Origin of the sequence: Rhodoferax sp. (genome assembly GCF_025354435.1) — a bacterium.
In the GTDB taxonomy this organism is placed as follows: Bacteria; Pseudomonadota; Gammaproteobacteria; order Burkholderiales; family Burkholderiaceae_C; genus Rhodoferax_B.
In genome coordinates, this window is sequence record NZ_JANXMU010000040.1 from 1 (window position 1) to 56759 (window position 56759).

The 56759-nt window shown below is 63.7% G+C and carries 50 protein-coding genes and 2 pseudogenes (1 of these 52 running past the window's edge); 23 read left to right on the top strand and 29 right to left on the bottom strand.

The features are described 5' to 3' along the window. Positions 1-125: 125 nt before the first annotated feature. Entirely contained in the window at positions 126-701 is a 576-nt protein-coding gene (locus Q0T48_RS10550; RefSeq protein ID WP_295956042.1) for a porin, read from the bottom strand. A 193-nt stretch (positions 702-894) separates the two neighbouring features. Beyond that, the gene (locus tag Q0T48_RS10555) at positions 895-1668 is read right to left on the bottom strand and encodes a FadR/GntR family transcriptional regulator (RefSeq protein WP_295956044.1); all 774 of its coding nucleotides are present in this window, start codon (positions 1666-1668) and stop codon (positions 895-897) included. Between the two features lie 185 nt (positions 1669-1853). Between Q0T48_RS10555 and Q0T48_RS10560 the strand changes: the two genes are divergently transcribed. From Q0T48_RS10560 to Q0T48_RS10585, 6 genes and pseudogenes are all read left to right on the top strand, one after another. Then, complete coding sequence (locus tag Q0T48_RS10560) at positions 1854-3008, top strand: mandelate racemase family protein (protein WP_295956046.1); 1155 nt, start codon at positions 1854-1856, stop codon at positions 3006-3008. A 42-nt stretch (positions 3009-3050) separates the two neighbouring features. Further along, complete coding sequence (locus Q0T48_RS10565; protein ID WP_295956048.1) at positions 3051-4658, top strand: ABC transporter substrate-binding protein; 1608 nt, start codon at positions 3051-3053, stop codon at positions 4656-4658. Between the two features lie 46 nt (positions 4659-4704). After that, positions 4705-5721, top strand: a complete 1017-nt coding sequence (locus tag Q0T48_RS10570; protein ID WP_295956050.1) for an ABC transporter permease — start codon at positions 4705-4707, stop codon at positions 5719-5721. Next, a complete protein-coding gene (locus Q0T48_RS10575) occupies positions 5702-6622 on the top strand; it encodes an ABC transporter permease (protein ID WP_295956052.1) in 921 nt (306 codons plus the stop codon). Before Q0T48_RS10570 ends, Q0T48_RS10575 begins: the two co-directional genes overlap by 20 nt. 7 nt (positions 6623-6629) lie before the next feature. Further along, positions 6630-7481: an ABC transporter ATP-binding protein gene (locus Q0T48_RS10580; RefSeq protein ID WP_295956053.1), complete on the top strand. Its 852-nt coding sequence runs from the start codon at positions 6630-6632 to the stop codon at positions 7479-7481. Between the two features lie 16 nt (positions 7482-7497). After that, a pseudogene (locus tag Q0T48_RS10585) lies at positions 7498-8259 on the top strand (ABC transporter ATP-binding protein). A gap of 181 nt (positions 8260-8440) precedes the next feature. On the opposite strand, the gene Q0T48_RS10590 reads toward Q0T48_RS10585, so the two are convergent. The 3 genes from Q0T48_RS10590 to Q0T48_RS10600 are packed head-to-tail and all read right to left on the bottom strand — an operon-like array spanning position 8441 to position 12959. Beyond that, entirely contained in the window at positions 8441-9802 is a 1362-nt protein-coding gene (locus Q0T48_RS10590) for an efflux transporter outer membrane subunit (protein WP_295956055.1), read from the bottom strand. A 5-nt stretch (positions 9803-9807) separates the two neighbouring features. Next, entirely contained in the window at positions 9808-11766 is a 1959-nt protein-coding gene (locus Q0T48_RS10595; RefSeq protein ID WP_295956057.1) for a MacB family efflux pump subunit, read from the bottom strand. A gap of 2 nt (positions 11767-11768) precedes the next feature. Further along, entirely contained in the window at positions 11769-12959 is a 1191-nt protein-coding gene (locus Q0T48_RS10600; RefSeq protein WP_295956059.1) for an efflux RND transporter periplasmic adaptor subunit, read from the bottom strand. A 278-nt stretch (positions 12960-13237) separates the two neighbouring features. On the opposite strand from Q0T48_RS10600, the gene fdhA reads away from it, so the two are divergent. Then, positions 13238-14437, top strand: coding sequence for a formaldehyde dehydrogenase, glutathione-independent (fdhA, locus tag Q0T48_RS10605; RefSeq protein ID WP_295956061.1), 1200 nt, complete (start codon positions 13238-13240; stop codon positions 14435-14437). Between the two features lie 201 nt (positions 14438-14638). On the opposite strand, the gene proC is transcribed toward fdhA, so the two are convergent. Then, on the bottom strand, positions 14639-15553 hold the full coding sequence (gene proC, locus Q0T48_RS10610; RefSeq protein ID WP_295956063.1) for a pyrroline-5-carboxylate reductase: 915 nt from the start codon (positions 15551-15553) through the stop codon (positions 14639-14641). Positions 15554-15583: 30 nt separating this feature from the next. Further along, positions 15584-15988, bottom strand: coding sequence for an FKBP-type peptidyl-prolyl cis-trans isomerase (locus Q0T48_RS10615; protein ID WP_295956168.1), 405 nt, complete (start codon positions 15986-15988; stop codon positions 15584-15586). A 218-nt stretch (positions 15989-16206) separates the two neighbouring features. Between Q0T48_RS10615 and gorA the strand changes: the two genes are divergently transcribed. The 3 genes from gorA to Q0T48_RS10630 are packed head-to-tail and all read left to right on the top strand — an operon-like array spanning position 16207 to position 20369. Beyond that, positions 16207-17574, top strand: coding sequence for a glutathione-disulfide reductase (gorA, locus tag Q0T48_RS10620; RefSeq protein WP_295956065.1), 1368 nt, complete (start codon positions 16207-16209; stop codon positions 17572-17574). A gap of 60 nt (positions 17575-17634) precedes the next feature. Continuing rightward, positions 17635-19128, top strand: a complete 1494-nt coding sequence (locus Q0T48_RS10625; RefSeq protein ID WP_295956067.1) for an AMP nucleosidase — start codon at positions 17635-17637, stop codon at positions 19126-19128. Positions 19129-19145: 17 nt separating this feature from the next. After that, the gene (locus Q0T48_RS10630; protein ID WP_295956069.1) at positions 19146-20369 is read left to right on the top strand and encodes a GGDEF domain-containing protein; all 1224 of its coding nucleotides are present in this window, start codon (positions 19146-19148) and stop codon (positions 20367-20369) included. Here Q0T48_RS10630 and nudK read toward each other — a convergent pair. After that, a complete protein-coding gene (gene nudK, locus Q0T48_RS10635; protein WP_295956071.1) occupies positions 20366-20959 on the bottom strand; it encodes a GDP-mannose pyrophosphatase NudK in 594 nt (197 codons plus the stop codon). The genes Q0T48_RS10630 and nudK overlap by 4 nt on opposite strands. A gap of 85 nt (positions 20960-21044) precedes the next feature. Between nudK and Q0T48_RS10640 the strand changes: the two genes are divergently transcribed. Next, a complete protein-coding gene (locus tag Q0T48_RS10640) occupies positions 21045-21800 on the top strand; it encodes a DeoR/GlpR family DNA-binding transcription regulator (protein ID WP_295956072.1) in 756 nt (251 codons plus the stop codon). A 7-nt stretch (positions 21801-21807) separates the two neighbouring features. Here Q0T48_RS10640 and Q0T48_RS10645 read toward each other — a convergent pair whose 3' ends face one another. The 3 genes from Q0T48_RS10645 to purT form a co-directional block, all read right to left on the bottom strand. Beyond that, the gene (locus tag Q0T48_RS10645) at positions 21808-22416 is read right to left on the bottom strand and encodes a chalcone isomerase family protein (RefSeq protein ID WP_295956073.1); all 609 of its coding nucleotides are present in this window, start codon (positions 22414-22416) and stop codon (positions 21808-21810) included. Between the two features lie 123 nt (positions 22417-22539). Continuing rightward, positions 22540-23628 (bottom strand): mechanosensitive ion channel domain-containing protein, encoded by a 1089-nt coding sequence (locus Q0T48_RS10650; RefSeq protein ID WP_295956075.1) that lies wholly within the window; start codon positions 23626-23628, stop codon positions 22540-22542. A 17-nt stretch (positions 23629-23645) separates the two neighbouring features. Next, positions 23646-24848, bottom strand: coding sequence for a formate-dependent phosphoribosylglycinamide formyltransferase (gene purT / locus Q0T48_RS10655; RefSeq protein ID WP_295956077.1), 1203 nt, complete (start codon positions 24846-24848; stop codon positions 23646-23648). Positions 24849-24966: 118 nt separating this feature from the next. Here purT and Q0T48_RS10660 point away from each other — a divergent pair, with 118 nt between their 5' ends. Next, the gene (locus Q0T48_RS10660; RefSeq protein WP_295956078.1) at positions 24967-26073 is read left to right on the top strand and encodes an ABC transporter substrate-binding protein; all 1107 of its coding nucleotides are present in this window, start codon (positions 24967-24969) and stop codon (positions 26071-26073) included. 19 nt (positions 26074-26092) lie between these two features. Here Q0T48_RS10660 and Q0T48_RS10665 read toward each other — a convergent pair whose 3' ends face one another. The 6 genes and pseudogenes from Q0T48_RS10665 to Q0T48_RS10690 form a co-directional block, all read right to left on the bottom strand. Next, a complete protein-coding gene (locus Q0T48_RS10665) occupies positions 26093-26683 on the bottom strand; it encodes a malonic semialdehyde reductase (protein WP_295956080.1) in 591 nt (196 codons plus the stop codon). Positions 26684-26756: 73 nt separating this feature from the next. Next, positions 26757-27296: a PDDEXK nuclease domain-containing protein gene (locus Q0T48_RS10670; RefSeq protein ID WP_295956170.1), complete on the bottom strand. Its 540-nt coding sequence runs from the start codon at positions 27294-27296 to the stop codon at positions 26757-26759. 45 nt (positions 27297-27341) lie between these two features. Beyond that, positions 27342-27791 (bottom strand): annotated as a pseudogene (locus Q0T48_RS10675) (DUF1016 N-terminal domain-containing protein); the annotation flags it as partial. Positions 27792-27870: 79 nt separating this feature from the next. Continuing rightward, positions 27871-29220: an MATE family efflux transporter gene (locus Q0T48_RS10680; RefSeq protein ID WP_295956082.1), complete on the bottom strand. Its 1350-nt coding sequence runs from the start codon at positions 29218-29220 to the stop codon at positions 27871-27873. 171 nt (positions 29221-29391) lie between these two features. Continuing rightward, positions 29392-30090 (bottom strand): PEP-CTERM sorting domain-containing protein, encoded by a 699-nt coding sequence (locus tag Q0T48_RS10685; protein WP_295956084.1) that lies wholly within the window; start codon positions 30088-30090, stop codon positions 29392-29394. A 177-nt stretch (positions 30091-30267) separates the two neighbouring features. Further along, positions 30268-31878, bottom strand: coding sequence for a GMC family oxidoreductase N-terminal domain-containing protein (locus tag Q0T48_RS10690; RefSeq protein WP_295956086.1), 1611 nt, complete (start codon positions 31876-31878; stop codon positions 30268-30270). Positions 31879-31954: 76 nt separating this feature from the next. Between Q0T48_RS10690 and Q0T48_RS10695 the strand changes: the two genes are divergently transcribed. The 5 genes from Q0T48_RS10695 to Q0T48_RS10715 all read left to right on the top strand — a co-directional run bounded on the left by Q0T48_RS10695 (position 31955) and on the right by Q0T48_RS10715 (position 35207). Next, complete coding sequence (locus Q0T48_RS10695) at positions 31955-32803, top strand: 3-hydroxybutyryl-CoA dehydrogenase (RefSeq protein WP_295956173.1); 849 nt, start codon at positions 31955-31957, stop codon at positions 32801-32803. A 74-nt stretch (positions 32804-32877) separates the two neighbouring features. Beyond that, positions 32878-33330, top strand: a complete 453-nt coding sequence (locus tag Q0T48_RS10700) for a MarR family transcriptional regulator (RefSeq protein WP_295956088.1) — start codon at positions 32878-32880, stop codon at positions 33328-33330. A gap of 47 nt (positions 33331-33377) precedes the next feature. Next, positions 33378-33812: an organic hydroperoxide resistance protein gene (locus Q0T48_RS10705; RefSeq protein WP_295956090.1), complete on the top strand. Its 435-nt coding sequence runs from the start codon at positions 33378-33380 to the stop codon at positions 33810-33812. A gap of 196 nt (positions 33813-34008) precedes the next feature. Then, a complete protein-coding gene (locus Q0T48_RS10710) occupies positions 34009-35055 on the top strand; it encodes a serine/threonine protein kinase (protein WP_295956091.1) in 1047 nt (348 codons plus the stop codon). Next, positions 35052-35207, top strand: a complete 156-nt coding sequence (locus tag Q0T48_RS10715) for a hypothetical protein (protein ID WP_295956094.1) — start codon at positions 35052-35054, stop codon at positions 35205-35207. The genes Q0T48_RS10710 and Q0T48_RS10715 overlap by 4 nt, the downstream gene beginning before the upstream one ends. On the opposite strand, the gene Q0T48_RS10720 is transcribed toward Q0T48_RS10715, so the two are convergent. After that, positions 35150-36190 carry a Stealth CR1 domain-containing protein gene (locus tag Q0T48_RS10720; protein WP_295956096.1) on the bottom strand — a complete coding sequence of 347 codons (1041 nt, stop codon included), beginning with the start codon at positions 36188-36190 and terminating at the stop codon, positions 35150-35152. The two genes, Q0T48_RS10715 and Q0T48_RS10720, sit on opposite strands and share 58 nt — an antisense overlap. 135 nt (positions 36191-36325) lie before the next feature. Here Q0T48_RS10720 and Q0T48_RS10725 point away from each other — a divergent pair, with 135 nt between their 5' ends. Next, positions 36326-38389: an HDOD domain-containing protein gene (locus Q0T48_RS10725; protein WP_295956098.1), complete on the top strand. Its 2064-nt coding sequence runs from the start codon at positions 36326-36328 to the stop codon at positions 38387-38389. A gap of 119 nt (positions 38390-38508) precedes the next feature. On the opposite strand, the gene Q0T48_RS10730 is transcribed toward Q0T48_RS10725, so the two are convergent. Next, entirely contained in the window at positions 38509-39267 is a 759-nt protein-coding gene (locus Q0T48_RS10730) for an alpha/beta hydrolase (protein WP_366887951.1), read from the bottom strand. Continuing rightward, on the bottom strand, positions 39264-40316 hold the full coding sequence (locus tag Q0T48_RS10735; RefSeq protein ID WP_295956101.1) for a M14 family zinc carboxypeptidase: 1053 nt from the start codon (positions 40314-40316) through the stop codon (positions 39264-39266). The genes Q0T48_RS10730 and Q0T48_RS10735 overlap by 4 nt, the downstream gene beginning before the upstream one ends. A 113-nt stretch (positions 40317-40429) precedes the next feature. Here Q0T48_RS10735 and Q0T48_RS10740 point away from each other — a divergent pair, with 113 nt between their 5' ends. Next, complete coding sequence (locus tag Q0T48_RS10740) at positions 40430-40567, top strand: hypothetical protein (protein WP_295956103.1); 138 nt, start codon at positions 40430-40432, stop codon at positions 40565-40567. A gap of 60 nt (positions 40568-40627) precedes the next feature. Here Q0T48_RS10740 and Q0T48_RS10745 read toward each other — a convergent pair whose 3' ends face one another. The 4 genes from Q0T48_RS10745 to htpG form a co-directional block, all read right to left on the bottom strand. Further along, positions 40628-40762: a hypothetical protein gene (locus Q0T48_RS10745; protein ID WP_295956105.1), complete on the bottom strand. Its 135-nt coding sequence runs from the start codon at positions 40760-40762 to the stop codon at positions 40628-40630. Next, a complete protein-coding gene (locus Q0T48_RS10750; protein WP_295956106.1) occupies positions 40752-41216 on the bottom strand; it encodes an SRPBCC family protein in 465 nt (154 codons plus the stop codon). Before Q0T48_RS10750 ends, Q0T48_RS10745 begins: the two co-directional genes overlap by 11 nt. A gap of 65 nt (positions 41217-41281) precedes the next feature. Next, a complete protein-coding gene (locus Q0T48_RS10755; protein ID WP_295956108.1) occupies positions 41282-42469 on the bottom strand; it encodes an ATP-binding protein in 1188 nt (395 codons plus the stop codon). Positions 42470-43704: 1235 nt separating this feature from the next. Further along, positions 43705-45684 carry a molecular chaperone HtpG gene (gene htpG / locus Q0T48_RS10760; protein WP_295956110.1) on the bottom strand — a complete coding sequence of 660 codons (1980 nt, stop codon included), beginning with the start codon at positions 45682-45684 and terminating at the stop codon, positions 43705-43707. 217 nt (positions 45685-45901) lie between these two features. Here htpG and aqpZ point away from each other — a divergent pair, with 217 nt between their 5' ends. Further along, positions 45902-46537, top strand: a complete 636-nt coding sequence (aqpZ, locus tag Q0T48_RS10765; RefSeq protein WP_295956112.1) for an aquaporin Z — start codon at positions 45902-45904, stop codon at positions 46535-46537. A gap of 104 nt (positions 46538-46641) precedes the next feature. On the opposite strand, the gene Q0T48_RS10770 is transcribed toward aqpZ, so the two are convergent. The 5 genes from Q0T48_RS10770 to Q0T48_RS10790 form a co-directional block, all read right to left on the bottom strand. Then, a complete protein-coding gene (locus Q0T48_RS10770) occupies positions 46642-47553 on the bottom strand; it encodes a DMT family transporter (protein ID WP_295956114.1) in 912 nt (303 codons plus the stop codon). Positions 47554-47618: 65 nt separating this feature from the next. Continuing rightward, positions 47619-49235, bottom strand: a complete 1617-nt coding sequence (locus Q0T48_RS10775; RefSeq protein WP_295956116.1) for an ABC transporter ATP-binding protein — start codon at positions 49233-49235, stop codon at positions 47619-47621. A 16-nt stretch (positions 49236-49251) separates the two neighbouring features. Then, a complete protein-coding gene (locus Q0T48_RS10780) occupies positions 49252-50085 on the bottom strand; it encodes an ABC transporter permease (protein ID WP_295956118.1) in 834 nt (277 codons plus the stop codon). A gap of 19 nt (positions 50086-50104) precedes the next feature. Further along, on the bottom strand, positions 50105-51052 hold the full coding sequence (locus Q0T48_RS10785; RefSeq protein ID WP_295956121.1) for an ABC transporter permease: 948 nt from the start codon (positions 51050-51052) through the stop codon (positions 50105-50107). Between the two features lie 244 nt (positions 51053-51296). After that, positions 51297-52865, bottom strand: a complete 1569-nt coding sequence (locus tag Q0T48_RS10790; protein WP_295956123.1) for an ABC transporter substrate-binding protein — start codon at positions 52863-52865, stop codon at positions 51297-51299. Between the two features lie 657 nt (positions 52866-53522). Between Q0T48_RS10790 and Q0T48_RS10795 the strand changes: the two genes are divergently transcribed. The 3 genes from Q0T48_RS10795 to aldA all read left to right on the top strand — a co-directional run. Next, positions 53523-54791 carry an MFS transporter gene (locus tag Q0T48_RS10795; protein ID WP_295956125.1) on the top strand — a complete coding sequence of 423 codons (1269 nt, stop codon included), beginning with the start codon at positions 53523-53525 and terminating at the stop codon, positions 54789-54791. Positions 54792-54899: 108 nt separating this feature from the next. Then, entirely contained in the window at positions 54900-56093 is a 1194-nt protein-coding gene (locus Q0T48_RS10800) for a mandelate racemase/muconate lactonizing enzyme family protein (RefSeq protein WP_295956127.1), read from the top strand. A gap of 8 nt (positions 56094-56101) precedes the next feature. Continuing rightward, positions 56102-56759: the 5' end (the start) of an aldehyde dehydrogenase gene (gene aldA / locus Q0T48_RS10805; RefSeq protein ID WP_295956130.1), read on the top strand. It continues 761 nt past the right edge of the window; 658 of the gene's 1419 nt are visible here — the first part of the coding sequence; it begins with the start codon at positions 56102-56104; its stop codon lies off the right edge, out of view.

Consider the following 56759-nt stretch of genomic DNA (forward strand, 5'->3'; position numbering starts at 1 on the left):
GTTTGCGGTGCTGGGCGAATCCCGCTTCTTGGTCGGCGGCCAGGGCCAGGGTGTGTTGCTTCATCTTTGTCGCCTTGTGAGGGATGACAATACCAATGCAAGTCACGCGCCAGGTCGGGACTTATTCAGCGTTGCCTTAACGAACCCTTGACCGGGCCGACAAATGGGCTGGCGTAGTAGACCGTGTTGTTGCCGCGTGCCAGGTAGTCGCTGCCGGCCACGGCGGGCAGACCGTTGGCGGCAGTGGTGCCGGCACCCCAGACCTGGCCGGTGGAGGCAAAGCCCGACGAGTCGTAGAGCTGGTTGGTGGAGCCGCGCAGTGCGTCGAACGCGGTCAGTATGCGGCCCAGGCGCAGTTCGCCGAAACCACCCGATATCCCGACATAGGCACCCCGGTTGAAGCCGATGTCCGAGTTGGACACCCGGGTCACCGTGCCGTTGTCGGCGTTGAAGCCTTGTTCCAGCACAAAGCTGGTTTTCAGGCCGCCACCCATGTCTTCGGTGCCGTGCAGGCTCCAGTGGCTGGCCTGTGCGCCGCCGCTGTCGACCACGGTGTTGTTGCTCAGCGGGGTTGCGCCCACTTTGTGCCGGGTTTGGCCGACCCACACATCGACGATGCCGGACAAGGTCACGCTGGATTGGGCCGAAGCGGCGCTGGCGCATGCGCCGAGGGCCAGCGCAACGACGAGTTTGGATTGCATGGGAATGGGTCTCCTAGGGTAAAAATGAAATTTTATTAGTCATACGTCAGTCGTCTGACGACTTGGCGAATGGTAAGAAAAAGACATTCCCTGTGGAATCAGTGAAAACCCTCGGTTTGTGGTTTTAAGCGCGCTGTGCGGGGCGATGCCTGCAGCTTTCGATGCGGACTGGCAGCTGCCGGATGCGGGGCGTTTAGCTGCCGCTGCTGTCCGTATTGGCGCGCATGCGCTCGCGGCTGTTGCTCAGGTGCATGAACATCGCCGCCCGCGCGGCGGCGGCATCGCCCCGGCGAATAGCCTCGTAAATGGCTTCGTGCTCGCGCTGGGTGATGGCCTTGCCACTCTCCAGCATGGGCTGGGCTTCGCCAAAGCGGGTTGCGGTTTTGCGGTCGCCTGCGGCACCCGTGGCTGCATCTGGTGCCGACCGTGGAATCGTGGCGTTGCCCAGACTGGTCAGCACTTCTTCGAAGTATTCGTTGCCGGTGGCGGCAGCGATCTGCACGTGGAACTGGAAGTCGGGTTCGGTGGTGCTGCCGCCTGCGCGGCGCTGCAGATCGAACGCGTCCAGCGCGGCGCGCATGGCCAGCAGGTGGTCTTCGCGGCGGCGCACGGCGGCCAGGCTGGCGGCTTCGGATTCGATGCTGATCCGCAGTTCCAGCATGGCCAGCTTTTGGCGCACCTGGAGATCGCGCGCGCCGATGGCCAGCAAAGGCTCGGGGGTGGCGGAGGCTAGTACAAAGGTGCCCACGCCCTGCCGGGTTTCGACCAGGCCACTGGCCTGCAGGCGGGACATGGCTTCGCGCACCACCGTGCGGCTGACGCCGAATTCCTGCATCAGCCCGGGTTCCGATGGCACCCGGTCGCCAGGCTTGAGCGCCCCGCTGTGGATGCGCTCGGAAACCCCGTCGACCACCCGCTGCGGCTGGCTTTTGGTCCGCGTAGGAGGGTCTGGCAGCGTAGGGCGCATGGTGGGGTGGGGCTGTGGGGGAGCTGGTGACTATAACGCGGCCTGGTGTCTCACCTGACGACTGATGCCACTTGGGAGGCAGCAGAGAAAAATAAGTAATTTAAGGGTTTCTACTTATTCAACACGTCTGACGTGTTGCTTAAAATTCACTCCAGTCTGACGACCGATGACATAGAAAGAGTCTTATGAAAATTGCAAGCGTACGCGGTACCGAATTCACCTTCCCGACCCGCCGGTCGGTGGACACGGCGGGCCATTCCCACCCCGGCCCTGAGGGCCTGGGCAAGATGGCCTTGTTGACCATCACCACCGACGAGGGGCACAGCGGCTACGCGTTTGCGCCGCCCGAGGTGATCCGCCCGCATGTGCTGGAAGCCTTTGTGCGCAAAGTACTGGTGGGTCAGCACCCGTTCCAGCGCGAGCAGCTCTGGCATGGCCTGGAGCACTGGCAGCGCGGCAGCGGCGGCCAGTTGACCGACCGCGCCCTGGCCGCCGTAGACCAGGCGCTGTGGGATTTGGCCGGCCGGGTGCTGGGCCAGCCGGTGTACCGTCTGATTGGCGGCTACCGCGACAAGGTGCCTGCCTACGGCAGCACCATGTGCGGTGACGAGCTCAAAGGTGGCCTGTCCACGCCACAGGAATACGGCGACTTCGTCCTGAAGCTGGTGGCGCGCGGCTACAAGGCCATCAAGCTGCACACCTGGATGCCGCCGGTGTCTTTTGCCCCCAGCGTGCCCATGGACATCCAGGCCTGCGCCGCCGTGCGTGAAGCCGTAGGCCCTAACGTTCCGTTGATGCTGGACGGCTACCACAACTACAGCCGTATCGACGCGCTGACCATTGGCCGCGCACTGGAAAAGCTCAACTTCACCTGGTTCGAGGAAATGATGAACGAGCAAAGCATGGCTTCGTACGCCTGGCTGGCCGACCAGCTCGACATCCCCATCGTCGGGCCCGAAAGCCTGTCGGGCAAGCACCACAGCCGGGCCGATTGGGTCAAGGCCGGTGCCTGCGACATTCTGCGTGCCGGGGTGCCGGGCGTGGGTGGCATTTCGCCGACGCTGAAGGTGGCGCACCTGGCCGAATCCTTTGGCATGCAGTGCGAAGTACACGGCAACGGCGCGGCCAACCTGGCGGTCTGCGCAGCCATCAAAAACTGCCGCTGGTACGAACGCGGCCTGCTGCACCCCTTTCTGGAGTACGACGAAGTGCCCGCCTACCTGAACACCCTGGCCGACCCCATGGATGCCGACGGCTATGTGCACCTGTCGCAGCTGCCCGGTCTGGGCGAAGACATCAACTTCGCCTACATCGAAGCCCACACGCGCAATAGCTACTAAAAGCCTCGCCGCGCTGCCCATCCATCTTGAGGAGACACTTCCATGAACCCCACAACGTTATTGCGCCAATGCGCGCTTGCCTTGGCGCTGAGTGCCCTGGGTGCCGCCGGACAGGCCAAGACCCCAGACGACCAGTTGATCATTGGCTTCAGCATGAATAACCTGCTGTCGCTGGACCCGGCTGCGGCCACCGGTAACGACGTGGTGGAGCTGGCCGCCAACCTGTACGACTACCTGATCGAGCTGGACCCGCAGGCGATCAGCAAAATGCAGCCCGGCCTGGCCGAAAGCTGGAAGGTGTCTGCCGACGGCCGCAGCATCACCCTGGTGCTGCGCAAGGGCGTGAAATTCCAGTCGGGCAATCCGCTCACGGCCGACGACGCGGCATGGTCGCTGCAGCGCGTGCTCAAGCTGAACCTGGCCATGGCCTCGCCCTGGAAGAGCTATGGCTTCACCGCCCAGAATGTGGACAAGGCCGTGCGCGCCACCGATGCCACCACTCTGGTGATCGACCTGCCCGAACCCACCGACCCGAAAATGGTGCTCTACACCCTGGCCACCTCGGTCAGCGCCGTGGTGCTAGACCGTAAGAAGGTGCTGGAAAACGAGAAAAATGGCGATATGGGCGCGGCCTGGCTGACCACCCACGCCGCCGGTTCCGGCCCGTTTTCGCTGGCGGAATGGCGTGCCAAAGATGCGCTGCTGATGAACCGCTTTGACGGCTACTGGCGCGGCCCGGCCAAGCTCAAGCGCGTCATCATGCGGCACATGACCGAGTCGCAGTCGCTGCGCCTGATGCTGGAGCGCGGCGACCTAGACGTGGCCTCGGGCATGTCGGTGCCCGATATCGAGTCCATGAAGAAAAACGCCGAGGCAGTGGTCAGCCCGGTGCGGCGTGGCACGCTGTACTACGTGGCCGTCAGCATGAAAGACCCCAAGTTTGCCGACAAGCGCGTGCGCCTGGCGATCCGCAACCTGATCGACTACGACGGCATCAACACCACGGTAATGCCCAACTACGGCGTACTGCAGCAGCGCCCGGTGCAAATGGGCTTGCCCGCCAGCCTGCCCAGCCCCGGCTACAAGCTGGATGTGGCGGCAGCCAAAAAACTGCTCACCGAAGCCGGCTTTCCCAACGGCTTTAAAACCACCATCCGCGTGCTGGCCGACCCGCCGTTCATCAACATCGCCACCAGCCTGCAGGCCACGCTGGTCAAGGCCGGTATCGAAGCCAGCGTGCTGTCGGGCACGGGCAACCAAGTCTACGGTGCCATGCGCGAGCGCAACTTTGAAATTCTGGTGGGCCGTGGCGGCGGCGGGGTCGAACCGCATCCACACTCCAGCCTGCGCGCCCTGGTCTACAACCCCGACAACAGCGACGCGGCCAAGCTCACCAACTTCCAGGGCTGGCGCACCTCGTTCTTCAGCCCCGAGCTGAACCAGCTGATCGAAAAGGCCGAGGTCGAGCGCGACGAAGCCAAACAGACCGCCCAGTACCAGGAGGCGCAGAAGCTGTACGACACCCAGGTCGGCGCGATCCAGCCGATCTCGCAAATGGTGGACACCGTGGTGCTGCGCAAGGACGTGCGCAATTATTTTGGCCACCCGTCGGCCACCACCCGGCTGCGCGAGGTTTACAAGCAGCGCTGACCGCCCGGTTTAAGCGTCTAGCCCACCACCCCATGGAGAACCTTCTGTGACTACATCCACCTTCCGCGCCGCAGGCCACCGCCTGCTGAGCGTGGTGCTGACCCTGCTCGGTCTGCTGCTGCTGACCTTTGTGATTGGCCGCGTCATGCCGCTGGACCCGGTGCTGTCCATCGTTGGCCCCGATGCCGACCGCTCCACCTACGACCAGGTCTACCAGCAGTTGGGCCTGGACCGGCCCTTGCCGGTGCAGTTTGCGTACTACCTGCGCGACCTGCTGCACGGCGACCTGGGCAACGCCCTGCTCACCGGCCAGAAAGTCACCGACGACCTGGCCCGCGTGCTGCCCGCCACGGTGGAGCTGGCCACCCTGGCCATCGTACTGGGCACCGGCCTGGGCGTGCCGCTGGGCGTGTACGCCGCCACCCGGCGCGGCCGCCTGGCCGACCATGTGGTGCGCGTCATCAGCCTGTTTGGCTATTCCACCCCGGTGTTCTGGTTCGGCATGATGGGCCTGCTGGTGTTCTACGCCTGGCTGGGCTGGGCCGGGGGAGCAGGGCGCATCGACCTGGCGTTTGACGGCATGGTGGCCCCGCGCACCGGCCTGCTGTTGGTGGATTCGGCCCTGGCGGGCGAGTGGGAGGTGTTTCGCAACGCCCTTAAGTTCCTGCTGCTGCCCGCTTGCATTCTGGGCCTGCACTCCATGGCCCACATCAGCCGCATGACGCGTAGCTTCATGCTGGCGCAGCTGTCGCAGGAGTACATCACCACGGCCCGGGTCAAAGGCCTGTCGGAGCGCGGTGTGGTCTGGGGCCATGCGTTCCGCAACATCCTGGTGCAGTTGCTGACCATCGTGGCCCTGGCTTACGGCGGCTTGCTTGAAGGCGCGGTGCTGATCGAAACCGTATTCGCCTGGCCCGGCTTTGGCCAATACCTGACCAGCAGCCTGCTGCTGGGTGACATGAACGCCGTGATGGGCTGCGTGCTGGTGGTGGGGGTGATCTTCGTCACGCTGAACCTGTTGTCCGATGCCCTGTACCACGTGTTTGACCCGAGGACCCGCTAATGGCTGCCCTGACCTTATCCGACAAGACCGCATCCAGCACCCCCAGACGGCGGCGCAAGCGCTGCGGCAAAGCGCCCGCCGCATCCTGCAACGGCTGCTGCACAACCCCATGACCGTGGCGGGTCTGGTGGTGGTGGCCGCCCTGCTGCTGGTGGCCCTGTTTGCCCCGCTGATTGCCACCCACAACCCGCTGGAGCAAGACCTAGGGCAGGCGCTGCTGGCCCCCAGCAACGCCCACTGGTTCGGCACCGACGAATATGGCCGCGACGTGTTCAGCCGCCTGGTGCATGGCTCGCGCATCTCGCTCTACATCATTGCCCTGGTGACGGTGATCGTGGGGCCGGTGGGGCTGGCAGTAGGCAGCATTGCTGGCTACTTCGGTGGCTGGGTGGACAACCTGTTCATGCGCGTCACCGACATCTTCATCTCCTTTCCCAGCCTGGTGTTGGCGCTGGCCTTTGTGGCCGCCCTCGGCCCGGGGTTGGACCACGCGGTGATTGCGATTGCGCTGACCGCCTGGCCGCCGATTGCGCGGCTGGCTCGGGCCGAAACCCTGTCGCTGCGCAACGCCGACTTTGTGGTGGCGGCCCAATTGCAGGGCGCGTCCAGCGGCCGCATTCTGCTGCGCTACATCGCACCGATGCTGATGTCGTCGGTGGTGGTGCGCCTGACCATGAACATGGCCAGCGTGATCCTGACCGCTGCGGGCCTGGGCTTTCTGGGCCTGGGTGCCCAGCCACCGCTGCCCGAATGGGGCGCGATGATCTCCAGCGGCCGCCGCTACATGATGGAGTGCTGGTGGCTGGTGGCCACGCCCGGTGCCGCCATCATGCTGGTCAGCCTGGCCTTCAACCTGCTGGGCGATGGCCTGCGGGATGTGCTCGACCCCCGCAATGAGTAAACCTGCCATGCAAAACGCTACTTCTACCCCCAAGTTGCAAGTCGAAGACCTGCACATCCGCTTCGCCACCCCCGATGGCCCCATGCACGCGGTGCGCGGCGTGTCGTTCAACCTGTCGCGGGAAAAGCTGGCCATCGTGGGCGAATCCGGCTCCGGCAAATCCACCGTGGGCCGGGCCCTGCTCAAGCTGCACCCGCGCAGCGCCAAGATCGAAGCGCGCAAGTTGGCCTTCGATAGCATCGACCTGCTGGGCGCCAGCCCCAAGACCATGCAGGCCATCCGCGGCAAGCGTATGTCGATGATCATGCAAGACCCCAAGTACTCGCTCAACCCGGTGGTGCGCGTGGGCCAGCAGATCGCCGAGGCCTACCTGGCGCACAACAAAGTGCCGCGGGCCGAAGCCTATGAGCGGACGCTGGCCATGCTGGAGTCGGTGCGCATCCGCGAGCCGCAGCGGGTGTTCAACCTGTACCCGCACGAGGTCTCGGGTGGCATGGGCCAGCGCATCATGATTGCCATGATGCTCATCACCGAGCCCGAGATCCTGATTGCCGATGAACCCACCTCGGCACTGGACGTGTCGGTGCGCCTGCAGGTGCTGGCCGTGCTGGACGAACTGGTGGGCCAGCGCGGCCTGGGCCTGGTCTTCATCAGCCACGACCTGAACCTGGTGCGGCATTTTTGCGACCGCGTGCTGGTGATGTACGCCGGGCGGGTGGTGGAAAGCATCGCCGCCGCCGACCTGGACAACGCTCAGCACCCCTACACCCGGGGCCTGCTCAGCGCCCTGCCCAGCCTGGACCAGCGCCGTGCGCGCCTGCCCGTGCTGCAACGCGACCCCACTTGGCTGACGGCTTAAGGACTTCCCCATGACCATGATCGATGTCAACGCCCTGCACCTGGCCTTCGGGGCCGTCAACGTGCTCAACAACGTCAACCTGCAGGTGCGCCAGGGCCAGTCCTTCGGGCTGGTAGGCGAATCGGGTTCGGGCAAAACCACGGTGCTCCGCTGCCTGGCCGGGCAGTACACGCACTGGGAAGGCAACTTGTAAATTGCAGGCCGTGCCCTGGGCCACAAGCTGGACCGGGCCCAAAAACTAGCCCAGTGCCGCGGGGTGCAGATGGTGTTCCAGGACCCCTATGGTTCGCTGCACCCGCGCCACACCATCCACACCGTGCTGGCCGAGCCGCTACGCATCCATGGCATGGACCAGGAGCGCGAACGCATCGAAAGCATCCTGACCAAGGTCGGGCTCAACAGCAGCTTCCGCTTCCGCTACCCGCACCAGCTCTCGGGCGGCCAGCGCCAGCGCGTGGCGATTGCCCGCGCCCTGATTTTGGAGCCGCGCGTGCTGCTGCTGGACGAACCCACCTCGGCGCTCGACGTGTCGGTGCAGGCAGAAATTTTGAACCTGCTGGCCGACCTGCGGGAGCGCGACGGCCTGACGTATTTGATGGTCACCCACGACCTGGGCGTGGTGGCCTACCTGTGCGACCAGGTGGCGGTGATGCAGCACGGCAGCATTGTGGAAACGCTGGGCATCGAGGCCCTGTGCAACAACGCCGCGCAACACCCCTACACCTGCATGCTGGTCGAGGCCAGCCGCTCGCACCGCCTAGATACAGCGGAAATTTAGGCTCACCCCCAGGCTACAGTGCAAGCGCTTTTCGCCCCCCCCTTGCAGGGGGCAACAGCAGCGGACTGGCGGAGCCAGATCCTCGCTGTTCTGGAAGGGGTGTTTATCCGCTGAAATGTAGATTTTAGGCCTCTAGCGCTTATTCCATCAGCGTAAGCAGCTATTTATAATGTAGCAATCGTCATTCCGGCAGCACCGCATCCCCCCCCAGCGCCAGCACCAGGGTGGCGTGGTTGTTGAACTGGTTTAGCCGGTTCCCGGCCAGGGCGATCTCGGCGCTGCGGCGGCTTTCCTGGGCATCCAGCCAGGGCTTGAGGGCCACAGCACCGGCGCGGTAGCGCACCGCGTACAGGCGCTCAGCCTCGGTGGCGGCCTGCAGCGCCTGGGTGAGCAGCACGGCTTGGGCGCGGTACTGCTGGCGGGCCGACAAGGCGTTGTCTACATCGCCCAGCGCGGTATACAGGGTCTGGCGGAAATTGACCACCGCCGCTTCGTTCTGCGCCTGGGCCACCTGGATGTTCAGGTCCATCTCTTTTTGGTTCAAAAATGGCAGGCCGATGCCCAGGCCCAGGCTGGCGACCGGGTTGCTCAGCAGGTTCAGCAGCGAGGTGCTGCTGGTGCCTAGCGCGCCGGTGAGCGTGAGCGCCGGGTAGTAGCTGGCGCGGGTGGCGGTAATGTTCGCGTGGCTCTCGCGCAGGCGCAACTCGGCCGCGCGCAGGTCGGGGCGGCGGGCCAGCAGCTCGGCGGGCAGGCCGGCGGCGACCTCGGGCAGCACACTGGTGGGCAGGGTTTGCGGCTGGGCTGGGGGGCTGCTGAGGGCGGTATCAAACAGCAAGGCTAAGGCGGTGTTGGCGGCCACGGCCTGCTGCTGTAAGGTGGTGTGGTTGGCCTGCAGGTTGAGCAGGCTTTGCCGGGCCTCGGCCAGCTCCAGCCCGCCTACGGCACCGGCGCTGGCCTGGGCCTGCACCAGTTGCAAGGTTTTTTCGGCGGTGGCGATGCTTTGCAGGTTGGCGACCAGGCGTTGGTTCAGGTAGCCCAGTTGCCAGTAGAGCTGCGCCGTGGTGCCGACCAGGGCCAGGGCGGTTGCGGCACGGTCTTGTTCGGTGGCACGGGCTTCCCACAGGGCCACGTCGCGCTGGCTGCCCAGCTTGTTCCACAAATCGACCTCGTAGCTGGCACCCAGGCTGGCACCGCTGCTGCGGGCGGTGCTGGCGTTGCCATTCAGGGCGCGGCTGGCGCCAGTATTCAGGCTGCCACTGAAGTTGGGCCGGTTCTCGGCCAGCCCGGCCTGCAACTGGGCCTGGCGCACTTTGATGGTGGCGGCGGCCAGGTTGTTGTTGCGCAGCAGGGCCTGGTCGACCAGTTGGTCAAGCACCGGGTCGTTGAAGCGGGTCCACCACGGGCTGGCATGGGTTGCCGTGGCGGCGCTGGCGTACTGCCATTGCGTTGGCACCTGGGTTACGGGTGCGGTGTAGGGGGCCTGGATGCTGGCGCAGCCGGTGAGCAGCAGCGCGCAGAGCAGTGTGGGTTTGGAATACAGCATGGAGATTATTCGCGGGCCAAGGCCTCGACCGGGTTGAGCTGGGCCGCATTGCGGGCGGGCAAGAAGCCGAACACCACACCGATCAGGGTGGAGCAGGCAAAGGCCGCCACCATGGAGCTGGTGGAATAGACCATCTGGAAGCTGGTGCCCAGCAGGCTGAAGCCCCAGCCGATGGCCAGCGACAGGGCAATGCCCAGCAGTCCGCCAAGCAGGCAGACCAGCACGGCCTCGATCAGGAACTGCTGGCGGATGTCGCTCTGGCGTGCCCCTACGGCCATGCGCACGCCGATTTCGCCGGTGCGCTCGGTGACCGACACCAGCATGATGTTCATCACCCCGATGCCGCCCACCACCAGCGAAATCAGCGCGATGGCCGAGATCAGCAGGGTCAGCACCTGGGTGGTGCTTTCAATCGTCTGGCGGATGGTGTCGGTGTTGAGTACGTAGAAGTCCACCATCCCGTGGCGCTGCTTGAGCAGGCGGTTGACCCCGGCCTCGGCGGCCTTGGACGAGGCATCGTCACTGACCCGCACGGTGATGGAGCGCAGGTAGGCCTGGCCCAACACCCGGCGCATGGCGGCGGTGTAGGGGATGTAGACGTTCAAGGCCTCGGCATTGCCAAAGCCGGACTCGCTTTTCTGCGCCACGCCCACCACGCGAAACGGCACGCTGCCCAGCAGCAGCACCTGGCCTACCGGGTTGGGGTTGGTGGGGAACAGCTGCTTGCGGCTGTTGTCATCGATCACCACCTCCTGCGCCAGGTTGGCGATGCTGGCGGCGTTGAAAAAGCGGCCCTGGGCCAGCTTCACGCCCTTGACGCGAAAGTACTGCTCGCCCACGCCGTTGATGTTGCCAGTCACCGCCACATTGCCAAAGCGCAGCGTGGCCGAGCTGGAGGCGGTGGGGGTGACGCTGTCCACGTACACCTGCTGGGCCAGCGCGTCGGCATCGGCGGGCACCAGGGTGCGCACCCGGCCCGCGCGCTGGTCGCCAAAGCCGGTACCGGAAAAAATCTCGATGGTGTTGGTGCCGATAGAGCTGATGTTCTTCAGCACTTGCAGGCGCGAGCCCTCGCCCAGCGCCACCACCGATACGACGGAGGCGATGCCAATGATGATGCCTAGCATGGTCAAAAAGCTGCGCAGCGGGTGCGCGCGCAGGGCCAGCACGGCCATGCGGAAGGCCTCGGTGAACCGGCCCCAGGCCGCCGCCCAGCCTGCGTGGCCTGCGGGAGGCGCAGGCAATGTGGGAGCCGCCCCGGCAGCCCGGGTCTGGCGGTCGGCAATGATTTCGCCGTCGCTGATCTCGATGATGCGCTGGGCGTGTTCGGCCACCTGCATGTCGTGCGTCACCAAAATGATGGTGTGGCCCTCGGCGTGCAGCTCTTGCAGGATCTTCATCACCTCGGCACCGCTGTGCTTGTCGAGCGCGCCGGTGGGCTCATCCGCCAGGATCACGCTGCCGCCGTTCATCAGCGCGCGCGCTATGCTCACTCGCTGCTGCTGGCCGCCGGAGAGCTGGCCGGGCTTGTGCCGCATGCGGTCGGCCATGCCCAGGCGGCCCAGCAGGGCGGCGGCGCGTTCGTGGCGGGCCGTGCTGTCTTTGCCCGCGTAAATGGCGGGCACTTCCACATTGCCCAGCGCGCTCAGGTCACCCAACAGGTGGTAGCGCTGGAAGATGAAGCCAAAGTGTTCGCGCCGCAGCTCGGCCAGCGCATCGGGGCCGAGCTGGCCGGTCTCACGCCCGGCCACGCGGTAGGAGCCGGTGGTGGGCCGGTCCAGGCAGCCCAGGATGTTCATCAGCGTGGATTTGCCCGAGCCGGATGCACCGACGATGGCGATCATCTCGCCTGCATAGATCTGCAGGTTCACGTCTTTCAGGACGGCAATGGTTTCTTCACCGGCTGGAAATTCCCGCCGCAAGGCAGTGAGTTCCAGCAGTGGGCTGGAGCGTGGGGCGTCCATGCTCACATCCCCGGAGGCGGGCGCATGCGGGTGCTGCCGCTGCCCGTGGCGCTAGCCGCCGAGGCTTCGCCCACCACCACGCGGTCGCCCACGGCCAGGCCGTCCAGAATTTGGGCGTTGACGTTGTTGTTCAGCCCCACCTTGACGCTGCGCGGCACGGCCTGGCCTGCGCTGTCCACTACCCGCACGCTGCTGCGGCCTTCGCGGTCGCGCTCGCCCAGGGCGGCCGAGGGGATGCTCAGCACCTGCTTGGCTTCGTTCAGCACGATGTTGACCTGCGCCGTCATCGAAATCCGCAGCAGGCCTTCGGGGTTGGGTACGTCCAGCAGGCCGTTGTAGTAGATGGCGCTGGCACTGGTGGTGGTAGCGGTGGTGGTGTCGGTCAGGATGGAGTCGGGCGCGGGCTCTACCGTGCGCAGGGTGGTGGTGTAGCGTTTGTCGGGCGCACCGAGGATGGTGAAGTAGACCTTTTGGCCGGGCTGCACGCGCACCACATCGGCTTCGGAAATCTGCGCCTTCACGGTAATCGTGTCCAGCCGCGCCAGCTTGATGATGGTGGGCGTGCTTTGGTTGGCGTTGACCGTCTGGCCCTCTTGGGCGACCAGAGCCACGACCACGCCGTCGATGGGGGCCAGGATCTGCGTGTAGCCCAGGTTCAGCCGTGCGGTGCTGACGGCAATCTGGGCCTGGGTGATTTGCGACTGCGCCGCGCCGACCTGGGCCCGGGCGGTTTGCAGGGCGGCATCGGCGGCTTCAAAGGTGGCGCGGGCGCTGGCATCGGCAGCCAGCAGGGTTTTTTCACGCTGGTAGGTCAGCTCGGCCTGCTTGAGGGTGGCTTTTTGCACCAGCAACTGCGCCTGCACATTGGCCAGCGCGGCCTCGGCGGTGCGCAGGCTGTTTTGCTGGGTGAGCGAGTCGATTTCGGCCACCAACTGGCCCTTTTTGACCGTGTCGCCCAGGGCGACTTTCAGCGACTTGATCTGCCCGGAAGCCTGTGCGCCCACGCTCACCTGCTTGAAGGCCTGCACGGTGCCGGTGGCCAGCACGGCCTGCTCCAGGTTGGCCAGGGCGGCGGTGGCGGTCACAAAGTCGGGCTTTTTGGGTGCGGGGAAAAACAGCAGCTTGATGGCGGCGGCCAGTACCAGCAGAGCCAGGGCCGCCAGGGCGTAACGCAGAATTTTGTTCTTGGGCATGGAATGGAGAAGAGGGGACGCTGGTAAAAAAGCCAGTAGCTACTTTACATAAGCTCCCGCACACAGGGATGGCACTCTGGCAAAGCCCTTGTAAAGCCCGGGTGCCTCGCAGTCCGGATCGTCTCTAAGTGCTTACCCGCGCCCGGTCCGTAAATACCGAACGGTGTCGCAATTTGACCAGTGCCGCGTCGATACTGTTCCAAGATGCTGGCTTGCAAGCCCTTTCTGGGGCTGCGCAAGTCCTAAAAATTCCCATGGCAAACAAGGAGACAAGACCCATGTCAAGCAACCGAGGTGTCGTATACATAGGCCAAGGCCAGGTGGAGGTGCAATCCATCCCGTTCCCCAAACTCGTTAACCCACTGGGCCAGGCGGCAGAGCACGGCGTGATTCTGCGCGTGCTGACCACCAACATCTGCGGCTCCGACCAGCACATGGTGCGCGGCCGCACCACCGCCCAGTCCGGCCTGGTGCTGGGCCATGAAATCACGGGTGAAATTGTGGAACTAGGCCGCGATGTAGAGACCCTCAAAAAGGGCGACATCGTCTCCGTGCCCTTCAACGTGGCCTGTGGTCGCTGCCGCACTTGCAAAGAGCAACACACCGGCGTGTGCCTGAACGTCAACCCCTCGCGCGCAGGCGGTGCCTACGGCTATGTAGACATGGGCGGCTGGATCGGCGGCCAGGCCGAGTTTGTGATGGTGCCGTATGCCGACTTCAACCTGCTGAAGTTCCCCGACCGCGATCGCGCGATGGAAAAAATCCGCGACCTGACCTGCCTGTCCGACATTCTGCCCACCGGCTACCACGGTGCCGTCACGGCCGATGTGGGCCCGGGCAGCACGGTGTATGTGGCCGGTGCCGGTCCGGTCGGCTTGGCGGCGGCTGCTTCGGCGCGCCTGCTGGGCGCGGCGGTGGTCATCGTGGGCGACGTGAACCCGGTGCGCCTGGAGCATGCGCGCAAGGTGGGTTTTGAGACGGTGGACTTGTCGCAAGACGTGAGCCTGGCCGACCAGATTGCCGCCATCCTGGGCACGCCCGAGGTGGACAGCGCCATTGACGCGGTGGGTTTTGAAGCCCGCGGCCACGGCCACGCCGGATCGCAAGGCGAAGCGCCTGCCACGGTGCTGAATTCGCTGATGGAAATCACCCGCGCTGCGGGCAAGATCGGCATCCCCGGCCTGTACGTGACGGACGATCCAGGTGGTGTGGACAAAGCCGCCAAGAGCGGTGCCCTGAGCCTGCGCTTCGGCCTGGGCTGGGCCAAGTCGCACAGCTTCCACACCGGCCAGACCCCGGTGATGAAGTACAACCGTGCGCTGATGCAGGCGATTTTGTGGGACCGCATCCATATCGCCGACATCGTGGGCGTGCAGGTCATCACCCTGGACCAGGCCCCCAGCGGCTATGCCGAGTTCGATGCCGGTGTGCCGAAGAAGTTTGTCATTGACCCGCACGGGCAATTGGCCACGGCGTAAGTCGTTGGCTGCTGGATGCTATACATTCAGTAGCTGCTAGCGCATATTGCATATGCGCTAGCAGCCTAAAAAGTATAAATCGCCCAAATAAACACCTCTTCCAGAGATTCCGCGGAACTGGCTATGCCAGGCCGCTGGAATCGCCCCCTGCAAGGGGGTTGGCGGCGAGACGAAGTCCGCAAGCCTGGGGGTGTTCCAAAGTCAGTCGCCAAACTCGTCGCCCAGTTCGCGGGCGCGGTGCTTGGCCGCGTGCACGGCCCGCATGATGATGTTTTTGATGCCGTCCTGCTCCATCGAGGTGATGGCCGCGTAGGTGGTGCCGCCTTTGGAGGTGACGCGCTGGCGCAGGATCTCCGGCGGTTCTTTGGACTGGCGGGCCAGCGCAGATGCGCCTACAAACGTGCCCACGGCGAGCTTGTGCGCCTGGTCGCGGCTCAGGCCCATGTCGGCACCGGCCTGGGTCATGGCTTCGATGAACAAAAACACGTAGGCTGGGCCGGAGCCCGACAAGGCCGTTACGGCATCCAGCTGCACTTCTTCGCCCACCCACAGGGTTTCGCCGGTGGCGGCCAGCACTTTTTCGATCAGCTTGCGGTCGGGCTCGGACACGGCGGGCCGGGCGAACAAGGCCGTCATGCCCTTGCCGATCAGCGCCGGGGTGTTGGGCATGGCGCGCACCACACGCTCAGTCCCCAGCCAGTGGGCGATGCTGTCGCTGCGGATGCCCGCGGCCACGCTCAGGTGCAGCGCGTTCTTGGTGTGGAAGCGGGTTTGCAAGGCCGCGTCCTTGAACATTTGCGGCTTCACGGCCCAGACCACGGTGCGGGCATGGTCCAGCACCGGGCCGGGCATGTCATGGGCGGTGATCGCAAAGTCGGCCAGCAGCTTGGCACGGGCCTCGGCCCAGGGCTCGATCACCACAATGTGGTTGGCGGGCACGCCTTTTTTGACCAGCCCGCCAATGATGGCGCTGGCCATGTTGCCCCCGCCAATGAAAGCGATATGGTCGTGCGCCGCGGAGCTACCCCGGCTGCCAAAGTCGGACAGACCCCCCGCTTGGGACGTGGAGAAGTTAGACGCGCCAAAGTTGGATGCGCTGGGTCGGGTGGGTGCCATGGGAAGTCCAGAAATGCGTGGATAGGGGGGTTATTTGCCGTTGATACCCAGCAGCTCAACTTCAAATTGCAGCGTCGCATTGGCTGGAATCACGCCGCCCGCGCCGCGTTCGCCGTAGGCAATGGCCGGTGGGCAGGTGAGTTTGGCTTTGCCGCCAACCTTCATTTTCTGCACGCCTTCGGTCCAGCACTTGATTACGCCATTCAATGGAAATTCAATCGGTTCGTTGCGCTTGTACGAGCTGTCAAACTCTTTGCCGTCCAGAAAGGTGCCCCGGTAGTGCACTTTGACCTTGTCGGTGGCGGTGGGGCTGGCACCGGTGCCGTCTTTCAGGGAGCGGTACACCAGCCCGCTGGGGGTCACGGTGGCACCGGCCTCTTTGGCGGCGGTGGCCGCGTCGTTGGTTTGGGCCCAAGTGGCGGTGGTGGCAAGCAGGCAGAACGCGGCGGTAGACAGGGCAAATTTCACTAAAAACTTTCGGGTTGAGGAGGGAGTACGAGGTAGTGAGGGTAGATGCCATCCATTATTGCGGTTTCTGGTGGGGTCTTTTCGGCTGTGTCCCCAAAAAGGGGGACGGCGCAGTTACCGTATGTTCCAGAAGCTATATATTTAATAGCATATAAGATGAACCCATCACCGTAAAGGAAACCTCTATGTCTTCGTTCCAGTTTGATCTTGTGGTGGTAGGCGGCGGCAGTGGTGGCGTGCGTGCGGCCCGTATGGCGGCCCAGCGCGGCGCCCGGGTGGCGCTGGCCGAGGTGGGGGCTCTGGGCGGCACCTGCGTGAATGTGGGCTGCATCCCCAAAAAACTGTACAGCTATGCCGCGGGCTACGCCGAGGCGTTTGAAGAGGCCGCAGGCTTTGGCTGGCAGGTGGCGCACCCCACGTTCGACTGGGCCAAACTCAAAGCCAACCGCGCCACCGAGATCACCCGGCTCAACGGCATTTACCGCCAACTATTGGTGGGCGCGGGCGTGCAGCTCATTCTCGGCTGGGCCACGCTGGTGGACGCGCACACAGTGCAGGTGGGCGAGCAAACCTTCACCGCCGAAAACATCCTGCTGGCCACCGGCGGCACGCCCACCGTGCCCGGCATTCCGGGTGGCGAGCACGCCGTGGTGTCGGACGCGATGTTCGACCTGGAGCCTTTCCCCCAGCGCCTGCTGGTGGTGGGCGGGGGCTACATCGCCTGCGAATTTGCTTCCATCTTCAACGGCCTGTGCTCCCAGGTGACCCAGGTCTACCGGGGCACGCAGGTGCTGCGCGGCTTTGATGACGACGTGCGTAACTTTCTGGCCCAGGAGGTGCGCAAGGCCGGTGTCGATTTGCGGCTGGAGGCCGACGTAGCCAGCATCCTGCACACGCCCGCCGGGCTGGAGGTGCGGCTGGTCGGCGGTGACACCCTGACGGTAGACCAGGTGCTGTACGCGATTGGCCGCGTACCGAATGTGCAGGGACTGGGCTTGGAGGCGGCAGGCGTGGCGCAGGGCAAAGACGGGGCTATCGAGGTCAATGCCCACTACCAGACCTCGGTGCCCAGCATCTACGCGCTGGGCGACGTGACGGCCCGTATCCAGCTTACCCCGGTGGCGCTGGGCGAGGCGATGGTGCTGGTCGACCATTTGCTCGGCCCCAAAACCGGCAAGACCGCACGGCAGATGGACTACGACCTCATCCCCACCGCCGTGTTCACCCACCCCAACATCGGCACCGTGGGCCTGTCGGAGGAGGCAGCCCGTAAGCAGTTTGGCCAGGTCAGCATCTACCGCAGCGAGTTCAAGGCCTTGCGTCACACGTTGAGCGGCAGCACCGAACGCACGTTGATGAAGCTGGTGGTGGACGACGCGACCGACCGCGTGGTCGGCCTGCACATGGTGGGTGCCGACGCAGGCGAGGTGGTGCAAGGTTTTGCCGTGGCCATGAAGGCGGGCGCGACCAAGGCGGTGTTTGACAGCACCATTGGCATCCACCCCACGGCAGCCGAAGAATTCGTCACCATGCGCGAGCCCGTGACTCCGTAAGCTTTTGGGCGCGAGGCGCAGGGCTGTTCAACTTCGTCTATTGCACTGCACAATAGCTCCATGCCCTACCTACCCGCCTTCATTGCCCCCACCCGTTTCACAGACCCGGTTGCCGCTCTGGCGCAGGTCCGCCTGATTTACGACCAGCAGATCGAGCATCTGCGGCTTGCCATGCAGCGCTTTGTGGCAGGCGAAACCCTGCCCGGCCATGTGCGGGCCTGCTACCCATTTGTGCGTCTGCACACCGAGACGGTGGCCCGCGCTGCCGAGCTGGAAGGTGCGCACCTGAGCTACGGCTTTGTGGCCGGACCCGGCCGATTCGAGACCACGCTGACCCGGCCCGACCTGTTCAATAATTACCTGCTGGAGCAGTTTCGCCTGCTGCTGCAAAACCACCAGGTCGAGCTGGAAATTGGCACCAGCGCCCTGCCCATCCCGGTGCACTTCTCGTTTGCTGAACACGACCACGTCGAAGGCCAGATGGATGCCAGCCGCCGTATGCTGATGCGCGACGTGTTCGACCTGCCCGACCTGGCCGCCATGGACGATGGCATTGCCAACGGCACCTACGAACCCCGCCCCGGCGACCCGCAGCCATTGGCATTGTTTACCGCGCCGCGGGTGGACTATTCGCTGCACCGCTTGCGCCACTACACCGGCACCGGGCCCGAGCATTTCCAGAACTTTGTGCTCTTCACCAACTACCAGTTCTACATCGACGAATTCGTCCGCATGGGGCATGCCGCCATGGCCGACCCGGCCAGCGAATACATCGCCTTTGTCGAGCCTGGCAACGTCATCACCCGCCGCGTGGGTCTGCCTACCGAGCCGCGCGATGCCCTGGGTGCCGCACCGCCGCGCCTGCCGCAAATGCCCGGTTACCACCTGGTGCGCGCCGACAACGCGGGCATCACCATGGTCAACATCGGCGTAGGCCCGGCCAACGCCAAGAACATCACCGACCACATCGCCGTGCTGCGCCCGCATGCCTGGATCATGGTCGGCCACTGCGCCGGTCTGCGCAACAGTCAGCAACTGGGCGACTACGTGCTAGCCCACGGCTATGTGCGCGAAGACCATGTGCTAGACGAAGAGCTGCCGCTGTGGGTGCCGATTCCAGCGCTGGCCGAAATCCAGATGGCGCTGGAGCAGGCCGTGGCCGATGTCACCCAAATTCAGGGCGCGGCGCTGAAAAGCATCATGCGCACCGGCACCGTAGCCAGCACCGACAACCGCAACTGGGAGCTGCTGCCCAACAACCAGCCGCAACGCCGCTTCAGCCAAAGCCGCGCCGTGGCGCTGGACATGGAAAGCGCCACCATCGCCGCCAATGGCTTCCGCTTCCGCGTGCCCTACGGCACCCTGCTGTGCGTTAGCGACAAGCCGTTGCACGGCGAAATTAAGCTACCCGGCATGGCCAACCATTTCTACCGCGAACGCGTAGACCAGCATCTGCGCATCGGCATCCGCGCCATCGAACTGCTGCGCGCCCAGGGCATCAACCAGCTGCACAGCCGTAAATTGCGCAGCTTTGCCGAAGTGGCATTCCAGTAACGCGGATGCCGGTTTTCATGCTGCTCGATCTGCCGACCCTGCTGGTGATCGCCACCGCCAATGTTGGCGTGGTATCGCTGGCCTTGCTGGTCATCATCGGTACCGGGGCCAGTGCGGCCACGCGCTGTGTGCAAATTGCGTTGGCGGCCCTGCTGCTGGGCGGTGTTGCCGCCATCACAGCCGGTACGGTTTGGACTTCGGTCTTGGCACCCCTGGCGCTGCTGTTTTTTAGCCTGGGGCTGTGGCTGCTGCACCGGGCGCTGGGCAGCTGGCTGGGCCACCGTACGCGCCCGCCCACCAACCGCAAGCGCCCACGCAAGCCACCGCGCCCCGGTGTGTACTACGGGCTGGACTACCGCCTGAGCGAGCGCTGCCTGCGCCTGCTTTTGGTGGCCACGCCACTGGGCTATTTGCTGGGTTCGGCCAGTCCGGCCTTCCAGTGGGGCTGGTCCCATCTGTGCCTGGTGACCATGCTGGTGCTAGCGGCGGCGGCCACCCTGTTTCCGATGCGGCACATGGGCCGTGCCTGGCGCTGGATGCTGTGCGGCTGCCTGACGGGCCTGGCGGTGGTACTGCTGGTGCGTGGGCTGGTGGGCGGCTGGGGCGGGGCGGCCCTGCTGCCCTTCGCCGATATGGCCATGGCTTTGGCGGTGAATCTGGCTTTTGTCGCATGCATGGTGGCCCTGCTGGCCGCCTGGCGCGACGAGGCCAAAGCCCGCTTGCACAACCTGGCTATGACCGACGGGCTGACTGGCCTGCTGAACCGCCGGGGCTGGCTGGAGCGCGCCGAGGGCATGTTTGCCAACGCCATGCGCTACCAGCAGCCGCTGACCCTGATGATGCTGGATATCGACCACTTCAAACGGGTCAATGACACCTACGGCCACGAAGTGGGCGACACTGCTCTCAAGCTGTTTGCCCGCCTGCTGCGCGACAGCCGCCGCACCGGTGATCTGGTGGGCCGCCTGGGCGGCGAAGAGTTTTGCATTGTGCTGGCCAACACCCACCGCTCGGCCAGTATCGGCTTTGACCTGCGCCTGCGCACCATGCTGCACCAGACGGCTGAAAAAGAACTGGGCTTTCCCCTGGACTACAGCGCCGGGGTGGGCGTGCTGAAAGACGGCGATTCCACCCTGCCCGGTCTGATCGCCCGCGCCGATGCCGCGCTGTACGAGGCCAAAAAGGCCGGCCGTGGGCAACTGGTGCAATCGGATGGCGGGGCGGGGTTGACCGTTATTTAGCGAGCTTGCAGTAGCCCCTGCAACTGCGCGTACTGCAGCAGCAGAATCGTCTTGCCGTCGCAGATGCGCCCGTCGGCCACCATCTCCAGCGCGGTCGTAAAGGGCAGCTCCAGCACCTCGATATCTTCGCCCTCGTGGTGCTCGCCGCCGCCGTCCGATACCTTGTCGGCGGCGGTGTAGGCACCGACAAAGAAAAACACCTTTTCCGTCACCGAGCCGGGGCTCATGTAGGCCTCGAAGATTTTGCGCACGCCGTCGATGCGAAAGCCGGTTTCCTCCTCTACCTCGCGGCGGATGCAGGTGGCTGGGTCGTCCTGGTCCAGCAGGCCGGCGCAGGTTTCAATGAGCTGCCCACTGGGGTTGCCGTTCACATAGGTGGGGAAGCGGAACTGCCGCGTCAGCACCACCGTGCCCTGGGCGGCGTTGTACAGCAGGATGGTGGCACAGTTGCCCCGGTCGTAGGTTTCGCGGCTCTGGCGCTGCCAGCTGCCGTCGCGGCGGCGCAGCTCAAAAGTGGTTTTTTTCAGCCGATACCAGTCGTTCGACAAAAGCTTTTCTTCAACGATGCGGATGCTGTCTAGGGCGTGCATGGGGGCTCCGGTGGTGGTGGCGAAAGTTTAGCGCAGTCATGCAGTTTCGTGCAACTTCAATGAAAAACGTGCAAAAATATTGACTATGCTGACCCAACAACGCAAACACCTGCTGCTCGAAACCCTGCGCCGCGACGGCCGCGTCGTGGCTGCCGACCTCAGCGCTGCTTTAGGCCTGTCGGAAGACACCATCCGGCGCGACCTGCGTGCGCTGGCCGCCCAGGGGCTGCTGCAGCGGGTGCATGGCGGGGCTCTGCCGGCGTCGCCCGCCGTAGCCAATTTTGCCGCGCGCAGCCAGTTGCAGATGCCGGGCAAGCAGGCGATTGCCGCTGCCGCCGCGGCCATGGTGCAGCCCGGCCAGGTGGTGTTCATCGACGGCGGCACCACCTGCCAGCAGTTGGCGCAGCGTCTGCCGCCCACGCTGCAAGCCACTGTGGTCACGCACAGCCCGACCATCGCCCTGGCCCTGGTGGAGCACCCGCGGATCGAGGTGCAACTGCTGGGCGGGCGTTTGTTCAAGCACTCGGTGGTGGCCGTGGGCGCGGCGGCGGTAGAGGCCATCGGCCGGGTCCGCGCCGACCTGTACTTCATGGGCGTGACCGGCATCAGCGCCCGCGTGGGCCTGAGCACCGGCGACATGGAAGAAGCCCATGTGAAGCGCGCGCTGATGGCCCAGTCGGCCGAAACCTGGGTGCTGGCCTCGGCTGAGAAGCTGCACGCCGCCTCGCCCTACGTGATCGCCCCCTGCACGGATGCCACCGGGCTGGTGGTGGAGCCGGGCACCACCGACCATGAGGTGGCGGCGCTGACGGCGCTGGGGCTGGCGCTGGTGCGCGGGTAGCGGGGGCTCAGTAGGACTTCTTCACTGGCTCCTGCCCCAGCAAAGCCGCTTTCAGCCCGTAATCCGCCGGGTTGCTGCCCACCCAGATGTTCAGCACCATGGCAAAAAACTCGGCATCGCCCACCGGGCTGCCCTGGGGCTGGCCGCCGATGAAGAACAGCGTGCCTTGGCCGGGGATGAACTGCATGGCAAAGGTGTCGCCGGGGCTGAGCTTGCTGCGGCCCGAGAAGATTTCGATCAGGCGGTTGGACGACACGGTGTGCTTCAGCGCCAACTCTTTGGGGGAGTTGGCCGACAGGCCCTTGATGAAGGCCAGGCCCAGGTCGGTGCCGGGCAGGTCGCGCAGGGCGGTGAAGCTGAGCAGCTTGGGACCGGGCAGCGCCAGCAATTCTTCGGGCGTGTTGACTCTGTGCGGCGTGTATAAGGCCATGTCGTAGACCTTGAACACCGCCCGAAAGCGGGTGCCTGCGCCGTTGAGCACCAGCGGCGTGCCCTGGACCTGGGCTTCGGCAGCGAACGGGGTGGCGGGGGCGGCCTGGGTGGGCAGGGTTAGCAGGCTGGCGGCCAAAGCCACCGCCAGGATAGCGGGCAGCTTGGGGCAAAAAAGGCGGGTCATCGGAGGCATCTCTTGTAAAAAGGGGGCAACCCAAGCTTACCTTGTTGGCCCCAGTTGTCATCCCCCGTTTTAATAACATTTTGGCCTCTGGCGTATATGTCATCTATATAAGGCGCTATAGATTTAATAGTTTTTAAACCCAACCGTCTCGGCCGTCTGGTGCAGCTCGGCACGCATGCGCGGCAGGTGCTGCGGGTACTGGCGCTGCAGGAAGTCCACCAGGCCCTCGCGCACGTCGCAGCGCAGGCGCCACAGCAGGTCGGCGTTGGCCGCGGTGACTTCCACGCGAACTTGCACGCCGTGGTCGGTGGTATCGGTCACGTCCAGCTTGCAGTGGCGGCCGTCCCAGGCGGGGGAGGCGGCGCAGATCCGTTGCGCCTCGGTGCGCAATATCTGCATCGGCATGCCGTAGTCCACCCAGATAAACACGGTGCCGATGAGTTCGGGGTTGCGGCGTGACCAGTTCTGGAACGGGTTTTCAATGAACCACTGTAGCGGAATGACCAGGCGGCGCTGGTCCCAGATTTTCAGCACCACGTAGGTGCCGGTGATCTCTTCCACCCGGCCCCATTCGCCCTGCACGATCAACACGTCGTCGATGCGCAGCGGCTGGCCCAGGGCGATCTGCAGGCCCGCCACCAGGTTACCCAGCACCGGCCGCGCAGCCATGCCCACAATGATGCCGACCACGCCTGCCGAAGCCAGCAAGCTGGCCCCGAACTGCCGGGCCTCGGGAAAGGTCATCAGCATCGCCGCCAGCCCGGTGACCAGGATGCCGATGACCAGGGTGTTGGCCAGCACCTTGGCCTGGGTGTGCACGCGGCGGGCGTTCAGGTTGTCCACCGCCTCCAGCGGATACGAGGCAATCAGCCCCTGGACGGTGCCGCGCACCACGCGCAGGCCCAGCCAGGTCAGGCTGACGAGCAGCAGCAGCACGTTGGCATGGCGCACCTCGGCAATCAGCGGAAAGTCGCGCGGCGCAATCTGCCACACCGCCTGCAGCCCGATCAGCGGCAACACAAAGCGGGTGGGTGCGTGGCAAGCGTAGGCGATGGCCGAGGCCAGTGGCAGGCTGCGGGTGACGCGCCGTACCAGGGCCGCGCCCACAGCGTGCAGCACCAGCGCCAGCGCCAGTAGTACCGCTACCCCGGCAGCCAGCAGCATGCGCAGCGAAGAGTCGTCGGCCCAGGCAATGAGCTGGTTGAAGTGCATGGACCGCTGCAATCGGGTTAGGCGGTGCGGGGCTTGACCAGCGCCGCGGCCCGCTTGGCGCGGGTGCGGGCGACTTCCACGTCGGCATCAAAGGCCAGGGCCACGCCCATGCGGCGCTTCACAAAGCTTTCGGGCTTGCCGAACAGGCGGATGTCGGTGTTGGGCACGCGCAGCGCCTCGGCCACGCCGTCGAAGACGATGCCCAGGGCATCCACACCGCCGTAGATTACCGCGCTGGCGCCGGGCGACTTCAGGGCGGTGTTGACCGGCAGGCCCAGGATGGCGCGGGCGTGCAGCTCGAATTCGTTTTGCCACTGGGTGCACAGCGTGACCATGCCGGTGTCGTGCGGGCGCGGGCTGACTTCGCTGAACCATACCGCGTCGCCCTTCACGAACAGCTCCACGCCAAACAAACCCTGGCCACCCAGGTTGTCCGTCACTGCTTTAGCGATGGCCTGCGAGCGTTGCAGCGCCAGGCTGGGCATGGGATGCGGCTGCCAGCTCTCGACGTAGTCGCCGCTGACCTGGATGTGGCCGATGGGCTCACAGAAATGGGTGTCCACTGCGCCATCGGCCCCCAGGGCGCGCACCGTCAGCAGGGTGATTTCGTAGTCGAAGTCGATAAAGCCTTCGACGATGACGCGTCCGTGGCTGACACGGCCCCCGGCCATCGCCACGTCCCAGGCAGCTTGCACGTCCGCCGGGCCGCTGATCTTGCTCTGGCCCTTGCCCGAGCTGCTCATCACCGGCTTGACCACGCAGGGGTAGCCGGTGGTGGCATCAATGGCGGCCTGCAGCTCGGCCAGCGAATCGCAGAACACGTAGGGGCTGGTCGGCAGGCCCAGCGTCTCGGCGGCCAGGCGGCGGATGCCTTCGCGGTCCATGGTCAGGCGGGCGGCACGGGCGGTGGGGATCACCCGCACCGTGCCGGCGGCCTCCAGTTCTTCCAGCATGGGGGTGGCGATGGCCTCGATTTCGGGCACCACCAGGTGCGGGCGCTCGGCCTCGATCAGGGCTTTGAGCTGGGCCGGGTCGCTCATGGTGATGGTGCGCGCATGGTGGGCCACCTGCTGGCCGGGCGCGTTGGCGTAGCGGTCGACGGCGATGGTTTCGACACCCAGGCGCTGCAGCGCAATCAGCACTTCTTTGCCCAGCTCGCCGGAGCCGAGCAGCATGACTTTGGTTGCAGAGGGGGACAAGGGTGTGCCGAAAGAGCGCATGGTGGGTACCGCGGAAAGCGTAAAGAAGGGGGGCTGGAGGGAGGGAATTTACCGCATGCCCGGCATGGACTTGTGGCCCAATGGCCCGCGGTGCATCCAACCATCTCAAAATAACTCTATGAAGACAACCCATTCCCTGGCGATTGCGGTGCTGCTGGCTACGGCGGGCCTGGCTGCCCAGGCGCAAATCCTGATTGGCCAGACCAGCGGCTTCACCGGGGCCGTGGCGGCTGGTGTCAAGGAGACGCTGGCCGGGGCCATGCTGTACTTTGACCGCGTCAACGCCAAGGGCGGCGTGGGCGGGCAAAAGGTCGAGCTGCTGTCGATGGACGACAAGTTCGAGCCCGCACTGGCCGCCGAGAACGCCCGGGAGCTGATCGAAAAGAAGAATGTGCTGGCCCTGTTTTTGACCCGTGGCACACCGCACACCGAGGCCATCATCCCCTGGCTCAACAAGTACCATGTGCCCCTGGTGGGGCCGTCCACCGGGGCCATGGTGCTGCACCAGCCGGTACAGAAATACATCTTCAATGTGCGCGCCACCTACCAGCACGAGGCCGAAAAAGCCATCACCCACCAGGCCAGCATCGGCCTGTCCAAAATCGCCGTGCTCTACGCCGACGACAGCTTTGGTGCAGACGGTCTGGCCGGGGCGCAAAAGGGTCTGCAAAAGGCCCATCTGGAGGCCGTGGGGCTGTACAAGTTTGACCGCAGCAAGCCGGATTTCGCCAGCCTGGCGCCCGCCATCGTGCAAGCGGGCGCGCAGTCGGTGCTGCTGGTGGCCTCGGGAACCCATGCGGTGGCCGCCATCGAGGCGCTGCGGGCCGCGGGCAGCACGGCGCAGTGCGTGGCCCTGTCCAACAACGCCACGGCGGGGTTTATCACCGCACTTGGTGGCAATGCCCGGGGCGTGATCGTCAGCCAGGTGTTTCCGCAGTCCCAGTCGGTTGCGCTGGTCAAGGAAATGGTGGATGCGGCCCGCGCCAAAGGCTTGGCCGATACCAGCCCGGCCATGCTGGAAGGCTTTGCCGCCGCCAAGGTGCTGGTCGAAGGCCTGCGCCGCGCCGGTCCCCGGCCTACGCGCGAGCGGCTACAGGCCGCGCTGGAGGGCATGGACAAGTTTGACCTGGGCGGCCTGGAGATTGGCTACAGCCCTACCGACCACACCGGGCTGGACTTTGCCGACCTGTCCATCATTGGGCCTGACGGCAAGTTCCGACGCTAGCCCCCAGCCGTTCAGCCGATCAAGCGATGCTGCAGGCCGTATCGAACGGCAGGCGTGGGCCGCGGGGGTAGGGGGTTCCGGCTTCGCCGTAGCCCAGATTGACCAGGAAGTTGGCCTGGAAGCGCCCATCGGGGAAGAACTGCTCGTTCACCTTGGCGGCATCAAAGCCACTCATCGGACCGCAGTCCAGGCCCAGCTGGCGGGCGGCCAGGATCACGTAGGCACCTTGTAGGCTGCTGTTGCGAAAGGCCGTGCCCTCGGCCAGTACGGCGTTGCCTTCGAACATCGGCTTGGCGTTCATGGCTGGAAACTGCTCGGGCAGGTGGTCATAAAAACGGCTGTCCATGGCCACGATGATGGTGACCGGCGCGGCCATGGTTTTGTCGGCATTGCCAGGGGCCAGCGCCAGTTTCAGTTTGGCTTTGGCCTCGGGGCTGCGCACGAACACCAGGCGGGCGGGCTGGCAGTTCATCGACGTAGGCCCCCACTTGGCCAGATCGTAGAGCTGGTGCAGCAGCGCATCGGGCACGGCCTGGTCGGTAAATTTGCTGAAAGTGCGGGCGCTCAGGAAGCTTTGTTCCAGGCTGGCGGTGGGCAAAGGGGTGGACATGAAAACTCCTTGATTACTATCAAAATAAGAGCTGCTAACGTAGGTTTTATATGCGCCAAAAGCTATTTTTATACTAAATATCCGTGGCCGCATCGGGTACTGCCGCGTTCAGCGCATAAAACTCGTGCAGTTTGGCAGCCAGCAGGTGTTTGTCGGGGAGCTGGGTTTGGTACTTGGCGACCAGCGCGGGGGAGAGTGTGCGGCTGAGCGCGTATTCGGCCACCTCACTGTCTTTGGATGCGCACAGCAGCAGGCCGATGGCCGGGTTTTCATGCGGCTTGCGGTGGTCGCGGTCCAGGGCTTCGAGGTAGAAATTGAGTTTGCCCAGGTGCTCGGGTGCAAAGGCGGTGACTTTCAGCTCAATGGCCACTAGACAGTTCAGTCCCCGGTGGAAAAACAGCAAATCCAACGCGAAGTCCTGGTTTCCTACCTGCACCGGGTATTCGGTGCCGACGTAGCAGAAGTCGCGCCCCAGCTCGGTCAGGAAACGCCCCAGGTGCTGCAGTAGTGAACGGTGCAAGTCCTGCTCGGAGTGTTCGGCAGGTAGCCCCAGAAACTCAAGCTGGTAGACATCCTTGAAAAAGCTCTCGGCTTGCGGTTGCAAAACTCTCAACGCTGTTGAGAGTTTTGGCGGGTTGAGTACGGTTCGTTCAAGCAGGGCGCTGTCGATTTGCCGCGCAACCTCGCGCACCGGCCAGCGGTTTTGCGTCGCCATGCGCAGGTAGAACTCGCGTTCTTCGCTGCGTTTTGCGCGGCTGAGGATGTGCAGATGGGACGACCACGGCAAAACTCTCAACAGCGGTGAGAGTTTTGAATCGTTCCGGTAGGTCTCAAAAAACTGGCGCATACGCCAGAGGTTTTGCGGCGAAAAACCGCGCACGCCTGGCTCGCGCTGCGCGATCTACGCGGCCAGTTGTACTACCGTTCCCTTGGCCCAGCCGTCGGCCTCGATCTTGTGGTGCAGGTAGGCACCGATGCGCCAGTACAGGTCGATCAGTTCAGTGTTCACGGCCTGCATCGCCCGTTGGCGCGCCGCATGGATCAGCTGCACCACTTCGGCAAAGGCAGACTCGACCGGTGCAGGGGCGTTGGGCAGCTCATCGTCCATGGGAATTCCAATATTCACTATCAAATTAAGAGCTTTTAGCGTAGGTGGAGTATGCGCTAGAGGCCAATTTTATCTAAATTTACCGCCTGCGTACCCGGCGCTGCGAGTTGCGGGCGTGGGGCAGCCAGCCGTGCCAGTGCCAGCGGGCCCACATCAGCAGGCCGCGCACCCATTCGTCGGCGGCGTAGGCGATGAAGATGCCGGGCAGGCCGAAGCGGTGGCCTAAAAAGTACGAGCCGCAGCCCAGCACCAGGGCAAACGAGCCCAGGCTGGCGGCCACCGGGTAGATCACGTCGCCGGTGGCCCGCAGCGCGCCGGTGATGATGAGGTTGAAGGCGCGGCCGGTCTCCAGCGCTACGGCGATCCACAGCAGGGTTTGGGCGGCGTGGATCACGTGCGGATCTTTGGTGAAGATGTGCATCAGCCAGGGCGCGGCCAGCGCCGCTACCACGGCCATGCCGCCTGAGGCCATGAGCCCGTTGCGGAGGCCTTTGCGCACCAGCGCATGCGCCTGGTTGAACTGGCCACCGCCCACCAGCCGCCCCACCATGATCTCGCAGGCCCAGCCAATCGCCAGGCTGATCAGCAGCACGTAGCGCAGCAGCTGCAAGGTGTAGGCATGGGTGGCCAGCGCCACCACGCCCAGGCGTGCGGCCCCGGCCAGCGACACCATGAAGGCGGCGCGGTAGCCCAGCTCGGCACTGGCGCCCGGCACGCCGATGCGCAGCACCGGCCCCAGCACGCGCCACTGCAGCACCCACCAGTGGCGGGCGGTGGGCACCAGGGCCATGCGTTTGCGCCACAGCACCAGGTGCAGGCCCAGGCCCACGGCGCGGCTGATCACCAGGGCCACCGCAAAGCCGTACAGCCCCAGCCCCTCCCACGGGCCGAAGCCCAGCATCAGCGGCACGGCCAGCGCCAGGTGGGTGCAGTGCATGATGACCATCACCTTGAGCGAGTCGCGGGCATGCAGGTGCGCCCGCAGGATGGAGGCCATGGTGAGGTTGTAGCCGTCCAGCAGCGCGGCCGGGGCCAGCAGTTGCAGGTAGGGGCTGACCAGGGGCAGGATCTCGTCCGGCGCGTTCAGCAGGTCCAGAATCCAGTCGTTGGCCACTACCAGGGCGGACACCACCAGCAAGCCCGCCCAGGTGCACGCGCCCAGGCCCGCCAAAGCCGTGCGCCGGACCTGTTCCACCTGCTGGCCGCCCAGCAGTTGGGTGATCACCACGCCCATGCCGATGGCCAGAACCCTGAAAACGACGTACAGCGTCTCCAGCACCTGGTTGGCCAGCCCCAGGCTGCCCGCTGCGCCGTCCGAGGTGTGCGAGGCCAGCCATAGCCCGGCGATGATGACGGTGTAGCCGAGCAGGAATTCGCCAAAGATGGGGCCAGCGATGGCGTTGAGCCGGGGGCGTTCGGGGAGGTGCATGGGGGTGCAAATGGGGGTACACACACCGGGGGACGCAACGCGCTGCTTAGACGATGGTGTGTAGCCATGATAGAGCAGGCCCCACATCGCGCTGGCACCTGTTGCAAGAAAAATAGCGTGCAAAAAAGGGTGCCTAGGCACCCTTTTTTTGTTTCCCCAAGTAGGAGGAGCTTAGGCTTGCTTTTGACGCTTGCGGGCCACCACCATGCCGACCAGAGCCATGCCGACCAACGGCATCGAGGCGGGCTCGGGCACATGGTTGGTGCTGGCCAGCAGACCCACTTGGCTGAGGCTGGTACCCACATATTCCAAGTAGTCGGTGGTGGCGATATCGGTGATGCCGATGAACATGGAGTGCTCCGTGTCCACCAGGTTGGCGTACTGGAATTCGATGTCGTTGCTGGCTTCGTGCAGGATCATCTGGGCATTGATGCCGCCTTCACTGCCATATTCGCTGCCGCTCCAGTTCAGGATGAATTCGCGGGAACCGGCTGCACCGGAGGACACTGCCGTTACGCTGGTGATCCAGTCCATCCAGCCCAAGGAAATGCTGTTCGACACGCCTGGGGCAGTGCCGCTGCAGCAATAGGATCCCGCATTGCTGGACGAGAAACCCACCAAGCCGTTGGTGGACACCCACAGCGAGTTGTAGTTGGTGCCAAAGAAGTTGAAGCTGAACGGCAAGGCCACATTGGAAGCCGCGTTGTCGTCGCCACTCACGATGCTGGTGGCATCTGCCATATCGCGCTGGTTGTAGCTGGTGGTGGTTCCGGTGTAACCAAAGCTGTCGGTACTGGACCAGGGCGTAGCGGATGCCGAGAAGACTGTCAAAGCCAAAGCCAGCATGCCTAAGAGATTGCGAAATTTCATGGGATTCTTTTGTATGTAGATTTGAAACACTGGGAACTTGTAATAAAAAGCAAGTAATGGGCCGCAAATGTAAGTTATTGTTTTTATTGGGTATTTTAAAAAATACGTAACAAACGAGTAGAAAATTGTAATTAATCCCGACACATCGGACGGAAATAAGTCACACTTTTTTGGCCTTCATTCCGACGTAGGCGCCGTGTCCTCGCGCAACATATCTGCGGCTTTTTCGGCCAGCATGGTGGTGGCCGCGGTGGTATTGGCGCTGACGATGCGCGGCATGACGGACGCATCCACCACCCGCAGCCCGGCCATGCCGTGAACGCGCAGGCGGGCATCCACCACGTCCGCATGCTCTCCATTTCCCCCCGGGCCCATGCGGCAACTGCCCACCGGGTGGTACACCGTGTCGGCGGTTTCGCGCAGCAGCAATTCCAGTTCCACCTCGCTTTGGGCATGGGCGGTTCGCTCGCGGCCGCCCCATGCCGCCAGCGCAGGCTGGGCGCAGATGCGCCGCACCAGTTGGAACCCGCGCCGCAGCCGTTCCATATCTTCCAGCGCGCCCAGGAAGTTGGGGTCGATGCGCGGCGGGGCCAGCGGGTCTTTGCCGTTCAGCCGCACGCTGCCCCGGCTGGCGGGCTGCAGCACGCAAATGTGCACCGAATAGCCATGGCCCCACAGCGTCTTGCGGCCATGGTCGGCCAGTTGAGCGGGCACAAAGTGCAGTTGCAGGTCGGGCTGGGGCTCGTCCGGCTGGCTTTTGAGGAAGCCCCCGGCCTCGGCCAGGTTGCTGGTCAGCAGGCCGGTGCGGTCGCGCCGCCAGTCCCGCACGCCCTGGGCAATGTGGGCGATACCGGTGGGCGAAATGCCCCATAAATCCTTGGCCTGTGGGGCTTTCACCACCTGCACCACGTCCACATGGTCGTGCAGGTGCTGGCCCACACCAGGCAGGTGGTGCACCGTGGCGATGCCGTTGGCCAGCAATTGCGCGTGGTCGCCAATGCCCGATAGCATCAGCAGCTGCGGCGACTGCAAGGCCCCGGCGCACAGCAGCACCTCGCCCTGGGTGCGCAACTGTTTCAGCAGGCCGTCTTGCATGAATTCCACGCCCACGGCGCGGCGGTTCTGGGTGAGGATGCGGGTGGTATGCGCGCCGGTAAACACCTGCAAATTGGGCCGCGCCAGGTGGGGCGTGAGGTAGGCCTTGGCCGCGCTACAGCGTTCGCCGTCTTTTTGCATCACCTGGTACAGGCCCACGCCCTCCTGGCGGGCGCCGTTGAAGTCGGCATTGGCGGCAAACCCGGCCTGCACCGCGGCCTGCACAAAGGCGTGGCTGGCGGGGTGGGGGCTTTGCAGGTCGGTCACCTGCAGCGGGCCGTCGGCCCCGTGCCAGGCATCTGCGCCCCGGCGATTGCCCTCGGCCTTTTTAAAGTACGGCAGTACATCCGCATAGCCCCAGCCAGGGTTGCCCTGGGCCGCCCAAAAGTCAAAGTCGCCGGGCTGGCCGCGCGTGTAGACCATGGCGTTGATGGAGCTGCTGCCGCCCAGCACCCGCCCCCGGGGCTGGTAGCCGCAGCGCCCGTTCAGCCCCGGCTGCGGCACGGTGGCAAAGCGCCACTGCGCCTGGCCGGTGCGGGCCAGCAGCGCGATGCCCGAAGGGCACTGCACCAGGGCGCTGTGGTCGCTGGGGCCGGATTCGAGCAGGGCGACGTGGATCGCCGGGTCTTCGCTCAGCCGCCCGGCCAGCACGCAGCCCGCTGCGCCGCCGCCAATGATGAGGTAGTCGAACATAAGGGATGTTTATGATGAATGCTGCACTGCAACCGAACTATCTTTTTCCAATGGGGAGTTTTCTATGAGCGGCATTTTGACAATCAACACCGTCGGCATTGTCGGCGCGGGCACCATGGGCAATGGCATCGCGCAAACCTGTGCGGCGGCGGGCCTGCAGGTGGTGATGGTAGACATCAGCGAAGAGGCGGTCGCCAAGGGCCTGGCCACCATCGCAGGCAGCCTGGACCGGCTGATCAAGAAAGACAAACTTACCGCCGAAGACAAGGCTGCCATCCTGGGCCGCATCCAGGGCTCCACCCAATACAGCGATTTCACCAGCGCCCAGTTGGTCATCGAAGCCGCCACCGAAAACTACGCCCTCAAGGTCAAGATCGTGCAACAGCTCGACGCGCTGCTGGCCCCCGAGGTGCTGATTGCCTCTAACACCTCGTCCATCTCCATCACCAAGCTGGCGGCGGTGACGAAACGGGCCGACCGCTGCATCGGCATGCACTTCTTCAACCCCGTGCCGCTGATGGCGCTGGTGGAGATCATCCGCGGCCTGCAAACCAGCGATGCCACCCACGATGCCGTGCACGCCATGGCCGCCGTGCTGGGCAAGACCCCCATCACCGTCAAGAATGGCCCCGGCTTCGTGGTCAATCGCATCCTGATGCCGATGGTGAACGAAGCGCTGTTCGTGCTGGCCGAGGGCGTGGCCACGCCAGAAGACATCGACGCCGGCATGAAGCTGGGCTGCAACCAGCCCATCGGCCCACTGGCCCTGGCCGACATGATTGGCCTGGACGTGTGCCTGGCGGTGATGGAAGTGTTTTTGACCGAATTTGGCGACAGCAAATACCGCCCCTGCCCGCTGCTCAAAGAGCTGGTGGCCGCAGGCCGCCTGGGCCGCAAGACGGGGCAGGGCATCTACACCTACTAAGCCAACAGGCGACGCACTTCGGTGCGTTATAAATTAAGTTGTGCAAAATATAATTGCACGCTATAATTCAACCCATGCCAACGAAAATCCTCACCATCGACGACATGCTCAAGCTGGACAATCAGCTCTGCTTTGCGCTGTATTCCGCCTCGTTGGCCATGACCAAGTTGTACAAGCCGCTGCTCAAAAACCTGGGCATGACTTACCCGCAGTACCTGGCGATGCTGGCGCTGTGGGAGCGCGACGGCCTGATGGTGTCCGAGCTGGGCGAACGCCTGTCGCTGGACTCCGGCACGCTGACCCCGCTGCTCAAGCGCATGGAAGCCGCAGGCTGGATCAGCCGCCTGCGCGATGCGAAGGACGAGCGCCGGGTGTTCATCACCCTGACACCTGCAGGCCGCAACCTCAAGACCGAAGCGGCCAAAGTACCGCCGTGCATCCTCAGCGCCACCCAGTGCACGCTGCCCGAAATCATCACACTCACGCAGCAAGTCCAGGCACTGCGTGGGCGTTTAACCACCGCCTGATACTTTTTTCAACCCGCCCCACCGGGGCATTTTTCCTAGGAACCATCATGGTCAAGAAGCTCGAAAAAGTCGTTTACACCGCCCACGCCCACACCACCGGCGGCCGCGAAGGTGCCTCCAAGTCGGACGACGGCGCGCTGAGCGTTACCCTGTCTACCCCCAAGGTCATGGGCGGCGCAGGCGGCTCCGGCACCAACCCCGAGCAGTTGTTTGCTGCCGGCTACTCGGCTTGTTTCATGGGTGCCATGAAGGCCGTGAGCGGCAAGCTGAAGATCGCCGTGCCCGCTGATGCCTCCATTGACGCGTCTGTGTCCTTTGGTCCGATCGAGAACAACGCCTACGGCATCGCCGTGAAGATGGAAATCCACCTGCCCGGCCTGAGCGCTGAGCAGTCCAAAGAACTGGTTGCGGCGGCCCACCACGTGTGCCCTTATTCCAACGCCACCCGTGACCAGATCGAAGTGGATCTGGTCATTGCGTAATTAGCGCACCTCCAGGCTACAGCGCTACGCGTCTTTCGCCCCACCCCCTTGCAGGGGGCAACACCTGCAGCCTGGCAAAGCCAGTTCTGCGGTGTTCACGAAGGGGCTTTACTGCGCTCGCCTAGGGGGATGCTTTTATTGCCCGCGCCATTTGCTTGGCGCGGGCGTTTTGTTTTGGAGCGACGACAATCGCTCCATGTCTTTCCCTTCTGATTCCTCCGGCTCCTCTGCTATTTCCCACGACTACCAGGCCCTGACCCCCGACGTGGTGATGGACGCGCTGGCCAGTGTTGGCCTGTTTGGCGATGGCCGCCTGATGGCCCTCAGCTCTTATGAAAACCGGGTCTACCAGGCGCACCTGGAAGACGGCAGCGTGGTGGTGGCCAAGTTCTACCGGCCTGGGCGCTGGAGCCACGCGCAGATTCTGGAAGAACACAGCTTCGCCGCCGAACTCATGGCCGCCGAGATTCCCGCCGTCGGCCCGCTGGTGCTGGAAGGGGCCACGCTGCACAACTTCGCTGGATTCGCCTTTAGCGTCAGCCCCAGCCGGGGTGGCCGCGCGCCCGAGCTGGACGACTTCGAGGTGCTGGAGTGGATTGGCCGCTTCCTGGCCCGCATCCACACCGTGGGGGCCAAACACGCGTTTGTGCACCGCCCGGCGCTGGACCTGCAAAGCTTTGGCCTGCATTCGCGCGACTGGCTGGTAAAGCACGAGATCGTGCCGCTGGACGTGCAAGGCCCGTGGCAAAAGGCCTGCACTGAAGCTCTCGATTTGATAGCTGCTAGCGTATTACCGAAAAGCGCTGGAGACCTAAAAGACCCTCAAATCAAAACCCTGCGCCTGCACGGCGACTGCCACCCTGGCAACATCCTCTGGACCCCCACCGACCGTCCCGGCGGTGGCCCGCACTTTGTCGACCTAGACGATGCCCGCACCGGCCCGGCCGTGCAAGACCTGTGGATGCTGCTGAGTGGCGACCGCGCCCAGCGCACCGGCCAGCTCAGTGGCCTGGTGGATGGCTACGAACAATTCCGCAGCTTCGACCGCCGCGAACTGGCCCTGATCGAACCGCTGCGCACCCTGCGCCTCATCCACTACAGCGCCTGGCTGGCCCGGCGCTGGAGCGACCCGACCTTCCCGGTCAACTTTCCGTGGTTTGGCAGCAGCGACTACTGGGTGGGCCAGGTCAACATGCTGACGGAGCAAATCGAAGCCATGCAGGAAGAGCCGTTGTACGTATGACGGCGGTATTGTTGCAACGCGCAGGCATTGCGTGGCCCCCGACTTGGGCCGACGCGCTGCACCTGGGTGAATACCTGTCCTACCGCGTCGGGGTCTATCTGGTGCTCAATGTGTTGGAAGACCCGGCCTGGCTGGCCTGGGCGTTCTGCTGAGTCTCGAACCTCGACGCTACCGGAAACATATGCTGTAACGCATCCCTTACCCGGGCCAGGCGCGGGTCGTGGGGCAGGGCATCGTCGGTGGTGTCGTTGATGCAGAAGAAGGCCAGTTGGCCGTTGCGAGCCACCAGTTGGTCCAGGTCGTCCGTGGTGTCGGCATCGCTGGTGCACAGGTACTGGTGGGCGTACTCGCGCAACTGTGCGTAGCCGTGGGCCAGGGCCCAGCGCAGCACAAAGTCGGAGACGATGGCGGGCTTGTCCCAGGCGCGGAACACGGTGGAGCGCACCCGGGAAAACATGTCGGGCGCCACCTGCTCCAGCGTGGCCAGCAGCGATTTGCACATCGGCCGCGGCGCGTGTGCAAAGGTGCGAAAGGTGTGCTGGTAACCGGGCACCGGGTGGGCACGCAGCCACTGGTTGGAGCGGCGGCAGGCGTTGTCCAGCGCGGTGGCATCGGGGCGCAGTGGCTCGTCGCTGACCAGCGGCTCGTCGGACCAGGCCACGCACACGCCACCGGGCCAGAACCAGTCGTCCAACACCACCGGCGCGCCAAAAAACACATCGTCGTTCAGGTAAAAGTAGCGCTCCGACAGGCTGGGAATGCGGTGGATATATGACTCGATATGGCCGGAATCGAAGGTGGGCAGGTTGCTGGCTGGGATCAGGTCGCGGTGGTCCACCACGCTGATGCCGGGCACGGCTGCCAGCCAGGCCGGGGTTTGCGCGTCGGTCACCACGTAAATGTGGCCATGGTTGGGGAAGAATCGCTCCAGCGCACGCAGGCTGTAGCGCAGCTCGTCGTTATCGCGAAAGCGCCCTTCGACGTTGGCGTAGGCGGCCATGCGGGTGCTGGCGTGCAGCGTGGCGGCGGCCTGCTGGCGCTTGGCGCGCCACGCCGGGTCGTTACCGTCGACCCACAGGTAGACGATGTCGATAGGGCTGGCGGAAGGGGGCGCTAGGTTGGAGTGCAACCGCACATGATAGCGGTATTTGGTGGGCGTACACACCCGCTGCACACTCCTGCGTGTGCAGAAACTTGCGACAGAAAGCCGCTAAGGCAGGGCCGCAGTGTCATACTTCCACGAGAGACATTTCTTCCCACTGATGGACCTATGGCCGACCCTGACCCGCGCACGTCGTTGCCTAATTTACACGCCCTGCTGGCCCAGCGCGGTGCCTTGCCGCCTGCCGAGGCGGTGGCGCTGGCGCTGGACCTGTTGGATGCCCTGCTGGCCGCCCATGCCGCCGGGCGGCCCCACGGCCCACCCACCACCGCCAACGTGCTGGTGGATGCCACCGGCCGGGCGCACCTGGCGAACTCGGCCGACTTCACCGACACCGCATTCGCGTCTGCCGCCCTGCCGCAGGACGATGTGGGTGCCGTGGGCCATGTGCTGGAAGCCATGCTGGCAGGCCCGCACGGTACCGGTGCGGATATGGATGCCGATCTGCAGGCCATCGTGGACCAGGCCCGGGCCCCGGATGCCCAGCGCACCCCCAGCCTGCAGGCGCTGCGCCGCGCCTTGTCGCAATGGGCCGACAGCACGCTGCATGCGCCGCTGACCGCTTTGCCCGGCACCCCCGGCACCGCGGCCAACGGCAGCCTGGACGCGCTGATGGCCCGCATGCGCTACAAGAGCGACTTCCCCGCCATGTCCGACTCGGTAGTGCGTATCCAGGGTATGGCCAGCTCGGAAACCGAGAGCATCGCCAGCTTTACCAACGAAATTTTGAAAGACGTGGCGCTAACCAACAAGCTGCTGCGCCTGGTCAACAGCGCCCACTTCGCGGCCCGGGGTGGCAGCATCAACACCGTGTCGCGGGCGGTCAGCCTGGTGGGTTTTAACGGCGTGCGCAATATGGCGTTGAGCCTGGTGCTGCTGGAGCACATGCGCGACAAGGCCCATGCCCACCTGATCAAGGACGAATTCTTGCGCGCCCTGATGGCGGGCTCGATTGCGGTGGAACTGTGCGTCGAGGCGCATGAGAACGAAGAGGCCTTTATCGCCGCCATGTTCCAGAACCTGGGCCGCATGCTGGCCGAGTTCTACTTTGCCGACGAAGCCCGGGCGGTGCGCCACCTGGTGGCCTCCAGCTACAAACCGCAGTCTGAAGCCCGTGCCTCTGCCAGCGTGCTGGGAGTGGACTTTGAAACCCTGGGCCTGGGCGTGGCCAAAGCCTGGGGCCTACCCGAAGCCATCCAGCACAGCATGCGCAGGCCGCGTGGCGAGCCGCCGCTGCGCCCGCCGGTGCAGGCTGCCGAGCGGCTGCGCTGGATTGCCCTGGTGGCCAACGACATGGCCGACATCCTGTTGCGCGCCCCGCCCCGCGAGCTGGAGCTGCGCCTGGCGCAAGAGGCCGGGCTGTACGCCAAAACCCTGGGCATCCGCCCCCAGCAGGTGCGCCAGGCCACCGCGGCGGCGCGCAAAAAACTGATCGACATGGCCGGTGCCATGGAGCTCAATGTGCTGGAGGGCTCGGCCGCTGCCCAGTTGCTGCAACACCCCGACGAAGATATCGCCGCCCACCCCGCCCCCATCACCGAAAAGGCCGACCCGCCGGATGCATTGGCACCGCTGGCCCTGCAAGCCACGCCAGCGCCGGTGCCCGACAAAGGCCAGCCCGTCGCCGTGGTGGTGCCCAGCGTGGCCGATATGCTGTCGGCCGGCATCCAGGACATCAGCCAGGCCATGGTGGAAGACTTCAAGCTCAGCGACGTGTTGCGCATGATCCTGGAAACCATGTTCCGTGCCATGGCCTTCCAGCGCGTGGTGTTTTGCCTGCGCGACCCCAAGGCCGAGGCGCTGACCGGGCGCTTTGGCCTGGGCGCAGGTGTGGAGGGGGTCGGCAGCATCGACACCGTGGTCAAAGCCTTCCACATCACCCTCAAGGCCAGCAGCCTGGACCTGTTCAGCACCGTGTGCCTCAAAGGCGTGGACACCATGATCAGCGATGCCACCGAGCCGCGCATCGCCCAGCGCCTGCCCACCTGGTACCGCAGCCACGTCCACGCGCCTACCTTCTTGCTGCTGCCCCTGGTCATCAAGGGCAAGCCTTTCGGCCTGGTCTACGCCGACAAGGCCGAGAAAGGCGTGCTACCGCTGGACGAGCAAGAGCTGGCACTGCTGCGCACTCTGCGCAACCAAGCCATCATTGCCTTCCGGCAATCCGTGTAATTAGGCTCTCCCCCAGACTACAGTGCCGCGCAATTTCCGCGATGTTGTTGGACGGGGTGTTTTTTGCATAAATTTATAGTATTTTAGGGCGTTAGCGCATATTCCATATGCGCTAGTAGCTATGAATTAAGTAGCGGATACGCTTTCGCTATTTGTTGGGTAACCCAGTCGCCATCGTCCAACGGCAGGTCGTGTCCGGCTGAGGGATGTACCTGCAAACCACATTGCCACTGCCGGGCCAGGGCTTGCGAGCAGGCGACCGACACCAACTGGTCTTGCGCGCTGGCCAGCAGCAGGGTCGGGGTGGCTATGACCTTGGGGGCCCGGTAGCGGGCGGCGGCCAGCAGCTGGCGCAGGGCGTTGGCGCGGGTGACGGGGTGCTGTGCGCGCAGGGCCCGCCATAGCGGCAGTACGGCATCCTGCCCGCCATTGCTGGTGATGCGCAGGATGTTGCGCTCCCAGTTCTCGGGGCTTGCGCCGATCAGTGCCAGCCGCAGCAGCAGTGCGTAGTGGCGGGGCCGCAGCCGCTGGTAGAACGGGCTGAACGGGCGCAGGCTGGTGTTGATCAGCACCTGTGCCGCCACCTCGTGCGGGTGCGCTGCCGACCACGCTACCGCCACCATCGCGCCCAGCGACATGCCCAGCAGGTGGTAGGGCGGCGGCAGCCAGCGGCGGTCCAGCTCGGCGCGGCAGTGGGCCACCATGTCTGGCACCCGTGTGGGGCTGGCTTGCAGGTGCAGGCGACCGTTGCCGGGCAGGTCCAGCGCCACCACCTCGCAGCCGGGCAGGGCCTGTGCAAACTGGTCCGCGAACGCGCCCCAATGGCCGCTCGCGCGCGTCAGGCCGCGCAGCAGAATCCAGGTGGGCACGGGTGTCACGGACGGCTCCCGTACCAGTGGTGGCTGGCTTGGGCGTGGTGGTAGGTGCGCATGTCTTCGGCGGGTAGCCACAGCTTGTGCCCATGCGCGGCGCGGGCCAGAAAGTCCAGCAGCGACTGGTGCTGGCGCAGCACACGCTGCTGGCGGTGGGCGATCAGCGGGTTGAAGATGCCGTGGCGCGAGAACAATTGGCGCGGGTTCTTCTTCACCCACAGCCAGGAGCCCATCTCCAGCGTCAGCGGCAAAAAGATGCGCTCGGGCTGCGCACTGGCCTGCCGGTACAGGTAGTCCCACAGGTCGCCGTGTGCCAGGTACTGCAGGCTTTGCGGCTCAAAGATGTAGCGGTAGTGGCTGTGCGAGGCGGTGAAGATGTTTTTCAGCGCGTGCATCTCGGCCAGGTGGGCAATCGGCGTGCGGGTGTGGGCATAGGGAAACCACAGCCGGTCGCTGCTGCCAAAGCCCGAATGGCAGTCCACCGACAGGCTGAAGGCGCGCGACAGCAATTCGGCCTGCACCACCGCGCATACGGCCTGGTTTTCAGCCTCCATGGCCGCGCCAAACGCCCCGCGGTACCAGGGCAGCCGCGCGCTCAGCCGCTGCCCGCCGACCATAAACGGCACCGGCTCGCGCGCATCCACCGGCGCGTTGCGCATCAGGTCCACCCCCTGTGGATTGGCGCGCGTGCCCAGCGCCATGCCGCCGGGATTGACGATGGGCATGAACACCAGGCGTACGGATTCCAGCTGGCGGTGCAGCGCGCTGTCCCAGGCCAGCCGCTCCACCAGGCTGTGCAGGTAGGCGATCACCACGCCCGCGCCGATGCGCTCCAGCCCGTGCACCCCGCCAAAGTAGCCCACGGCGGGCACGTCCAGCGAAGGATTGCCCAGGGTGATGCAGCGCAGCGGGTAGCGGCCGCCGCCGGGCAGGTCCACGCTGCACACGGTGTGTGCCTGCAGGTGGCTGCCGCCCAGGGCGATGGTGCGCTCCAGCGCGTCCAGCTCGGGCAGTTCAAAGGGGGATGGGTGGGGCACGCTGGGCAGCATAGCCATGCGGGCGGCGCTGCGGGGGCTAATCTGGCGCGCTGAATGGCTATTGCACACGGTCACGCGGCTGTCACGTTACCGGTTTAGGGTGGGCGCTCAGTTTGTCAAAGGAGCCCATCATGGTCTTGTTACGCAAAGCGGCGGTGATGCTCTCGGTCATGCGCCTGGTGGCGCTGCCGGCCTGCCTGGTTTGGGGCATTTGGGAACTGTGTGCCTTGCAGCGGGCGCGCTGGCAGCAGCGAAAATTTATGCATTAAATCGGGCGCTAGCGCAGGCGCTATCTTCGCTATTCGCTATGTAATAAATAGCAAATACGGCTACCGGCCTGGCCGTGCCTGCTGCGGGTCGTAAATGGTGGTGCTGGTGCCCACCCCCACGCCAACCGAGCTGCAAGCCCCCAGCAACACAGACGCGGCCACCACGCCCACCACCCCCCAACTCTTATGCCCCATCGGGAATCTCTGGCTCCACCAGTTGCGCCAGCATGCCCAGCGATTCCTGCCAGCCCAGGGTGCAAAACTCCACCGGAATCACCGCCGGAATCCCTTCCTGCACGATGTTCAGCTCGGTACCGCAGGCGACCTGGCGAAACGTCACCGTAACCTGCATCTCGCCTGGCAGATTGGGATCGTCAAACGTGTCGGTGTAGCGGATCTGCGTGTGCGGCGTGAGTTCGGTGAAGGTGCCGCCAAACGAATGGCTGCTGCCGGTGCCGAAGTTGGTAAACGACATGCGAAAGCTGCCGCCCACCCGCTCCTCCGAGTGGTGCATCTTGGCCGTAAACCCATGCGGCGGCAGCCACTTGACCCGTGCATCGGGATCGAGAAAGGCCCGGTAGACCCGCTCGGGCGGCGCGCGCAGGACGCGGTGGAGGCGGACGGTGCCGGTGGGGTTGGGGGTGGTCATGAACGGGCTCCTATGCAGGCAACACCGCCATTCTCCGGGGAAACAGGGTCGGGCTGCTGTAACAATTAGCGCCAGTCGTCGCCAGGGATGGCGCGTTTCATGAACTCGTCGAACATGGGCACAGTGAAAGCTGTGTCCCCATGGTTGGGGCTCCACACCATACCCTTGCCGATGAGCGAGCTGCGCGTGGGAGCCAGTGACGACACGTCGGCCTTGTAGCAGGTTGCGATGTCGCCCGACCGGTGCGGCCCCTCTCCCAACTCGGCCATGGCGCGGAGGTACTTTTTCTCTTTGGGGGTCAGTCGGTCAAAGCGAACCCGAAAAAAGCTCTCGTCCAAGGCTGCGATGGCCGTGATCGATGCCACGGCGACCGCATCCACTCCAATCGGAGATGTCTGCGAGGCCTGCCAGGTGTGGCTGCCCCATTGCTGCAAAAAGTAGGCATAACCCCGGGTGACTTGCAGTATCTGGCCCAAAGCCTCGGGCGTGATGTTTACGCCTTCATCGTGCAGCGGTTTTTCGATCGCAAGACTTGCGGCTTCCGATGACAGCGGCCCAATAGTCGGAAAGTCAAACAGCCGCTCCGCATAGGACTTGGCATTGCCCATCTGCCCGCGCAATTGCGGCAGGCCCGCACCGATCAGCACCACCGGCAGCTTGCGTTGCTCGGTGCGGTGCATGGCCGTGATCAGCGCCGCCAACTGCGGCTCTTCCACGTACTGCAATTCATCAATGAAGATAGCCAACGCCGTGCCCGCTGCCTTGGCAGCCAAGCCGACTTGTTCGAACAAGGCTTGCAGGTCATGCTCCAGGTCGCCGTTGTCGGCCAGGCCGGGTTCAGGCTCGTAATCAAGCCCTACTTCGATATCGTTAAAAGTTACTTTCAGCTTGCTGGCAAAACCCGCCAGGGCCCGCAGCCCGCGCACCGCAAACTCTTTTGCCGCAGCAACCTGGCTCAGGCGCAAAAGCGCTTGGCGCAGTTGTGGGGCCAACAGCGCGGGCAAAGAGCGCCCTTCTGGCGCTTCAATACGAACGGTGTGGATGCCTGCGACCTCCGCGTCTTCGCGCACGCGGTCCAGCAACACCGTCTTGCCCACGCCGCGCAGCCCAACCAGCATGGCGCTTTTGGCCGGTCGCCCAATCTTCGCCCGCTCCAGCGTAATGCGCAGCGATTCGCGCAAAGCATCACGACCTGCCAACTCGGGAGGAGGGGTGCCCGCACCGGGGGCAAACGGATTGCGAATGGGGTCCATGGACTTAGTTTATAGAGATGTTTTGGAAATTACAATAATTTGGTAGTTTATGAAAGTTATATCAGAAATTGCATCCTCGCTGGGTGCTCTGAAACTCAACTGCATGGGTGGTGGAACCGGACTTCCATGTTTACTGCAGGGGGGCGGCGTACTGGACGAAAGCGTCTTTTGCGGCAATAGGCTTGGCGGTGCCTTGGTCCACTTCGTCCAGTCGACAAATGCAAAATCAGAGTTGACTTTGCAGTACCTTGGTTGTGGTTACCGGATAACCGTTCTGCAACGCTGTCCCACTGTATGCAGTGTTGGTGACCTGCTTTACGACGATCGCCGTGCTTGCGTCACGCCAAGTCGTAATCGCCTCGGTGTGCGTCGTCCCAGTCGAATTAGTCCAAGTCAAGGTGCTCTGCAGTTTAATGGTCGAATATGTCCCGGCAGGTACGGTTACCGACTCGACACCGACGACAGACCCCGTCTGTGCGAACAGCTGGGTCGTCGTTCCACACGTACGGGAGTAGTTCAGCGTCCATGTTTTTCCGATAAATAACGAATAGTCTGCGCCCTCGGCATGCGGTGCAAACGCACAACTGACCGGGGCTCCGTTGGCAGACGTATAGGAACTCGCAAGAGTCTGTCCCGACGTATTTACAGTCAGAGACTCGGTGGTTATCGAGTACGTCGTTCCGTTGACGGTAATTGAATTGCCACTCGGATCATTATGGACGGCGACGTATGACCCCTCAGCGGCAACCGAGGTAACCGTGTCCCGGAAAGTTTGGTTGATTGTGTTGTTTGAGTTGTCCAGAGTGGTGTACGCGTAGATTCGCACGGAGTTCACCTTCGGCGTGACGAAGCTGTACGTTGCGGTCGAGCCTCCGTCCCCTCCGCAACCCGCGATCAAGGTGGCTACGAATGCAATACTCCAAACCTTAGATATCGTCATTTTCAATCCTGTAGTACTGGTACGCTCCGGCCAAGCCGAGCACGTTGAAGTTATAAATTAGCCACAAAACATTGCGGTGTTTCCGTGCCGATTCTAGCTACCGCGTTCACGCAAAAATAGATGATGCTTTGGGCTACCGCAATAACGGCGCTGTCATCACTCCTGCATTCTCCACCAGCAAAAAGCCCCGCCAGTCTCACAACTGCGGGGCTCTTCAATAGCACAAGTGCTATGAATTAAATAGCTGCCAGCGTAGGTGAAACATACGCCAGAGCCACTTTTCGCTCAAATCCACTTACACCAGCAAGGCATTCACCCGCTTGACGTAAGCCGCCGGATCGGCTGGCAAACCGCCTTCGGCCAGCAGCGCCTGGTCAAACAAGATGTGCGCCAAATCGTTGAAGTGCACCGAGCCCTCCAGTTTCTTCACCAGGGCGTGCTCGGCGTTGACTTCCAGCACCGGCTTGACTTCGGGGGCGGTCTGGCCGGCTTGCTTGAGCATGCGGGCGAGCTGGGTGCTCATGCCGTCGTCTTGCACCACCAGGCAGGCGGGGCTGTCGACCAGGCGGGTGGTGACGCGCACGTCTTCGGCCTTGTCTTTCAGGGCTTCTTTCAGCTTGGCCAGCAGGGGTTTGAAAGTTTCGGCAGCGGCTTCGGCGGCTTTCTTTTCGTCTTCGTCGAGCAGCTTGCCCAGATCCACCGCACCCTTGGCGACGGACTGCATCGGCGTGCCGTCGAAGTCTTGCAGGTAGTTCAGCGCCCATTCGTCCACGCGGTCGGTCATCAACAGCACTTCGATGCCCTTTTTCTTGAAGACTTCGAGCTGCGGGCTGTTCTTGGCGGCGGCGGCGTTGTCGGCGGTGATGTAGTAGATGGCTTCCTGGCCTTCTTTCATGCGCGCCTTGTACTCCGCCAGCGACACGGTGGTGGTGTCGGTGGTGTTGCTGGCAAAGCGCAGCAGCTTGGCCAGGCGGTCGCGGTTGGCGAAGTCTTCGCCCAGGCCTTCTTTGAGCACCGCGCCGAATTCGGCATAGAACTGGCTGTACTTGCCGACCAGGGCCTTGTCTTCGTCGCTGATGACATCGGTGACATCGCCGGTGGCTTCAGGCAGCGCGTTGTGCTTGGCCAAATCTTCCAGCATGCCCAGCACGCGCTTGGTGCAGCCTTCGCGGATGGCTTTGACATCGCGGCTTTCCTGCAGCAGCTCGCGGCTCACGTTCAGCGGCAGATCGGCGGAATCGACCACGCCCTTGACGAAGCGCAGGTAGCTGGGCAGCAGGGCTTCGGCATCGTCCATGATGAAGACGCGCTTCACGTACAGCTTCAAGCCGCCCTTTTTGTCGCGGTTCCACAGGTCTTGCGGTGCCTTGCCAGGAACAAACAGCAGCTGGGTGTATTCGGTGCTGCCTTCGACGCGGTTGTGGGTGTGGGCCAGCGGGGCTTCGAAGTCGTGGCTGATCTGCTTGTAGAAGTCGTCGTACTGTTCCTGGCTGATGTCTTTCTTGGCACGGGCCCAGATGGCGCTGGCTTTGTTGACGGTTTCCCATTCGCCGGTGTTGACCATGCCACCGGGTTGGCGGCCGCCAGCCTCATCCTCGGGGTTGATCAGGTCGCCGTCTTTCCACTCTTCCTTTTCCATCAGGATGGGCAGGCTGATGTGGTCGGAGTATTTGCCGATGATGGACTTGAGCTTCCAGGCGGATGCGTAGTCGAGTGCGTCGTCGCGCAGATGCAGGATGACGCTGGTGCCGCGCTTTTCGCGGGTGATGCCTTCGACTTCGAACGCGCCGCCACCGCTGGCACCGCCGTCGCTGGACCAGCGCACGCCTTCATTCGCAGGCGTACCGGCACGGCGGGATTCGACGGTGATGCGGTCGGCCACGATGAAGCCAGAGTAAAAGCCCACGCCGAACTGGCCGATGAGCTGGGAGTCGGCCTTTTGGTCGCCCGACATCTTGCTGACGAAGTCCTTGGTGCCGCTCTTGGCGATGGTGCCCAGGTTGTCGATGGCTTCCTGCTGCGTCAGGCCGATGCCGTTGTCGGTGATAGTCAGGGTTTTGGCATCCTTGTCGAAGGCCACGCGGACTTCGAGGTTGGGCGCATCTTCGTACAGCGCGGGGTTGCCGATGGCCTCAAAGCGCAGCTTGTCGCACGCGTCGGAGGCGTTGGACACCAACTCACGCATGAAAATTTCCTTATTGGAATACAGCGCGTGGGTGACGAGGTGCAGCAGTTGGGCCACTTCGGCCTGGAAGGAAAGCGTTTGCTTGGTCATGTTCGTGTGGTTGTAGGTGTCAAAAAGAGGTGTCGGCGGCTCTCTGTGGCAGAGGCGACCGGGCAAGCTTCAATTATGGCCGGGCGGGCCGATTGCAAGTCCCATGTTGGCGACGTTGTCAATGAACTTTTGAATTTGTAAATGGCTGTTACAAAACACCGATTAAAAAACAAGCGATTGTGCGCATTAATTGTCTGTGTCACACCCCCCTGCGACGATGATGGCTGCCGCCTTTCCGGGCGTGGGTATCGGCCTGCTGGGCGTGTCGCTGGCCTTTGGCCTGACGGTGGTGACGGGTGCGTACGCCCTGGGACCCATCTCGGGCGGCCACTTCAACCCCGCGGTGTCGATCGGTCTGGCCGTGGGCAAGCGCTTCCCCGCGTCGGGTCTGCCGGGCTACATCATTTCGCAGGTGCTGGGCGCTTGCGCGGCAGCGGGCGTGCTGTACCTGATCGTCTCGGGCAAGGCCGACTTTGATGCGGCCAAGGCTTTCACCGGTGCCGGTGCATTCGCTACCAATGGTTTTGGTGTCAACTCCCCCGGCGGGTTCAGCATGCAGTCGGTGCTGATCTGCGAAGTGGTGATGACCGCCATCTTCCTGATCGTGATTCTGGGTTCTACCGCCAAGCGCGCTGCCGGTGCCTTTGGTGGCCTGAGCATCGGCCTGTGCCTGACCCTCATCCACCTGGTGTCCATCCCCGTGTCCAACACCTCGGTGAACCCCGCCCGTAGCACCGGCCCCGCGCTGTTTGTGCCCGGTGCCATGGGTGATTTGTGGCTGTTCTGGGTGGCCCCCATCGTGGGCGCTATCCTCGGTGCAGTCATTTACAACGTGCTGCTCAGCGACGAGTAATTTTTAAGCTTTTTAGGCCGCTAGCGCATATGGAATATGCGCTAGTAGCTACTAAAAGCATAGTGTCCAAAAAGCCGCGATCCGTCGCGGCTTTTTTGTGTGCGTCAGGTTTTACGGGCGGCACGCAAGGCCACCAGCCCGGCGATCACCACGATGGCCCCGCCCAGCACCGTGGTGGCGCGCGGCACCTCGTGGAAGAACAGGTAACCCCAGGTGGGAGCCCACAGCATGCCGGTGTACTCGAACGGCGTGACGATGCTGGCGCGGGCCATGCGGTAGGCGCTGGTGAGAAACAACGTGCCCACAGCGGCCACCACGCCGCAGACCGCCATCAGCATGCCGTCCAGCACGGCGGGCTGCACCCAGGGGCGCACCAGGAACGACAAGCTGGGGTGCTCGGCCCGCACAATGCCCAGCTGGTGCAAAACCAAGGCGGTAACCAAGGCACCCACCAGAAAAAACGCATTCTGGTGGAACGACATCACCGACGCGGCCTGGCTGGTACCCAGCCTGCGTGCCATCAGCATGGAGCTGCTGTACATGGCCGCCGACAGCAATGACAGCAGCGCGGCGGGCTCAAACAGGCCGCTGCCGGGCTGCAGCATCACCATCACCCCGGCAAAGCCCACCACCACCGCCAGCCAGACTTTCCAGCTGGATTTTTCGCCCAGAAACGGCCCGGCCAGCGCGGTGACGAACAAGGGCACGGTGAAATACAGCGCCACCGCATCGGCCAGCGGCAACGCCGGAAACGCCATGTAGTAGGCCGTGTAAGAGACAAACAAAATCAGCGCGCGCAGAGCCAGGATGCCCCAGCGGGACGTGAACAGGGCCCGCCAACCTACCTCGTGCTGCACCAGGGCCAGCAGTACCGGCACCCCGACCAGCGAGCGGATGGCCACCACCTCGGTGAGTGGATAGGCCCCGCTGACCTGCTTGATGATCGCGTCCTGCAGCGAGAACACGAGAACGCCCAGGCACAAACACAAGATGCCGCGCGCGGTGTGGTTTTGCATAAAAAAACGGATGAAAAAAAGGGCCGGACTTGGCAGCCCGGCCCTTGGGGTCTAGAGGCTGCGGGTCAGGCGGTTGCCGAGGCCCGTTCGGCCAGCACGCCGTCCAGCCAGTCCACCCGCATTTCCGGCACGGCAGTGATCAGCTTGCGAGTGTAGGGGTGCTCGGGGTTGTGGAAGATCTTATCGGTCTGGTCAAACGCCACAAACTGGCCTTGCAGCATCACCGCCGTACGGTGGGCGATGCGGTGCACAACGTCCAGGTCGTGGGTGATCAGCACATACGACAGGCCCAGCTCGGACTGCAGCTTGCGCAGCAGCTTGAGGATTTCCTCGGCCACCAGCGGGTCGAGTGCCGAAGTGGGCTCGTCCAGGATGATCAGCTCAGGCTTGGCGGCCAGGGCGCGGGCAATGCATACGCGCTGCTTTTGCCCACCCGACAACTGGCCGGGGCGGCGCTGCAAAAACTCTACCGGCAACTCCACCAGCGCCATCAGCTCCTTAGCGCGCTCCAGCACGGCCTGGCGGCCCAGGCCAAAGTAGAACTGCACCGGGCGGCCCACGATGTCCAGCAGGTTGTGCCGGGGGTTGATGGCCACGTCGGGGATCTGGTAGACCAACTGGATGCGGCGCTTGAGCTCTTTGTCGCGGGCCTTGAGTGCGCGCGGCAAGGCCTTGCCCTGGAAGATGATTTCGCCGCTTTTGGGCGGCAGCAGCCCGGTGACGATGCGCGCCAGGGTGGATTTGCCCGAGCCGGATTCGCCCACCACGGCCACGGTTTCACCGCCTTTGACATCCAGCGACACGCCTTTGACCACATGGAAATCGCCGTAGAAAGCGTGGCAGTCTTTGATAGACAGCACGGTTTCCGGCTTGACGGTGGCCTCGTTGGCGCGCTCGCTGGCCGCGGCACCGCGCACGGCCACCAGCCGGGCGGTGTAGTCCTGGTTGGCGTGGCTCAGGATTTGCTGGGTTTCGCCTTCTTCCACCTCTTTGCCGTGGCGCAGCACCTTGATGCGGTCGGCCACCTGGGCCACCACGGCCAGGTCGTGGGTGATGTAGAGCGCGGCGGTGTTGTACTGTTTGATCAGCGATTTGAGCAGGATCAGCACCTCGATCTGGGTGGTTACGTCGAGCGCGGTGGTGGGTTCGTCCAACACCAGCACGTCGGGGCGGCACGACATGGCCATGGCCGCCATGGCGCGCTGCAACTGGCCGCCCGAGGCCTGGTGCGGGTAGCGGGCCCCAAAGGTGTCGGGGTTGGGCAGGTCCAGCGATTTGAAGAGCTGGCGCGCCCAGGCCTCGGCCTCGGTGCGGGTCATCAGCTTATGCAGCAGCGGAGCCTCGCAGACCTGGTCCATCAGGGTGTGGACCGGGTTGAAGGCCGCCGAGGCCGACTGGGCGATGTAGGCCACGCGTTTGCCGCGCACGCTGCGCCGACCTTCGGCGTTGAGGGCGCGGATGTTCACCCCGTCCAGAATGATTTCGCCCCCGGCAATGTGCACCCCGGCGCGGGCGTAGCACATGCTGGACAGGCCGATGGTGGATTTACCGGCCCCGCTCTCGCCAATCAGGCCCAGCACCTCGCCCTTGCGCAGGTTGAGGTCTACGTTGTCCACGATGGCGTTGCCCGCCAGGCTCTCCAGGCGCAGCCCTTTGATTTGCAGAATGATCTTTTCGTCCATGGTGAAACCGTCTTTCTTAAAGTTCTGCTTGTGCACCGGAGGGGCGTGCGTCCATGGACAACATCCAGTCCACCACCAGGTTCACCGACACGGTGAGCAGCGCAATGGTGGCGGCGGGGTAGATCGGGGCCATCATCCCGAAGTTGATGGCGGCGGCATTTTCACGCACCATGCCACCCAGGTCGGCGTACGGCGGCTGGATGCCCAGGCCCAGGAACGACAGCCCGGCGATGAACAAAAAGTTGAAGCAAAAGCGCAGGCCAAACTCCGACACCAGCGGTGCCCAGGCGTTGGGCAAAATCTCGCGGCTGATGATCCACCACAGGCCTTCGCCCCGCAGGCGCGCAGCTTCCACGTATTCCATCACCGACAAATTCATGCCTAACGCCCGCGCCAGGCGGAACACGCGGGTGGAGTCCAGCACGGCGATGGTCAAAATCAGCACCGGGATGCTGGAGCCAAACACACCCAACACGATGAGTGCAAAGATCAGGCCGGGAATCGACAGCATCACATCTACCAGGCGGCTGAAAAACACATCCACCCAGCCGCCCACCACAGCGCTGACGAAGCCCAGCACGATGCCGATAAAGAATGACAGCAGGGTGATGGCCAGGGCCACGCCAATCGTCATGCGTGTGCCGTACAGAATGCGGGTGAACATGTCGCGCCCGATCTGGTCGCCGCCCAGCCACATGGTCTTGGAGGGCTCGGCCCAGGTCTCGCCGATGTTGGCCGACTGGGCATACGGGGCCAGCCAGGGGGTAAACAGGGCGACGAAGATGAATAGCGCCACCACGGTCAGGCCAAACCAGGCCGACAGGGTGGGTTTTTGTCCGAAGAGTTTCATGGGGATCTTCCTTGTTCTTTTAGCGCTTATGGCGCAGGCGGGGATTGACCAGAATGACCAGAATGTCGGCCACGGTATTGAGCAGCACAAACACCATGGCAAATACCAGGCCGCAGGCCTGGATCACCGGCACGTCGCGCTTGGACACGGCATCCACCATCAACTGGCCCAGGCCAGGGTAGACAAACACCGCTTCGATCACCACCACACCCACCACCAGGTAGGCCAGGTTCAGAGCAATCACAGTGATGATGGGCGCGGCCGCGTTGGGCAGGGCGTGGCGGGTGATGACGCGCCCGCGTTTGGCACCCTTGAGGAAAGCCATTTCAATGTAGGGCGTGGACATCACCGACAGCACCGAGCTGCGCGTCATGCGCAACATGTGTGCGGCCACCAGCAGGGTCAGCGTGATGGCGGGCAGCGTGGTCTGGTAGACCCGCTCACTGAAAGGCATGCCCTTGAACACCGTGGACAGCGAAGGGAACCAGTCCACGTTCACCGAAAAGAAGATGATCAGCAGGTAGGCGATGAAAAACTCGGGCAACGAGATGGCAATCAGCGACAGGATGTTGGCCAGCTTGTCGGAAATCTTGCCTTCGTTGATCGCGGAATACACCCCCAGGCCCACCGCCACCGGAATCGCAATCAGCGCTGCGTAGCCTGCCAGGAACATGGTGTTGCCCAGACGCGGCAGAATTTCGTCCACGATCACGCGCTTATTCGTCAGCGCGATGCCCAGGTCGCCATGCAGCACACCGGTCAGCCAGTGCCAGTAGCGCATGTAGGAGGGAATGTCGTAGCCCAGCTCCTTGCGGAAGATGGCCAGCGCATCGGGCGTAGCCCCTTGGCCCAGCACCGCCGAAGCCACATCACCGGGCAGGATTTCGGTGCACACAAAAATCAACACCGACACTGCTAACAGGGTCAGTACGCCTAAAAAAAAGCGGTTCAATATCAGTTTCGCCATAGCAATTTCCGAGTGGGCAGTAGGGCAACGCAAGCGGTTGACCCAAAAAAAGCGGAGTGGAACCAAGCTCCACCCCGCCCATCCGTTACAGGAGCTGAACGGGGCAGTTAACGACTTACCCCTCGGCTAAATACGCCACGCATGCCGTTCAGGAACACCGCAGAACTGGCTATGCCAGGCTGCTGGTGTTGCCCCCTGCAAGGGGGTTGGCGGAAACACGCAGTGTGTAGCCTGGGGGTGCGCGTTAAATAAACCAGCCCTTTTCAGCGATACGGTCATCGGCCAAGTCGTAACGGCCAGAGACTGTCAAACCTCCCAGCTTGGTGTTGTATGCGTCGATGTAGTCCTGCACTGCAAAACACACCATGCCGGAGTTTTCTTTGATCAGCTCCTGGCAGCGGGCGTACATTTCTTCGCGCTTGGGCTGGTCCAGCTCGACACGGGCGGCCACCAGCAGCTTCTCGAACTCGGGGTTGTTGAAGTGGGTGTCGTTCCAGGTGGTGTTGGCCTTGAAGGTGCTGGTCAACTGGTTGTCGATGGTGGGGCGGTTGCCCCAGTACACGGCGCAGAAGGGTTGCTTGAGCCACACGTTGTCCCAGTAGCCGTCGCCCGAGACGCGCTTCAGGTCCAGCTGGATACCGGCTTTGGACAGCGATTCCTGGAACACCTGGCCGCTGTCGGTGGCACCCGAGAAGGCGCCTTCCGAGACTTGCAGTTCGATGGCACCGGTGATGTTGGCCTTTTTGAAGAAAAACTTGGCCTTGTCGGGATCGTAGGCGTGTAGCTTTTGCTTGGGGTCGTAGTACTTCATCTTCGCGCCTACGGTGTGGTCGTTGCCGATGGAGGCGTAGCCCGAGAACACGTTGTCCACGATCTTCTTGCGGTCGATGCCGAACTTCAGCGCCATCATCAGGTCCGGGTTGCTGAAGGGCGACTTGTCGGTGTGCGCCACAAAGGCGAAGCGGTTACCGGCACCCGGTGTGCGCGACAGCTTGATGCCCTTGCTCTTGGCCAGCAGCCCGGCGGTCTTGGGGTCCACGCGGTTGATCACATCCACCTGGCCGGTCACCAGTGCCTGGGTACGGGCAGCGGCGTCGCCGATGTAGCGCAGTTCCACGCGGTCAAAGTTGCCGCGGTTGGGCTTCCAGTAGTTGCCGGGCTTGCGCTTGAAGGTGGCGCGCACACCGGGCTGGAACTCTTCCAACAGGTAGGCACCGGTGCCATCGGGCTTGCTGAAATCGGTCGTGCCATTGGGCACCACGATGATGTGGTAATCGCTCAGGTTAAATGGCAAATCCAGGTTGCCATTGGTCATCAAAATCTGGATTTGCGTGGGCGAGAGTTTCTTGATCTCTTTGATATCGGCCAACAGTGCTTTGGCGGGCGATTTGGTTTCGCCACGGTGCATATTGATCGAGTAAATGACATCGTCGGCATCCAGTGTTTTGCCGGATGCAAAGGTAATGCCTTTGCGGATATTGAAAATCCAGTCGGTAGCACCGGGTTTGACTTCCCAGTTTTCAAACAACTCGCCAGTGGCGTCGCCGTTGTCGGCCACTTCCACCAGGTTGTTCCAGAGCATCAGGCTGATGTTGATCATCACCGAGTCGGCATAGGTGCGGGGGTCAAAGCTGTCAGAAGCCGAGCCACCTTCCACGCCCATGCGCAGGGTTCCGCCCTTTTTTGGTGCACCTTGGGCCATGGCTGGCATGGCACCAAAGGTCGCTGACAAACCAAAAGCAGCGGCACCGGTGATCAGTTGGCGGCGGTCCAGAATGATCCTCGATTCTGGGTTGATGTCGTTCATTGGCATATCAAAAATTCCTTCAAGGTCAATGGATAGGGGTCCGCTGGAGGGCGCTGAAAATCATGCAACTACCCCAAGGGCAAAGTGGTTTTGCACTCGCTAACCATCATAGGGTGGGTTTTTTTTCTTGTATCGGTATATCCGCTTACTCGGGCAATTGATTTTTAAAACGCGATTCAATTATTTAAAGCACTTCAAGTACGTAAATGCACTTGCGTCGCAGCGCCATCAATTAGTGTCGGATTTCAGCTAGCCGGATAAAGCCAGCCTGTTAAGCGGGCTCAAAATCTGTAAATTTATGCAAAGTGAGCGCAGATAAATGCGCTTGCAGCACGGGCTATTTTTTCGGGCCAAAAATGCCGCCAAAATCTTCTGCGCCGGCCTTTGAAAATTGCCGTAAGGGCCATCGCCACATGCCATCGGGTCGTACCGTCACATGCCGCTTTTGCCCCCGCCGCGTAGCCGCCTTGTTCACTTTGCGCGGTGTACCGGACGGCTTGCCAACCCCCGAATCGGTGCAGGCGAAAGTGGATCACGCCGATACTTTTGCACGCTGATGGTGCAACCGGATCAACCGGCCATGGCCACCCTGGCCACAAAATGTAAATAGACGTGTGTTAACTTCACACCGTCACTGCGGTGGCCCCACACAAGGAATCGCTCGTGCGCAACATACTCATCCCCCTGGCCTCACTTCTCAGCGGGGTGGGCATGTTGGTGGTCGGCACCGGCCTGCTGTTTGCGGCCATTGGTGCCCAGGCCAGTGCGGCCCATTTTTCTTCACTGGTGACCGGCCTGGTCAATTCGGCCTATTTCGCGGGCTTTGTGTTTGGCACCTATGCCTGCCCGGTCATCATCCGCCGCGTCGGGCACATCCGCGCCTTTGCCTCGATGGCCACGGTGGCCTCGGCGCTGCCCATCATGCACGCCTTGTGGGCCAATCCCTGGGCCTGGGGCACGTTGCGCTTTGTCACCGGGGTCTGCCTGGTGGGCTTGTACATCGTGGTGGAGAGCTGGCTCAACGTGGTGGCCAACAGCCAGCAGCGCGGCAAGGTGTTTGCCGCCTATATGGCCGTCAACGGCGTGGCATTGGCGCTGGGCCAGTGGCTGATCCTGGTGGGCGACCGGTACGGCTTTGTGCCGTTTGCGCTGGTGTCCATCCTGTTCTCATTTGCCATGCTGCCCATTACGCTGACCCCGGTGAGCGAGCCCGTGCCCACCGATGCGCCCAAGCTGGGCCTGTTCGAACTGTTCTTTATTTCCCCCATCGGTGTGATCGCCGCCGTGGGCTCGGGTTTGCTCAACGGCGCGTTCTTCAGCCTGGGCACGGTGTTCGCCCAGGGCGTGGGGTTCAGCGAGGCGGGTACCGCCACCTTCATGGCCGCCACCATCCTGGGCGGGGCGGTGTTCCAGTGGCCGGTGGGGCATTTGTCCGACCGGCACGACCGCCGCCGCGTGCTGTTTCTGGTCTGCGCCCTGAGTGCCGCCGTGGCGGTGGCGGGGTACTTCATGGCCCAAGGCAACGAGATGCTGCTGATCGGTCTGGGCGTGGTGTACGGTGGCTTGTCTTTTTCCATCTACGGGTTGTGCGTGGCCCATGTGAACGACCTGATCGACCCCTCGCGGGTGCTGGAAGTCACTGGCGGGCTGCTGCTGCTGTACGGAATTGGCTCCACGGTCGGGCCCACGCTGGGCGGTGCCATGATGGACTGGATGGGCCCCGAGGCCTTGATGCTGTATTTTGCGGGGACACTGGCCTTGCTGGTGCTGGCGATCTGGCGCTACAGCATCCACAGCACACCGCATGCCGACGAACATGCCGTCAAATCCGACTACGTGGTCATGGGCAGCGGCTCGCAGGCGGTCTTGCAGATGGACCCGCGCAGGACTGCAGCGGAATCCCACACCACCCCCGCTGATCTCGGCCCTTGAACACCTGGGCGCGCCAATCAATTATTAGGATTGATCTTGCCGCGGGCGGGGGTGGATAGGACAGTGCGGCCCTAAACTTTCTTCCAACCTTTAGTGCTTGGAGCCCGCATGCAACTCGAATCCATCCAGACCTTCGTGGTGGCCAACCCGCCGCCCAGCTTTGGCGGCCGCTACTTTGTGTTCGTCAAGCTGCGCACCCGCTGCGGCATCGAAGGCATTGGCGAGGCCTACACCGCCACCTTCGGCCCCCAGGTGGTGGCGGCCATGGCCGAAGACTTGTTTGCCCGCGTGTTCCAGGGCGAAGACCCGATGCAGACCGAAACCCTGTGGCGGCGTGCCTACGGCGAAGGCTTCTCGCTGCGGCCCGACATCTCGCTGATGGGCGTGCTCAGCGCCCTGGAGATGGCCTGCTGGGACATCACCGGCAAGGCGCTAGAGCAACCCGTCTACAAACTGCTGGGCGGCCTGGTCAATCCGCGCTTGCGCAGCTACACCTACCTGTACCCCGACCCGGGCGAGGATGAATCCTTTTACGGCGACCCGGACCGCTCTGCAGCGCGCGCCGTACGCTATGTGGAAGAGGGCTTTACCGCCGTGAAGTTCGACCCGGTGGGCGGCTACTCGGTGTTCGACCCACGCCAGCCCACGCTGGAGCGCATGGACATGTCGGAGCGCTTTTGCGCCCGCATCCGCGAAGCCGTTGGCGACAAGGCCGACCTGCTGTTTGGCACCCACGGCCAGTTCACCGTGTCCGGGGCCAAGCGCCTGGCGCGGCGACTCGAACGCTACGACCCGCTGTGGTTTGAAGAGCCGACACCGCCCGAGCGCCCGGAGGCGATGGCCGAGGTGGCGCGCTACACCTGCATCCCCGTGGCCACGGGCGAGCGCCTGTGCACCAAGTACGAATTTGCCCGCGTGCTGGAGACCGGTGCGGCCAGCATCCTGCAGCCCAACCTGGGCCGCGTCGGCGGCATTCTGGAAGCCAAAAAGATCGCCGGCATGGCCGAAGCGCACTACGCCCAAATCGCCCCGCACCTGTACTGCGGCCCGGTGGTGGCGGCAGCCAATATCCAGCTGGCGGCCTGCATCCCTAACTTTTTGATTCTGGAAAGCATCCAGCAGTTTGGCGGCTTCCACGCACAGCTATTGAAGAAGCCACTGCAGTGGGAAGGCGGCTACGTCATTCCCAGCAAGGAACCCGGCCTGGGGGTAGAGCTCAACGAAGCCGTGGCTTTGGCCCACCCCTATGACAGCACGCGCCTGCACCTCGACATGGCGCAACATCCCCTGGGCTATTACTAATTTTTGACATGACGCACTACCTAAACTTCATCAACAACCAATGGGTGGCCGGTACCGCCAGCTACACCGTCACCAACCCCGCCACCGAGGAAACCGTAGGCCAGGTCAGCGCCGCCAGCGCCGCCCAGGCTCTGGCCGCCTGCGACGCCGCCGCTGCAGCCCAGCGCGGCTGGCGCCAGCTGACCAGCATCGAGCGCGGCAACCATCTGCGCGCCTTTGCCGATGCGCTGGTGGCCCGCAAATCCGCCATCGGCCAGGCCCTGGCGCTGGAGTCAGGCAAGAGCCTGGAAGATGCCGAGAACGAAGCCGTCTACGCGGCCGACATCACCCGTTACCACGCCGAATGGGCGCGCCGCATCGAGGGCGAAATCATCCCCAGCGACACCCCGGGCGAGAACCTGATGCTGCACCGCGAACCCATGGGCGTGGTGGCCTGTTTGATCCCGTTCAACTACCCCGTCTACACCCTGCTGCGCAAAATTGCGCCAGCGCTAATCACCGGCAACACCGTGGTGGTGCGCCCCAGCAACCACACACCCTGCTCGGCTTTCGAAATCGCCCAGGCGGTGCTGGACGCGGGCCTGCCCCCCGGCGTGGTCAACATCCTGGCCATGGGCCACGCCGAGGCTGAAGTGCTCTGCACGCATCCCAAGGTGGCCATGATCA

Bases quoted from the DNA above. Each gene is read 5' to 3' on its own strand.
- Q0T48_RS10595 (WP_295956057.1), bottom strand. From the start codon at position 11,766: ATGGACGCCCCACGCTCCAGCCCACTGCTGGAACTCACTGCCTTGCGG.
- aqpZ (WP_295956112.1), top strand. From the start codon at position 45,902: ATGATGGCTGCCGCCTTTCCGGGCGTGGGTATCGGCCTGCTGGGCGTG.
- Q0T48_RS10590 (WP_295956055.1), bottom strand. From the start codon at position 9,802: ATGCTGTATTCCAAACCCACACTGCTCTGCGCGCTGCTGCTCACCGGC.
- Q0T48_RS10665 (WP_295956080.1), bottom strand. From the start codon at position 26,683: ATGTCCACCCCTTTGCCCACCGCCAGCCTGGAACAAAGCTTCCTGAGC.
- proC (WP_295956063.1), bottom strand. From the start codon at position 15,553: ATGGCACCCACCCGACCCAGCGCATCCAACTTTGGCGCGTCTAACTTC.
- gorA (WP_295956065.1), top strand. From the start codon at position 16,207: ATGTCTTCGTTCCAGTTTGATCTTGTGGTGGTAGGCGGCGGCAGTGGT.
- Q0T48_RS10565 (WP_295956048.1), top strand. From the start codon at position 3,051: ATGAACCCCACAACGTTATTGCGCCAATGCGCGCTTGCCTTGGCGCTG.
- Q0T48_RS10640 (WP_295956072.1), top strand. From the start codon at position 21,045: ATGCTGACCCAACAACGCAAACACCTGCTGCTCGAAACCCTGCGCCGC.
- Q0T48_RS10710 (WP_295956091.1), top strand. From the start codon at position 34,009: ATGTCTTTCCCTTCTGATTCCTCCGGCTCCTCTGCTATTTCCCACGAC.
- Q0T48_RS10790 (WP_295956123.1), bottom strand. From the start codon at position 52,865: ATGCCAATGAACGACATCAACCCAGAATCGAGGATCATTCTGGACCGC.
- Q0T48_RS10800 (WP_295956127.1), top strand. From the start codon at position 54,900: ATGCAACTCGAATCCATCCAGACCTTCGTGGTGGCCAACCCGCCGCCC.
- Q0T48_RS10550 (WP_295956042.1), bottom strand. From the start codon at position 701: ATGCAATCCAAACTCGTCGTTGCGCTGGCCCTCGGCGCATGCGCCAGC.
- Q0T48_RS10770 (WP_295956114.1), bottom strand. From the start codon at position 47,553: ATGCAAAACCACACCGCGCGCGGCATCTTGTGTTTGTGCCTGGGCGTT.
- Q0T48_RS10785 (WP_295956121.1), bottom strand. From the start codon at position 51,052: ATGGCGAAACTGATATTGAACCGCTTTTTTTTAGGCGTACTGACCCTG.
- fdhA (WP_295956061.1), top strand. From the start codon at position 13,238: ATGTCAAGCAACCGAGGTGTCGTATACATAGGCCAAGGCCAGGTGGAG.
- nudK (WP_295956071.1), bottom strand. From the start codon at position 20,959: ATGCACGCCCTAGACAGCATCCGCATCGTTGAAGAAAAGCTTTTGTCG.
- Q0T48_RS10645 (WP_295956073.1), bottom strand. From the start codon at position 22,416: ATGACCCGCCTTTTTTGCCCCAAGCTGCCCGCTATCCTGGCGGTGGCT.
- Q0T48_RS10735 (WP_295956101.1), bottom strand. From the start codon at position 40,316: ATGGCTATGCTGCCCAGCGTGCCCCACCCATCCCCCTTTGAACTGCCC.
- Q0T48_RS10740 (WP_295956103.1), top strand. From the start codon at position 40,430: ATGGTCTTGTTACGCAAAGCGGCGGTGATGCTCTCGGTCATGCGCCTG.
- Q0T48_RS10555 (WP_295956044.1), bottom strand. From the start codon at position 1,668: ATGCGCCCTACGCTGCCAGACCCTCCTACGCGGACCAAAAGCCAGCCG.
- Q0T48_RS10755 (WP_295956108.1), bottom strand. From the start codon at position 42,469: ATGGACCCCATTCGCAATCCGTTTGCCCCCGGTGCGGGCACCCCTCCT.
- purT (WP_295956077.1), bottom strand. From the start codon at position 24,848: ATGCGCTCTTTCGGCACACCCTTGTCCCCCTCTGCAACCAAAGTCATG.
- Q0T48_RS10660 (WP_295956078.1), top strand. From the start codon at position 24,967: ATGAAGACAACCCATTCCCTGGCGATTGCGGTGCTGCTGGCTACGGCG.
- Q0T48_RS10780 (WP_295956118.1), bottom strand. From the start codon at position 50,085: ATGAAACTCTTCGGACAAAAACCCACCCTGTCGGCCTGGTTTGGCCTG.
- Q0T48_RS10630 (WP_295956069.1), top strand. From the start codon at position 19,146: ATGCTGCTCGATCTGCCGACCCTGCTGGTGATCGCCACCGCCAATGTT.
- Q0T48_RS10700 (WP_295956088.1), top strand. From the start codon at position 32,878: ATGCCAACGAAAATCCTCACCATCGACGACATGCTCAAGCTGGACAAT.
- Q0T48_RS10580 (WP_295956053.1), top strand. From the start codon at position 6,630: ATGCAAAACGCTACTTCTACCCCCAAGTTGCAAGTCGAAGACCTGCAC.
- Q0T48_RS10775 (WP_295956116.1), bottom strand. From the start codon at position 49,235: ATGGACGAAAAGATCATTCTGCAAATCAAAGGGCTGCGCCTGGAGAGC.
- Q0T48_RS10745 (WP_295956105.1), bottom strand. From the start codon at position 40,762: ATGGGGCATAAGAGTTGGGGGGTGGTGGGCGTGGTGGCCGCGTCTGTG.
- Q0T48_RS10625 (WP_295956067.1), top strand. From the start codon at position 17,635: ATGCCCTACCTACCCGCCTTCATTGCCCCCACCCGTTTCACAGACCCG.
- Q0T48_RS10725 (WP_295956098.1), top strand. From the start codon at position 36,326: ATGGCCGACCCTGACCCGCGCACGTCGTTGCCTAATTTACACGCCCTG.
- Q0T48_RS10750 (WP_295956106.1), bottom strand. From the start codon at position 41,216: ATGACCACCCCCAACCCCACCGGCACCGTCCGCCTCCACCGCGTCCTG.
- Q0T48_RS10690 (WP_295956086.1), bottom strand. From the start codon at position 31,878: ATGTTCGACTACCTCATCATTGGCGGCGGCGCAGCGGGCTGCGTGCTG.
- Q0T48_RS10705 (WP_295956090.1), top strand. From the start codon at position 33,378: ATGGTCAAGAAGCTCGAAAAAGTCGTTTACACCGCCCACGCCCACACC.
- Q0T48_RS10715 (WP_295956094.1), top strand. From the start codon at position 35,052: ATGACGGCGGTATTGTTGCAACGCGCAGGCATTGCGTGGCCCCCGACT.
- htpG (WP_295956110.1), bottom strand. From the start codon at position 45,684: ATGACCAAGCAAACGCTTTCCTTCCAGGCCGAAGTGGCCCAACTGCTG.
- Q0T48_RS10600 (WP_295956059.1), bottom strand. From the start codon at position 12,959: ATGCCCAAGAACAAAATTCTGCGTTACGCCCTGGCGGCCCTGGCTCTG.
- Q0T48_RS10685 (WP_295956084.1), bottom strand. From the start codon at position 30,090: ATGAAATTTCGCAATCTCTTAGGCATGCTGGCTTTGGCTTTGACAGTC.
- Q0T48_RS10560 (WP_295956046.1), top strand. From the start codon at position 1,854: ATGAAAATTGCAAGCGTACGCGGTACCGAATTCACCTTCCCGACCCGC.
- Q0T48_RS10650 (WP_295956075.1), bottom strand. From the start codon at position 23,628: ATGCACTTCAACCAGCTCATTGCCTGGGCCGACGACTCTTCGCTGCGC.
- Q0T48_RS10680 (WP_295956082.1), bottom strand. From the start codon at position 29,220: ATGCACCTCCCCGAACGCCCCCGGCTCAACGCCATCGCTGGCCCCATC.